53 protein-coding genes (1 of these 53 running past the window's edge) are annotated in these 57671 nt (G+C 72.3%); 12 read left to right on the top strand and 41 right to left on the bottom strand.

All coding sequences use genetic code 11. The features are described from left to right. Together AB0O48_RS33455 and AB0O48_RS33450 are read left to right on the top strand one after the other, a co-directional pair. Positions 1 to 597 carry the 3' portion of a tyrosine recombinase XerC gene (locus AB0O48_RS33455; RefSeq protein ID WP_365069870.1) on the top strand. 441 nt of this gene lie to the left of the window's left edge, so the window shows 597 of its 1038 coding nt (coding positions 442-1038); its start codon lies beyond the left edge, outside the window; it ends in the stop codon at positions 595 to 597. Between the two features lie 92 nt (positions 598 to 689). Next, a complete protein-coding gene (locus tag AB0O48_RS33450; protein WP_365069868.1) occupies positions 690 to 1871 on the top strand; it encodes an aminotransferase class V-fold PLP-dependent enzyme in 1182 nt (393 codons plus the stop codon). Here the strand turns inward: AB0O48_RS33450 and AB0O48_RS33445 are convergent. Continuing rightward, the gene (locus AB0O48_RS33445) at positions 1792 to 2496 is read right to left on the bottom strand and encodes a M23 family metallopeptidase (RefSeq protein WP_357250372.1); all 705 of its coding nucleotides are present in this window, start codon (positions 2494 to 2496) and stop codon (positions 1792 to 1794) included. The two genes, AB0O48_RS33450 and AB0O48_RS33445, sit on opposite strands and share 80 nt — an antisense overlap. Before the next feature lie 220 nt (positions 2497 to 2716). On the opposite strand from AB0O48_RS33445, the gene AB0O48_RS33440 reads away from it, so the two are divergent. Further along, a complete protein-coding gene (locus AB0O48_RS33440; RefSeq protein WP_357250375.1) occupies positions 2717 to 3844 on the top strand; it encodes a sulfite oxidase in 1128 nt (375 codons plus the stop codon). 60 nt (positions 3845 to 3904) lie between these two features. Here AB0O48_RS33440 and AB0O48_RS33435 read toward each other — a convergent pair whose 3' ends face one another. The 27 genes from AB0O48_RS33435 to ftsY all read right to left on the bottom strand — a co-directional run bounded on the left by AB0O48_RS33435 (position 3905) and on the right by ftsY (position 33403). Beyond that, positions 3905 to 4228, bottom strand: a complete 324-nt coding sequence (locus AB0O48_RS33435; protein ID WP_007075222.1) for a DUF2469 domain-containing protein — start codon at positions 4226 to 4228, stop codon at positions 3905 to 3907. Then, positions 4225 to 5037 (bottom strand): ribonuclease HII, encoded by an 813-nt coding sequence (locus tag AB0O48_RS33430; protein WP_357250378.1) that lies wholly within the window; start codon positions 5035 to 5037, stop codon positions 4225 to 4227. The genes AB0O48_RS33435 and AB0O48_RS33430 overlap by 4 nt, the downstream gene beginning before the upstream one ends. Then, positions 5031 to 5516 carry an NUDIX domain-containing protein gene (locus AB0O48_RS33425; RefSeq protein WP_357572123.1) on the bottom strand — a complete coding sequence of 162 codons (486 nt, stop codon included), beginning with the start codon at positions 5514 to 5516 and terminating at the stop codon, positions 5031 to 5033. The genes AB0O48_RS33430 and AB0O48_RS33425 overlap by 7 nt, the downstream gene beginning before the upstream one ends. A gap of 47 nt (positions 5517 to 5563) precedes the next feature. Continuing rightward, positions 5564 to 6199: a signal peptidase I gene (gene lepB, locus AB0O48_RS33420; RefSeq protein WP_357250384.1), complete on the bottom strand. Its 636-nt coding sequence runs from the start codon at positions 6197 to 6199 to the stop codon at positions 5564 to 5566. A gap of 10 nt (positions 6200 to 6209) precedes the next feature. Further along, positions 6210 to 7079, bottom strand: a complete 870-nt coding sequence (gene lepB / locus AB0O48_RS33415; RefSeq protein WP_365069864.1) for a signal peptidase I — start codon at positions 7077 to 7079, stop codon at positions 6210 to 6212. A gap of 183 nt (positions 7080 to 7262) precedes the next feature. Continuing rightward, positions 7263 to 7619, bottom strand: a complete 357-nt coding sequence (rplS, locus tag AB0O48_RS33410) for a 50S ribosomal protein L19 (RefSeq protein WP_030335223.1) — start codon at positions 7617 to 7619, stop codon at positions 7263 to 7265. Between the two features lie 143 nt (positions 7620 to 7762). Continuing rightward, positions 7763 to 8536: a tRNA (guanosine(37)-N1)-methyltransferase TrmD gene (gene trmD / locus AB0O48_RS33405; RefSeq protein ID WP_357250391.1), complete on the bottom strand. Its 774-nt coding sequence runs from the start codon at positions 8534 to 8536 to the stop codon at positions 7763 to 7765. Positions 8537 to 8546: 10 nt separating this feature from the next. Beyond that, positions 8547 to 9107, bottom strand: coding sequence for a ribosome maturation factor RimM (rimM, locus tag AB0O48_RS33400; protein ID WP_357250394.1), 561 nt, complete (start codon positions 9105 to 9107; stop codon positions 8547 to 8549). Beyond that, the gene (locus AB0O48_RS33395; RefSeq protein WP_172862164.1) at positions 9107 to 9367 is read right to left on the bottom strand and encodes an RNA-binding protein; all 261 of its coding nucleotides are present in this window, start codon (positions 9365 to 9367) and stop codon (positions 9107 to 9109) included. The genes rimM and AB0O48_RS33395 overlap by 1 nt, the downstream gene beginning before the upstream one ends. Continuing rightward, the gene (gene rpsP, locus AB0O48_RS33390; RefSeq protein WP_357375649.1) at positions 9342 to 9830 is read right to left on the bottom strand and encodes a 30S ribosomal protein S16; all 489 of its coding nucleotides are present in this window, start codon (positions 9828 to 9830) and stop codon (positions 9342 to 9344) included. Before rpsP ends, AB0O48_RS33395 begins: the two co-directional genes overlap by 26 nt. 219 nt (positions 9831 to 10049) lie before the next feature. Beyond that, positions 10050 to 12137: a geranylgeranyl reductase family protein gene (locus AB0O48_RS33385; RefSeq protein ID WP_365069861.1), complete on the bottom strand. Its 2088-nt coding sequence runs from the start codon at positions 12135 to 12137 to the stop codon at positions 10050 to 10052. A gap of 1 nt (position 12138) precedes the next feature. Beyond that, entirely contained in the window at positions 12139 to 13122 is a 984-nt protein-coding gene (locus AB0O48_RS33380; RefSeq protein ID WP_365069859.1) for a polyprenyl synthetase family protein, read from the bottom strand. 2 nt (positions 13123 to 13124) lie between these two features. Then, on the bottom strand, positions 13125 to 14705 hold the full coding sequence (locus AB0O48_RS33375) for a hypothetical protein (RefSeq protein WP_357572127.1): 1581 nt from the start codon (positions 14703 to 14705) through the stop codon (positions 13125 to 13127). A 33-nt stretch (positions 14706 to 14738) separates the two neighbouring features. After that, positions 14739 to 14975 carry a hypothetical protein gene (locus AB0O48_RS33370; protein ID WP_357250408.1) on the bottom strand — a complete coding sequence of 79 codons (237 nt, stop codon included), beginning with the start codon at positions 14973 to 14975 and terminating at the stop codon, positions 14739 to 14741. Then, positions 14968 to 18729 (bottom strand): PKD domain-containing protein, encoded by a 3762-nt coding sequence (locus AB0O48_RS33365; protein ID WP_365069856.1) that lies wholly within the window; start codon positions 18727 to 18729, stop codon positions 14968 to 14970. Before AB0O48_RS33365 ends, AB0O48_RS33370 begins: the two co-directional genes overlap by 8 nt. Positions 18730 to 18844: 115 nt before the next feature. Next, on the bottom strand, positions 18845 to 19423 hold the full coding sequence (locus AB0O48_RS33360) for a hypothetical protein (RefSeq protein WP_357250413.1): 579 nt from the start codon (positions 19421 to 19423) through the stop codon (positions 18845 to 18847). A 102-nt stretch (positions 19424 to 19525) separates the two neighbouring features. Continuing rightward, the gene (locus AB0O48_RS33355; RefSeq protein WP_357250416.1) at positions 19526 to 20173 is read right to left on the bottom strand and encodes a DUF402 domain-containing protein; all 648 of its coding nucleotides are present in this window, start codon (positions 20171 to 20173) and stop codon (positions 19526 to 19528) included. Between the two features lie 13 nt (positions 20174 to 20186). Further along, positions 20187 to 21593: a proline--tRNA ligase gene (gene proS / locus AB0O48_RS33350; protein WP_357250419.1), complete on the bottom strand. Its 1407-nt coding sequence runs from the start codon at positions 21591 to 21593 to the stop codon at positions 20187 to 20189. A gap of 410 nt (positions 21594 to 22003) precedes the next feature. After that, positions 22004 to 23083: an amidohydrolase family protein gene (locus tag AB0O48_RS33345; RefSeq protein ID WP_357250422.1), complete on the bottom strand. Its 1080-nt coding sequence runs from the start codon at positions 23081 to 23083 to the stop codon at positions 22004 to 22006. 77 nt (positions 23084 to 23160) lie between these two features. Next, the gene (gene ffh, locus AB0O48_RS33340; protein ID WP_357250424.1) at positions 23161 to 24720 is read right to left on the bottom strand and encodes a signal recognition particle protein; all 1560 of its coding nucleotides are present in this window, start codon (positions 24718 to 24720) and stop codon (positions 23161 to 23163) included. A 114-nt stretch (positions 24721 to 24834) separates the two neighbouring features. Next, positions 24835 to 25491: a response regulator transcription factor gene (locus tag AB0O48_RS33335; protein ID WP_357250427.1), complete on the bottom strand. Its 657-nt coding sequence runs from the start codon at positions 25489 to 25491 to the stop codon at positions 24835 to 24837. Further along, positions 25488 to 26636, bottom strand: coding sequence for a sensor histidine kinase (locus AB0O48_RS33330; protein ID WP_357572131.1), 1149 nt, complete (start codon positions 26634 to 26636; stop codon positions 25488 to 25490). Before AB0O48_RS33330 ends, AB0O48_RS33335 begins: the two co-directional genes overlap by 4 nt. 360 nt (positions 26637 to 26996) lie before the next feature. Further along, positions 26997 to 29273 (bottom strand): [protein-PII] uridylyltransferase, encoded by a 2277-nt coding sequence (locus AB0O48_RS33325; RefSeq protein ID WP_357250433.1) that lies wholly within the window; start codon positions 29271 to 29273, stop codon positions 26997 to 26999. Positions 29274 to 29292: 19 nt separating this feature from the next. Beyond that, entirely contained in the window at positions 29293 to 29631 is a 339-nt protein-coding gene (locus AB0O48_RS33320; RefSeq protein WP_172862163.1) for a P-II family nitrogen regulator, read from the bottom strand. A 25-nt stretch (positions 29632 to 29656) separates the two neighbouring features. Next, on the bottom strand, positions 29657 to 31069 hold the full coding sequence (locus tag AB0O48_RS33315; protein WP_357250435.1) for an ammonium transporter: 1413 nt from the start codon (positions 31067 to 31069) through the stop codon (positions 29657 to 29659). A gap of 276 nt (positions 31070 to 31345) precedes the next feature. After that, positions 31346 to 32209: an aminoglycoside phosphotransferase family protein gene (locus AB0O48_RS33310; RefSeq protein ID WP_357250439.1), complete on the bottom strand. Its 864-nt coding sequence runs from the start codon at positions 32207 to 32209 to the stop codon at positions 31346 to 31348. A 6-nt stretch (positions 32210 to 32215) separates the two neighbouring features. Beyond that, positions 32216 to 33403: a signal recognition particle-docking protein FtsY gene (gene ftsY / locus AB0O48_RS33305; RefSeq protein ID WP_357250442.1), complete on the bottom strand. Its 1188-nt coding sequence runs from the start codon at positions 33401 to 33403 to the stop codon at positions 32216 to 32218. A gap of 150 nt (positions 33404 to 33553) precedes the next feature. Here ftsY and AB0O48_RS33300 point away from each other — a divergent pair, with 150 nt between their 5' ends. The 5 genes from AB0O48_RS33300 (at position 33554) to AB0O48_RS33280 (ending at position 38573) form a co-directional block, all read left to right on the top strand. Then, on the top strand, positions 33554 to 35281 hold the full coding sequence (locus AB0O48_RS33300) for an alkaline phosphatase D family protein (RefSeq protein WP_357250445.1): 1728 nt from the start codon (positions 33554 to 33556) through the stop codon (positions 35279 to 35281). Between the two features lie 10 nt (positions 35282 to 35291). Continuing rightward, positions 35292 to 35732 (top strand): MarR family transcriptional regulator, encoded by a 441-nt coding sequence (locus AB0O48_RS33295; protein WP_357250448.1) that lies wholly within the window; start codon positions 35292 to 35294, stop codon positions 35730 to 35732. Between the two features lie 144 nt (positions 35733 to 35876). Further along, the gene (locus AB0O48_RS33290) at positions 35877 to 37496 is read left to right on the top strand and encodes an MDR family MFS transporter (RefSeq protein ID WP_357572132.1); all 1620 of its coding nucleotides are present in this window, start codon (positions 35877 to 35879) and stop codon (positions 37494 to 37496) included. Between the two features lie 9 nt (positions 37497 to 37505). Next, positions 37506 to 38000 (top strand): universal stress protein, encoded by a 495-nt coding sequence (locus AB0O48_RS33285; RefSeq protein ID WP_357250454.1) that lies wholly within the window; start codon positions 37506 to 37508, stop codon positions 37998 to 38000. A 42-nt stretch (positions 38001 to 38042) separates the two neighbouring features. Beyond that, a complete protein-coding gene (locus tag AB0O48_RS33280) occupies positions 38043 to 38573 on the top strand; it encodes a DinB family protein (RefSeq protein ID WP_357250456.1) in 531 nt (176 codons plus the stop codon). Positions 38574 to 38585: 12 nt separating this feature from the next. On the opposite strand, the gene AB0O48_RS33275 is transcribed toward AB0O48_RS33280, so the two are convergent. Beyond that, positions 38586 to 39560 (bottom strand): winged helix-turn-helix domain-containing protein, encoded by a 975-nt coding sequence (locus tag AB0O48_RS33275; RefSeq protein ID WP_357250459.1) that lies wholly within the window; start codon positions 39558 to 39560, stop codon positions 38586 to 38588. A 76-nt stretch (positions 39561 to 39636) separates the two neighbouring features. Here AB0O48_RS33275 and AB0O48_RS33270 point away from each other — a divergent pair, with 76 nt between their 5' ends. Then, positions 39637 to 40587 (top strand): superoxide dismutase, encoded by a 951-nt coding sequence (locus tag AB0O48_RS33270; RefSeq protein ID WP_357250462.1) that lies wholly within the window; start codon positions 39637 to 39639, stop codon positions 40585 to 40587. Positions 40588 to 40600: 13 nt separating this feature from the next. Here AB0O48_RS33270 and AB0O48_RS33265 read toward each other — a convergent pair whose 3' ends face one another. The 3 genes from AB0O48_RS33265 to AB0O48_RS33255 all read right to left on the bottom strand — a co-directional run bounded on the left by AB0O48_RS33265 (position 40601) and on the right by AB0O48_RS33255 (position 45386). Then, the gene (locus AB0O48_RS33265; RefSeq protein WP_357250465.1) at positions 40601 to 41221 is read right to left on the bottom strand and encodes an HAD-IA family hydrolase; all 621 of its coding nucleotides are present in this window, start codon (positions 41219 to 41221) and stop codon (positions 40601 to 40603) included. After that, the gene (smc, locus tag AB0O48_RS33260; RefSeq protein ID WP_357250468.1) at positions 41221 to 44835 is read right to left on the bottom strand and encodes a chromosome segregation protein SMC; all 3615 of its coding nucleotides are present in this window, start codon (positions 44833 to 44835) and stop codon (positions 41221 to 41223) included. The genes AB0O48_RS33265 and smc overlap by 1 nt, the downstream gene beginning before the upstream one ends. A gap of 356 nt (positions 44836 to 45191) precedes the next feature. Beyond that, positions 45192 to 45386, bottom strand: coding sequence for a hypothetical protein (locus AB0O48_RS33255; protein ID WP_030487463.1), 195 nt, complete (start codon positions 45384 to 45386; stop codon positions 45192 to 45194). 373 nt (positions 45387 to 45759) lie between these two features. Here AB0O48_RS33255 and AB0O48_RS33250 point away from each other — a divergent pair, with 373 nt between their 5' ends. Then, positions 45760 to 47010 (top strand): CAP domain-containing protein, encoded by a 1251-nt coding sequence (locus AB0O48_RS33250; RefSeq protein WP_365069847.1) that lies wholly within the window; start codon positions 45760 to 45762, stop codon positions 47008 to 47010. A gap of 117 nt (positions 47011 to 47127) precedes the next feature. Then, positions 47128 to 47970 (top strand): endo alpha-1,4 polygalactosaminidase, encoded by an 843-nt coding sequence (locus AB0O48_RS33245; protein ID WP_357250474.1) that lies wholly within the window; start codon positions 47128 to 47130, stop codon positions 47968 to 47970. 48 nt (positions 47971 to 48018) lie between these two features. Here AB0O48_RS33245 and AB0O48_RS33240 read toward each other — a convergent pair whose 3' ends face one another. The 9 genes from AB0O48_RS33240 to rsmD form a co-directional block, all read right to left on the bottom strand. After that, positions 48019 to 50238: an MMPL family transporter gene (locus AB0O48_RS33240; RefSeq protein WP_365069844.1), complete on the bottom strand. Its 2220-nt coding sequence runs from the start codon at positions 50236 to 50238 to the stop codon at positions 48019 to 48021. 222 nt (positions 50239 to 50460) lie between these two features. Continuing rightward, the gene (gene mutM, locus AB0O48_RS33235; protein ID WP_365069842.1) at positions 50461 to 51318 is read right to left on the bottom strand and encodes a bifunctional DNA-formamidopyrimidine glycosylase/DNA-(apurinic or apyrimidinic site) lyase; all 858 of its coding nucleotides are present in this window, start codon (positions 51316 to 51318) and stop codon (positions 50461 to 50463) included. Continuing rightward, positions 51311 to 52243, bottom strand: coding sequence for a ribonuclease III (gene rnc / locus AB0O48_RS33230; protein ID WP_365069840.1), 933 nt, complete (start codon positions 52241 to 52243; stop codon positions 51311 to 51313). The genes mutM and rnc overlap by 8 nt, the downstream gene beginning before the upstream one ends. Next, entirely contained in the window at positions 52240 to 53226 is a 987-nt protein-coding gene (locus tag AB0O48_RS33225; protein ID WP_365069838.1) for a phosphate acyltransferase PlsX, read from the bottom strand. The genes rnc and AB0O48_RS33225 overlap by 4 nt, the downstream gene beginning before the upstream one ends. A gap of 114 nt (positions 53227 to 53340) precedes the next feature. Then, positions 53341 to 53514, bottom strand: a complete 174-nt coding sequence (gene rpmF / locus AB0O48_RS33220) for a 50S ribosomal protein L32 (protein ID WP_252416735.1) — start codon at positions 53512 to 53514, stop codon at positions 53341 to 53343. A gap of 5 nt (positions 53515 to 53519) precedes the next feature. Continuing rightward, complete coding sequence (locus AB0O48_RS33215; protein ID WP_357411722.1) at positions 53520 to 54083, bottom strand: YceD family protein; 564 nt, start codon at positions 54081 to 54083, stop codon at positions 53520 to 53522. Between the two features lie 110 nt (positions 54084 to 54193). Next, positions 54194 to 54691: a hypothetical protein gene (locus tag AB0O48_RS33210; RefSeq protein ID WP_355391821.1), complete on the bottom strand. Its 498-nt coding sequence runs from the start codon at positions 54689 to 54691 to the stop codon at positions 54194 to 54196. Positions 54692 to 54994: 303 nt separating this feature from the next. Then, a complete protein-coding gene (coaD, locus tag AB0O48_RS33205) occupies positions 54995 to 55477 on the bottom strand; it encodes a pantetheine-phosphate adenylyltransferase (protein WP_357250488.1) in 483 nt (160 codons plus the stop codon). Beyond that, complete coding sequence (rsmD, locus tag AB0O48_RS33200; protein WP_357250491.1) at positions 55474 to 56037, bottom strand: 16S rRNA (guanine(966)-N(2))-methyltransferase RsmD; 564 nt, start codon at positions 56035 to 56037, stop codon at positions 55474 to 55476. Before rsmD ends, coaD begins: the two co-directional genes overlap by 4 nt. Positions 56038 to 56491: 454 nt before the next feature. Between rsmD and AB0O48_RS33195 the strand changes: the two genes are divergently transcribed. Beyond that, complete coding sequence (locus AB0O48_RS33195) at positions 56492 to 57535, top strand: LPXTG cell wall anchor domain-containing protein (RefSeq protein WP_365069834.1); 1044 nt, start codon at positions 56492 to 56494, stop codon at positions 57533 to 57535. The last annotated feature ends 136 nt before the right edge of the window (positions 57536 to 57671 follow it).

The raw sequence follows: 57671 nt of genomic DNA, 5'->3' as shown, positions 1-57671 counted from the left end.
CCGCCCGCGCCACGATCGGCCGAGACACCGGCCGAGCAGGCCTCGCTCGCGGCCGCACCGCCAGCAAGAGCAGCGGAGGACACCGCGACGGAGGCGGTGCCGTTGCGGGACCGGGTGTTGCTGGAGCTGCTCTACGCGACCGGGGTACGGGTCAGCGAGGCGTGCGGGTTGGACGTCGGCGACGTCGACCATGGCCGGCGGGTGATCCGGGTGTTCGGCAAGGGTGGGCGGGAGCGCGCGGTGCCGTACGGGGTGCCCGCGCAGCGAGCGTTGGACGACTGGTTGCGCCGGGGCCGCCCGGCGTTGGTGGGCGCCCGCTCCGGAGACGCGTTGCTGTTGGGTGCCAAGGGCGGTCGGCTCAACCCGACGACGGCGCGTCAGATCGTCGGCGCGTACGCCGAGGCCGTCGGCCTGCCCCGGACGAGCCCGCACGGTCTGCGCCACTCGGCGGCCACCCACCTGCTGGAGGGCGGTGCGGACCTACGGGCCGTCCAGGAGCTGCTGGGCCACTCGTCGCTGGCGAGCACGCAGATCTACACGCACGTGTCGGTGGAGCGGTTGCGTGCCGCCTACCGTCAGGCCCACCCGCGCGCCTGATGTCGAGCGGAAACGCGCCGCCCACCGGCAGGCCCACCCGCTCGCCCGATCAAGCACCGGAGGCGAACGAGCCCGACGGTTACGATCATCAGGTGAGCGTCCCGCAGCCCCCTGAGCCGATCCCGGGCGCCCGTCTGCTCTTCTCCCTGGACCCGGCGGTCAGCCATCTCAACCACGGCTCGTTCGGCGCGGTCCCGATCGCGGTGCAGCGAGCCCAGCAGCGGCTGCGCGACGAGATGGAGGCCAACCCGCTGCGCTTCTTCACCCAGGGCCTGGTCGACCGGATCGCGCACACCCGCCGGCACCTCGCCGGTTTCCTCGGCGCCGACCCCGACGGCAGCGCCCTGGTGGGCAACACCACCACAGGTGTCGCCGTGGTCCTCCAGTCGCTGGGCCTGCAACCCGGCGACGAGGTGCTCAGCACCGACCACGGGTACGGGGCGGTGAGCCTGGCCATCCAGCGCGAGTGTCGCCGCACGGGGGCGGTCAGCCGCGTCCTGCCCATCCCGCTGGACGCCACCGACGAACAGATCGTGCAGATCATCCGCGCCGGGCTGCGCCCGGGGCGGACCCGGCTGCTCGTCGTCGACCAGGTCACCTCGGCCACCGCGAAGCTCTTCCCGGCCGCCGCCATCGTCGGGGCGTCCCACGAGCAGGGCGTGCCCGTCCTGGTGGACGCGGCACACGCCCCCGGAATGCTGGCCACCCCGGTGAGCGGCATCGGTGCCGATTTCTGGGCCGGCAACCTGCACAAATGGGCGTACGCCCCGCGCGGGACCGCCCTGCTGACGGTGGCACCGCGGTGGCGGGACCGGATCGAACCGCTTGTGGTCTCCTGGGAGCAGGAGTCGGGTTTCCCGGCCCGGATCGAGTGGCAGGCGACGCTCGACTACACGTCCTGGCTGGCCGCCCCGGCGGGGCTGTTCACGTTGCGAAGTCTCGGCCTGGACCGGGTGCGGGCGCACAACGCCGCGCTCGCCGCGTACGGCCAGCGGGTGGTGGGGGACTCGCTCGGGGTGGCACCCGCCGACCTGCCCGACCCCGGCGGGCCGGGGGTGTCGCTGCGTCTCATCCCGCTGCCGCCCGGCACGGGCACCACGATCGACGCGGCGCGGGCGTTGCAGGCGCGGATCGGCGAGCGGCTCGCCACCGAGGTGGCGGTGATGAGCTGGAACGGCCGTGGGTGGCTGCGGCTCACCGGTCAGGTCTACAACACCGCCGACGAGTACGAGCGGCTGGCCGTGCGCCTGCCGGCGCTGCTCGCCCAGCGCTGACCTCACCGCCGCCGGCTCCCCCGACCGGGAGTAGGCGCACCGGGCCGAGGCCGAGCAGGGCAAGCGGATCGAGATACTCCTCGTCCCGGCGGAGTCCCCAGTGCAGGCACGCCTCGGCCGGGCAACCCGGATGACCGGGCAGCAGCCCGCCCAGCGGTGTGCCGGCGGTGACCGGCTGGCCGGGTCGTACGGCCGGTTGGACCGGCTCGTGGGTGGTCCGCAGGCCACCGGCGTGGCCCACGGTGACCACCGGCCGGCCGGCCACCAGGCCGGCGAAGAGCACCGTGCCCGGCCCCGGGCTGCGGATCACCGCTCCGGCCGGGGCGGCCAGGTCGACGCCGCGGTGGCCCGGCAGCCATGGTCGCGGCGGCGGGTCGAACCGGCGCACCGGACGAGGCGGCCCGTCGACCGGCCAGCGAAACCGCCCGGCCGGTGCCGGGTCGGCCGGCGGTGGGTCGGCGAGCGGGACGGTCCGGGCGGCGACCGGCACGGTCGACGTCGGTGGTTGGCCGGGCACCGCCACGACCAGCACCGCCAGCCCGCCGAGCTGGACGGTCAGTGCGAGCGGGAGCGCGACGCGGGACAGCAGCGTGCGGCGGATCGAATGAACGGATCGTGGTCGCATGACGGCAGCCTCGGCCGAGGCTGGCTCGTCCGCCAGCCCGGCCGCCGGGGCTGTGGACAACCGGAGTGGCTGTGGACGACCACCCCACAGCTTCGGTGATCTGTTATGCGGACGCCGTCCACGGCCCACCCGCCAGCCGCGTCCCCAACCTCTCTGGGCAGAACACCTAGGCTGGGCCGAGTACGGCGGGTGCCGCCGTGTGGACCGGGGAGGCCCAGGTATGACCACTGTCGATGACCGGACGCCGACGGTGGCCGACGTGAGCGGCCCGTCCCGGCTCGCGGGGCCGGACGAGGCGATCAGCGCCGAGGAGTTGCAGCTCGCCGCCCGCAACCACGGCATCCCGTTGGAGGCGCTGCGTTACGACGTCACCCCGGCCGGGCTGCACTACCTGCTCACCCACTACGACATCCCGGAGCTGGACGCGGCGACGCACACGCTGACCATCGGCGGCGCGGTGGACCGGCCGCTGACGGTCACGCTCGCCGAGCTACGCGAGCGACCGCGGGTCACCCACCAGGTGACGCTGGAGTGCGCCGGAAACGGCCGAGCCCTGCTGCACCCTCGGCCGGTCAGCCAGCCGTGGCTGGTCGAGGCGGTCGGCAACGCCGAGTGGACCGGCACTCCCCTTGCTCCGCTGCTGCGGGAGGCGGGCCTCGACCCGGCCGCGGTGGACGTGGTCTTCACCGGCGCGGACCACGGAGTCGAGCGCGGGATCGAGCAGGACTACCAGCGGGCACTTCCGGTCGCCGATGCGCTGCGCGAGGAGGTGCTGCTGGCGTACGAGATGAACGGCGCTCCCCTGCTGCCGCAGCACGGTGCGCCGCTGCGGCTGATCGTGCCGGGCTGGTACGGCATGGCGCACGTGAAGTGGGTCCACTCCGTCGACGTCCGGACCGAGCCGTTCGAGGGTTATCAGAACGCGGTCGCCTACCGGGTGCGCACCGACGCCGACGACCCGGGCGTGCCGGTGACCCGGATCGAGCCACGGGCGCTGGTCCGGCCGCCCGGCTTTCCGGACTTCATGTCCCGTCGCCGGGTCGTGCGGGCCGGCGCGTGCACGGTGGACGGTCGGGCGTGGTCGGGGCACGCGCCGGTGGTCGCCGTGGAGGTCACCACCGACGGTGGGCTGAGCTGGGCTCCCGCCGAGCTGGACCCGGCCGGCGGAGGCGACTTCGCCTGGCGGCGCTGGCGGTACGAGTGGACCGCCACCCCGGGCCGGTACGTGCTCGGCGCGCGGGCGACCGACGCGTCCGGGCGGACCCAGCCGGTCGAGCAGCCGTGGAACCGTGGCGGCTTCGCCAACAACCTGGTGCAGCGGGTCGAGGTCGTGGTGCCGGCCGAGTGACCGGCAGGTGCCACGTCACGGGTGGGGGACCCGCGGCGCGGCCGAGCGGTGCGGTTGCGGTCAGCCGCCGAAGCCGGAGTCGGCGGGCAACGAGATGTCGGGCTTCTCCAGCTCTTCGACGTTGACGTCCTTGAAGGTCATCACTCGGACGTTCTTCACGAAACGGGCCGGACGGTACATGTCCCACACCCAGGCGTCGTGCATCTCGACCTCGAAGTAGACCTCGCCGTCGGAGTTGCGCACGTGCAGGTCGACCTGGTTGGCCAGGTAGAACCGACGCTCCGTCTCCACCACGTACGAGAACTGGCGGACAATGTCGCGGTACTCCCGGTAGAGCTGCAGCTCCATCTCGGTCTCGTACTTCTCGAGATCTTCCGCGCTCATCGCACTCCGCCTTCCATGGCCACATCTTCCCCCACCGGCGTCGGAGGCCGAGGCTGCTCGCCCAACGCCACGCCGACGGTACCCCCTGACGCCCCGGAGCGCTCCATCGGCTCGTCCCGGCCGGGACCGCCGGGACGTCTGGCGCGCGGCGGCCGTCCGTCGCGGCCGGAGACCGTCGCGACATTGACGTACGAGAACCGGTGCTCCCGGCACGGTCCGTGCTCGCGCAGCGCCGCCGAGTGCTCCGGGGTGATGTAACCCTTGTGCTCGGCGAAGCCGTACGCCGGGAACACCCCGTCCAACTCCACCATCAACCGGTCCCGAGTGACCTTGGCGAGGACGCTCGCCGCCGCGACGCACGCGGCCACCCGGTCACCCTTCCACACCGCGAGCCCCGGCACCCCCAGGCCGTCCACGCCGAAGCCGTCGGTCAGCACGTACTCCGGCCGGGTGGTGAGCGAGGCGAGTGCCCGGCGCATCGCGGCGAGGTTGCACACGTGCAGGCCCCGGGCGTCGACCTCCTCGGCCGGGATGACCACCACGGCGTACGCGAGGGCGCGGTCCACCACCTCGGCGTACACCCGTTCCCGGCTGGCCGGGGTGAGCAGCTTCGAGTCGGCCAGCCCTTCGATCTCGCCGCGCCGACCTTCGGGCAACACCGCGGCGGCGGCGACCAGCGGACCGGCGCACGCGCCCCGGCCCGCCTCGTCGGCGCCGGCGACGTGTCGGAAGCCCCGCCGTTGCAGCGCCCGTTCCAGGGCGTACAGGCCGGCCTCACGGCGCACCACGGTGCGCGGCGGGGTCAGCACGGCGCCTCGCCCTGGCCTGCGGTGGTCGACATCCCCAGCCGGGTCAGCAGGGCGGGCAACTCCGGTGGGTAGAACCGGTCGCCGCTGGCCACCAACTCGGTGGGAAGCCACCAGCGGTGGTCGGCGATGCTGCGCCGCTCGATGTCGTTGAAGCCCGTGGTGTCCACCCGCCAGGATTCCACCCGGACGAGGAAGAAATCCTGCTCCTGGCGGTACCAGACACCGTCGAAGGAGAACTCGGTCGCGTCGGACCAGACCGGCTCGCCCAACTCGACCGGGTCGAGTCGTAGGCCGGTCTCCTCGGCCAACTCCCGGGCGGCGCCCACTGCCGGCGCCTCCCCCGGGTCGAGCCCACCGCCGGGGGTGAACCAGTAGCGGTGCCCTGGTCGGGCCGGGTCGAAGCCCTCGAAGAGCAGGACCCGGTCGGCCGCGTCGACGAGCAGCACGCGGGCCGCGCGTCGAGGGGTGTAGACGGTCACCGCACCAGCCTGCCAGACCGACGGCGGATCGCCCACGCCCTGTCGGCCTACGGCTTGGGAATGCCGTCGAACCCGTCGGGCACCGTCAGCCAGGTGGCCCGGTTGACCGGCCAGAAGACGGTGAACGCCCGCCCGACCACGTCGTCCTCGGCGATGGTGGCCTCGGTGATGTTCTGCCCGGACTGCTGCCAGTGCTCCAGTGAGTCACCGGAGGCCGAGCGGTGGTCACCCATGACCCACAGCCGACCCTTCGGCACGGTGATGTCGAACTCCTGGTCGGCCGGCTTGTCGCGGACCCCGTCCATCGAGAAGATGTACGGCTCGTCCAACGACTTGCCGTTGATCATCAGCCGTTCCTGCGGGTCGCAGCAGACCACGTGGTCACCGGGAACGCCGATCACCCGCTTGATGAAGTCCTCGCCCTTGGGGTTGCCGCTCCACTCGATCGGAGCCTTGAAAACGATCACCTCACCGCGGTGCGGTGATCGGAAGTCGTAGACCAGCTTGTTGACCAGCACCCGGTCGTCGATCTTGAGAGTGTTCTCCATGGACGGGGAGGGGATGAAGAAGGTCTGCAGCACGAAGGCGCGGACCAGCACCGCGACCAGGATCGCCACACCCAGCAGGATCGGCAGCTCCTTCCAGAAGGAGCTGCGCGGCTTGTCGGTCTGCTCGTCAATCACGCCAAGGAGCCTACGTTGCCGAACTGGACGTCATCGACCGGAACGCGCGGGAACCGCGGAGAGCGGCCGCCAACGGGAGGATGAGCACCACACCGCCCTGCGGGGTCGGTCGCGCCGGGGGCACGCCCGAGGATGCCACGCTCGGCCCGGACACGTCGTCGAACGTCGACGGCACCGGCAGCGAGTGCCACCGCGACGAGGGCCAGACCACCATGAAGGCCCGGCCGATCACGTTGTCGATCGGCACCGGGCCCTGGCAACGCGCGTCCTGGGAGACCTCCCGGTGGTCGCCCATCACGAAGATCTGACCTGGCGGTACGACGACCTCGTCGAAGCGCCGGGAGCGGCACTCCGAGGGGTTCGGCGGCAGGTCCAGCGGGGAGTCCCGCAGGACGTACGGCTCGTCGAGGGGCGTGCCGTTGACTGTCACCCGCCCCTGACTGTCGCAGCACCTGACCCGGTCGCCGGGGAGACCGATCACCCGCTTGATGAAGTCCTTCTCACCGGGACGGCTCACCCCGATCAGGTCGCCGACGGTCCGGGTCACCTTGCCGACGAAGCCCGGCTTCGGCTGCTCGTCGACCTGTGGCGCCCACCGGTCGGTCCCCCGGAAGACCACCACCTCGCCGCGGACCGGGTCACGGACGTCGTAGACGACCTTGTTGACCAGCACCCGATCATCGACGAGAAGCGTGTCCTCCATCGAGCCGGACGGGATGTAGAACGCCTGGAGCAGGAAGGTGCGGATCAGCACCGCGAGGCAGAACGCCACCACCAGCAGCAGCGGAAGCTCCTGCCAGAGCGGCATCTGCCGGCGGGTGCGGCGAGCCCGTCGGCGCCACGGATCGACGGTGCCGTCCTCATCAAGCGTCTGCACCACGCCACTCCCCGGTCCGCAGAAACACCACCGCCCGGGAGCCTCGTCGAGGCTCCACGGGCGGCAGTGGACGGCTACCCGCCCACGTGGGCGGGTCCGCCGCCGTGCTGCGCCCGTGACGACCAGGGTAGTGCGGTCTGGTCGTTACGGCATACGCGCAGCTCGGACGGCGTGGCGAGCGGGAAGTCAGCTGGGCTGCTTCTCCCGCTTCTCCTTGATCTTGGCCTTCTTGCCGCGCAGCTCGCGCAGGTAGTACAGCTTGGCGCGACGCACGTCACCGCGGGTCACGACCTCGATCCGGTCGATGCCCGGGCCGTTGAGCGGGTAGGTCCGCTCGACACCGACACCGAAGCTGACCTTGCGGACCGAGAAGGTCTCGCGCAGACCGTCACCCTGGCGGCGGATCACGACGCCCTGGAAGATCTGGACACGGGAGCGGTTGCCCTCGACGACGCGGGCGTGCACCTTGACGGTGTCACCGGCCCGGAAGTCGGGAAGGTCGGTCCGCTTCGACTGGGCGTCAAGGGCGTCCAGGATGTTCATCGCTGCGTCCTCGTAAGGCTCACGGCGCACCGTCACTCGGTGCGCGGGTGGGTGATTCTGATCCCCGGGTGGTGGTCGGCGGGCCGACCCCGGTCGGTGATCCTCGCAGCCGCCCGCGGGAGCGGACGGATGCGGCAACCCCCCTACTTTGCCACATCCCCCGGTGGCGACTGAAATCCGGCCCGGTCCAGGGCCGCGATGTCCCGTTTGTCGAGCCGGTCGGCGGGCAGCGCGGCGATCAGGTCCGGCCGCCGGGCGGCGGTCCGCAGCAGACCCTCCTCGCGCCGCCAGCGGGCGATCTTGCCGTGGTCACCGGAGCGGAGCACCTCCGGGACGTCGTGCCCGCGCCAACTCGGCGGCTTGGTGTAGATCGGGGCCTCCAGCAGCCCGTGCGCGTGCGACTCCTCGTCCAGCGAGCCCGCGTTGCCCAGCACCCCCGGGAGCAGCCGCGTCACCGCCTCCAGCATCACCAGGACCGCGACCTCGCCGCCGAAGAGCACGTAGTCACCGAGCGACACCTCGGTGACCGGCATCCGGGTGGCGGCGTGCGCCAACACCCGCTGGTCGATGCCCTCGTACCGGCCACAGGCGAAGAGCAGATGCGACTCCGCCGCCAGCTCGTGAGCCATGGCCTGCGTGAACGGGGCACCGGCCGGGGACGGCACCAGCAGCCGTGGCGGTGGGGCGTCGACCGGCGCGAGGGCGTCCAGCGCCTCACCCCACGGCTCCGGGCGCATCACCATTCCCGGCCCGCCACCGTAGGGGGTGTCGTCGACCGTGCGGTGCACGTCGTGGGTCCAGGTCCGCAGATCGTGCACGGCAAGCTGGAGTACGCCGTTGGCCCGCGCCCGCCCGATCAGCGACAGATCGAGCGGGGCGAAGTACTCCGGAAAGATCGACACGACGTCGACGCGCATGGGGGTGTTCCTAAAGATCGAGCAGTCCGGCCGGCGGGTCGACGATCACACGTCCACCGGCCAGGTCGACCTCCGGAACGATCGCCCGGACGAACGGGATCAACGCGGTGCGCCCCTCGGGGCGTCGCAGCACCAGCAGGTCCGAGGAGGGCGCGTGGTCGATCCGGACCACGTCGCCCAGCCGTTCGCCGGCCGGGGTCACCACGGCCAACCCGACCAACTGGTGGTCGTGGAACTCCTCCGGGTCGTCCGGCGGGTCCACGTCGGCGCTGTCCACCACGAGCAGCGTCCCACGCAGCGCCTCGGCGGTGTTGCGGTCCAGGATGCCCTCGAACGCGATAAGCACCCGACCCTGGTGGAAGCGGGCTTCCTCGATGGTCAGCTCCGCCGGAAGCCGGAACGGCACCCCGGGTTCGTCCGCCGTGGCGGGAGCCGGGGGTGTCGCCCCGGGTTCGGTGCGCAGCACCGAACCCGGGGCGAACCGTGCCTCGGGCTCGTCGGTCCGCACTTCCACGGTGACCTCACCGCGGACGCCGTGCGGCTTGCCGATCCTTCCGATGACGAGCTGCATCAGTACGAGTCGACGATGTCGACGCGTACCCCGCGCCCGCCGATGGAGCCGATCACCTGGCGCAGCGCCTTGGCGGTCCGGCCGGACCGCCCGATCACCGTGCCGAGGTCCTCGGGGTGCACGCGGACTTCGAGCCGCTTGCCCCGACGGGAATCGACCATCCGCACCCGGACGTCGTCCGGGTGATCGACGATGCCCTTGACCAGGTGCTCCAACGCCGGACGCAGAGGCATGTCAGGCCTGCTCACCGGCGTCGGCAGTGGCGGCGGGAGCCTCGGCCGGGGCCTCGGTCTTCGGCGCCTCGGCCGCAGCCTCGGTCTTCGGAGCCTCGGCGGCCTTGGCGGCCTTCTTGGCCGGCTTGGCCGGGGTCTCCGGGGCGAGCCCGGCGGCGGCCTTCGCCTCAGCCTCGTACGTCGCCTTGCGGTCGGCCCGCTCGGGGGCGACGAGCAGCGGCGGCGGGGCCGGCAGGCCCTTGTACTTCTGCCAGTCACCGGTCAGCTCCAGCAGGCGCTGCACCGCCTCGCTCGGCTGAGCGCCGACCGACAGCCAGTACTGGACCCGCTCCGACTTGACCTCGATGATCGAGGGGTCTTCCTTGGGCTGGTAAATCCCGACGAACTCGATCGCCCGGCCGTCGCGCTTGGTGCGCGAGTCGGCGATGACGATGCGGTACTGCGGGTTGCGGATCTTGCCCATCCGCAGGAGCCGGATCTTTACGGCCACAGTTGTTTCGCTCCTGTTGCGATCTCACCGGCCCGTGCGGGCGGTGTGCATGGGTGAGCGCCGACCGGACCCGTGGGGTTGGGCCGGAGACTACTCGGTGGACTAGCGACGTGCCCGGGTTAGAGGGCGCCGGACGCGCGCCGGATACCAGCGACCCATTCTGCCAGATGAAGCGCCGATCACTCACACCGGAGCCCCGGACCCGCCCGCCCGTCGCCGCTACGTGACCGACATCACCCTGCCGTCGGGATCCACGGTGCCCGGCAACCCGGGGGTGGCCAGCCGAGCCAGCAGTTCACGGGCCGGGCCGGCGGGCACGATCCGCAACGCCTCTCGCGCCCGTTGGGCGTGCTCGGCGATCAGGCCGAGCAGACCGGCGACCCGTGGGTCGTCGGGCGCGACCGCCCCGGGCTGCGCCGACCCACCCCACCGGGACGCCCCGGCCAGCTCCCGAAGCTGCTCGCCGAGGGCATAGGCCGCGCCGACCTCACGACCGTAGGTGGCCAGCGCGTTCACCACCGGAACCCGGGCGCCGCCGAGCCGGCCGCCGAGCCGACACGGCAACTCGAACGCGATGGCGGCGCGCCCGACCAGGACGGCACCGCCGGCCCCGCCGCCCGACGACGGGTCGTCGCGCAACTCCTGAGCCCGCCCCTCACAGGCCACGGTCAACGCCTCGGCGAACTCGGCGACCACCGGGCCGCCGCCCTGCGCGGCGAACTCGTACGCACGGGCCAACAGGAAGTCCGCGACCAGCACCGCGAACCGGTTGCCCCACGGCGTCGGTCGTGGCCCGGTCGACCGGGGCTCCTCCCGGGCGCTGTCCACCGCCAGCCCGGCGAGCAGACCCAGGTCGACCGCCGCGGCGAGGGCGTGCCGAAGCGGATGCTCACGGCCCCCGACCGCCGCGGCGACCAGCAGCAGCACCGCCGGACGCAGCGAGAGGGTCGACAGGTCCTCGTCCACCCCGCCGAGCCGGACGAACATCGGCCAGTCCTCACGAACGCAGCCGGCGAGCAGCTCGCCCACCGCCATCAGATCGCGCCGCAGGTCGCGGGCCAGCTCCGGCGCCGGCTGCGGCAGCGGGTCCAGCAGGACACCCGCCCGTGCCCCGTCCGGGAAGAGCGCCAGCCGGCGGCAGAGCGCGAACAGTGGCCGGTCGTCGTCGAAGGTGGCGTCGAGCACCCGCCAGGCGAGCAGGTAGCGGCGCACCGAGTACCGGCCGGTCTCGAAGTAGCCGGACTGCCGGGCGGCCAACTGCCGGGCGTACGGGGCTGGGTCCACCGGTCCCGTCTCGGCGCGGCGACGTGCCGTGTCGATCCGGTCGGCGGCGAGCAGGCCCGATTCCAGTGCGAAGCTGATGCCCTCGCCGGTGAACGGGCTCACCAGCCCCGCCGCGTCGCCGACCAGCAGCAGCCCTGGCACACCGCACCGGGACGGGTCGAAGTCCAGCCGCAGCGGCGCACCGGTCATCGGTCCGGTCGGACGGGCCGCCCGGAACCGGTGGTCGGTCGCCATCAGCTCGGTGACGAAACGCTCGTACAGCAGTCGGACGTTCTCCCGGTGGGCCGGGTCGAAGAGGCCCACGCCGACGTTGGCCGTCCCGTCGCCGACCGGAAACACCCAGCCGTAGGAGGGCAGCACCCGCCGGTCCGTGACGTCCGCCAGCGGAAGGTGGATCTCCAGCAACTCGTCGAGGTCCGCGATGTGCGTGAAGTAGCCCCGGGCGGCGAATCCGGTCCACTCCCGGTCCGGGCTGCGCAACCCGGCCTGGTGAGCCAGCCGCGAGGAGGCCCCGTCGGCGGCGACCACAGCCGGGGTACGCAGCGAAAAACGTCGACCGGCGTACTCGACCTGCACGCCGTGGACCCCGGCGGCGCCGCCGAGCAGCCGGGTGGCTCGTGCCCCGGTCCAGAGGACCGCACCGGCGCGCACCGCCCGTCGGCACAGCACCGCGTCCAACTCCAGCCGGGGCACCACCATGCCGTACCCGGTGCCGTCGGGGTCCTCGTAGTGGAAGTCGCGACCGCCGCGCCCACGCATCCGAATCCGCACCCCGCCGACCCGCTGGGCACCCGTCAGCTCGTCGAGCACCCCCAGCTCCGCGAGCAGACGTACGGCGCTGCGGGTCAGGCCGTCGCCGCAGCACTTGTCGCGGGGGAACTCGCGCCGGTCCACCAGCAGAACCCGGCGGCCCAACGTCGCCAGCCGGTAGGCCGCGGCCGCGCCACCCGGGCCGGCGCCCACGACGACCGCGTCGAAGCCGTCGAGCCGGTCCGGGATCATCGGCGGGTCCGGCGTATCCATCTCAACCCGCCCTGGTGACGGCGTAGTCGGCGAGCCGGACCAGCGAGTCCCGGGCCGGGCCGGGAGGCAGCGGGTCCAGCCGTCGGGCGGCCTGGGCGGCCCGGCTCCGGGCCTCGGCGAGGACCTCGTCCACGGCTCCCGAGGCGACGACCAGCTCGGCCACCTCGCCCAGCTCCGCCGGGGTGGGCTCGCGTACCTCCAGAAGGTCGCGTAGCCGGCCGGCGGCCGGTGTGTCGCGGGCCAGCAGCCGCAGCACCGACAGGGTGTAGACCCCTTCCCGCACGTCCGTCAGCGGCCGCTTGCCGAGCGCCTCGTAGCTGCCGCGCACGTCGAGCGCGTCGTCGGCGAGCTGGAAGGCGACACCGAGGTCGTGGCCGTACCCGGCCAGCGCCTCGACGATCGCCGGCGGCGCCCCGGCGAGCAGCGCGCCCAACCGGCAGGGCAACTCGAACAGGGTCGCCGTCTTGCCGGCGATGATCTCCAGGTGCTCCGCCTCGGTCAGGCCGGTGTAGAACGCGTTCTCCGTCTCGCGGAGCTGCCCGGTGCAGAGCGCGACAAGCGCGGCGGCCGCCTCCCGGCCGTACCGGTCGTCGAAGGCGGCGAGCAGGGCGATCGCCCGGGCCACCAGGAAGGTCCCGGCGACCACGGCCGCCGGCTCGCCCCATTCGGCGTTGACGCTGGGGCCGTGTCGCCGGGTGACGGCCCGGTCCATCACGTCGTCGTGGTAGAGCGAGGCCAGGTGCAGCAGCTCCAACGCCGCGGCGGCGTCGAGCAGATGTGCCGGACGCACGGTGCCGAATTCCGCCGCGACCAGCAGCAGCGCGGGACGGATCCGCTTGCCGCCCCGGCGCTGCAGCGCCGTCGCCATCGCCCACAACGCCGGGTCCGACGCGGCGACGGCCTCCCGCATCCGCCGGTCCAGGCCGGCCAGCGCCTCCCGGGTAGGGGCGCTGGCCAGCCAGTCCGGATCGGGTGCGGCACCCATCGTCACCGCTTCCGCTTCGGCTTCGGCTTGGTGGGCTTCTCGGCCGCCGGTTGGCCGGCGTCACCGCTGCTCCCACCGCAGCCACAGCCACCGTCGCCGCGCCGCCCACTGCCCGGAGCGGACAGGGTGGGCACCCGCTCGACCAACTCCTGTGCCTTGTGCAGCAGTTGCTCGTCGTCGAGCATCCGCAGGATCTCCACGGGAGTACGACCAACGGCGTCGTTCGCCAGCGCCAGCACCTCCTCGGCGGCGGAGAGTTCCTCGGCGGTCAACCGGCCCGCGAAGCGGCGCAGCGTCTTGCGGGCCTCGTCGAGGTGCTCGCTGGTGAGCGTCGCCTCGGAACGCTGCGGCTGGAGCAGCACCGCGCGGGCCGTCTCGGCGTAGGTGTCGTAGAGCTTCTGCAGGTGCCGCCGGTCGGCGTCGGAGACCTTCGTCGCCCGGACCCGGGCCACCAGCCCGTCCTCGTTGGCGAAGTAGGTGTCGACAGCGAACCGGCCGACCCTGGTCTGCTGCAGGTAGCGCTGCCGGAACTCCTTCTCGACCGCCACGTCGAGGTCGACGTCCCGGTCCAGGACCCGGCGAGCGGTGCTGCTGGATGCGCAACCGCAGGCGCTCTCGTTGCCACCCTCGCCGCCCAGGTAGACCACCGACCCGGAGTCGCCACCCTCGGACAGGTGGGCGGTGGCGATCTGGCCCTCGAAGGTGGCCACGCCGACGCCGGGACCGTAGTCGATGCTCGCGCTGACATCCAGCTCGGTCACCGTGGAGGTGGTGTACTCGGTGGTCCGGCCGACCTTCTCCACGTTGCTGCCGATGTCGACGCCGGCGGTGGCGCCCGCGCCGCTCAGGAACGTCACGTCGAGTTGACGCAGTACCTCGTCGATGGGGTTGATCAGGGTCCGGTTGCACGAGCCGGCGAAGAGCAGACCGATCGCCGGATGGTTGCCGTTGGCCACCGGGTAGATGTTGTCCTTGACCTGGTCGATCACGTCGTTGGGCTGGGAGACCTGGCCGATCGCGCAGTCCACCAGGTTGCCGGCCGGGTTGATCATCACGAATCGCTTCAGGGTGGCGATGGTGTCGGCGGGCGTGGTGCCGCCGTCGGCAGAGCCGGGCTGCGTGATCGCGTCGCCGATCGCCCCGGCGTTGGAATTCGCCAGCACGTGGTTGTTGCTCAGGATGCAGAGCGAACCGTCGGTGTTGTCGGTGACCAGCGCGCCAAGCGTGCCGGCCGTGACATTGAGGTGCGCGACGCTCACCCCGTTGGGCGCCGGACGTTCCCGGGCGGTGAACTCCTGGGCGAAGAACGGACCGGTCTCCACCACGTCGACCTCGACGAAGTCGGACCCGAAGTAGACCCGCCGCGGCAGCAGCCGGGTGGTCGGTAGGAACTGCCTCGGCACCTTGCGGACCACGTACACCACCAGGGCCGGCTCCTCCGTGCGGCGGCCGCTGACCTCCCGTCGGCCGTAGGCGAGCCCGCTGACGTTCGGGTCGCCGAGCAGCCCGGCCAGTGGTCCTTGACGGGCCGCCCGGGCCAACGCCCGGGCCTTGACGTAACTGTCGTCGAACGGATTGGACATGGCCGCCTCCTGCCGGTGGAACGGGGTGATGGATCAGGTTCGGCGGGCCTCGAACGGCCCGGTGAGCACGAAGCGCAGCGCGACACCGTCGACGCGCTCGCTGGTGACGGCCACCAACCCGGGGTCGGTGACGTAGACGGTGATGACGTACGGGCCCGCCGGGTCGGGTCGGCCGATGCCGGTGCCGACGGCGGCGAACCGCCGGGTGAGGTCGGCTCGGTGCGCGGCCAGCACGGCACGGACGGCGTCGAGCGAGCCAGGCTCAGCCACAGCAACCACCACGAAACGGCGGGTCGGATCGGCGCGTCGGGCCGGTGGCACCGGGGTCGATCGGAACCGGGTGCGACGTGGGGTCGCCGTGTTCGTCGTCCGGCCCCGTCTCGTCGCCGTACTCGGCGCAGAGCCGGACCAGCAGCCCTTCCGCCGACCGCCCGACGATCCGGACGGAGACGATGCCGGGACCGGTGAGAGTCACCGTCGCCGCACCCGGTGGTGAGTTCGCCGGCACGTCGACGCGGTCGAGTGACGCACCGTCGTCGTCGAGCGCGGTCAGCTCGACCGGTTTGCCGCCCTGGTTGACCAGGGTGACGATGACCCGGTCCGCCGGGTGGGTCAGTTCGACCTGGACGCCGGCGCCGAGTTGCAGGGCCGCACCTCCGGTGGGCGGCCCGACCGCGACGACCACCCGGCCGACGCCGTCCACGGAACGGATGAGGAACTCGTGGTCCGTCCACTCCGCCGGGAACTGCGTACCGGGCTGACGGCCGGCGAAGTCGAGGCAGTCGCGCGGCCGGGGCGGCGGCGGCTCCGCCGGGCAGTACGGCTGCACGGCCAGCAGGTCCACGTCGTCGAACCACACCCGCCCACCGCCCCTCCGGGGTTCACGCCCGTCGGCCGCCGCCTCCAGGAAGACGGTCAGCGCGGCAGCCTGGGCGGTGACGCGTACCGTCAGCGGGCTCCACCGCTGGGCGCTCGTACCGTCGCTCCAGACGACGGCGGCGGAGGTCGGGTCGGTGCCGCCGGTGGGATCGACGCCGAGTCGCGCGGTCGAGGGGTCGGCCTGGTCGAGGTCGTACCAGGCGGTGAGCTGATAGGCCCAGCCCGGGTTGGCCCCGATCTGCTGCCGGACGCCGATCCGCTGCTGCGGCCCGGGCACCAGCCCCTGTGCCCGGCGACCACCGTGCACCACGAAGTTGCTCGCGGCGTGCTGGCCGGTGCCGCCGGCCGCCGAGCCGGCCAGCACGTACGGCTCCCAGCCGTTGGCGACCTGTCCGGTGGTGCGCTGGGCGAACCCGTCCTCGAAATGCCGGTTGACCACGTCGACGGCCCGGACCACCACCTCGTCGACACCTGTCCCGCCGTCGTCGTCGGTCACCGTGCACCGGGCCAGGAACGTTCCGCAGTCCGGGTAACGGTGGGACACGACGGCGGTCCCCCGGCCGGCCGGCGGCTCGTGCGTCTCGTCGATCACGGCCGGCAGCGGCGGGGTGCAGTCGCCGAAATCCCAGACCGCGGTGTGCGTGTCGCACCAGCCGGGATCGGTGAACCGGGCGGTGAGGGTCAGGACCGTGCAGGGGTAGGTGAACAGATCGGGGCCGGCGTCGACCACGGGCGGGACGTTGCGCACCGTCACGGTCCGGGTGTCGGTGGCCATACCACCGTTCTGGTCCCGGACCCGCAGGGTCACCTCGTACACACCGTTGTCGCACCAGGCGTGCCGGACCGTGCTGGTGCCCTCGGCCCGGGGTGGGGTGTTGGTCTCCACGACCGTTCCCGGCTCGGTGGGTTGGGCGTCGCCGAAGTTCCAGGTGGTCTCGTGGGTGTCGGCGTACTCGACGTCGCTGAACCGCCCCACGAGCGTCACCACCTCACCCTCGTCGACGGTGAGGTCCGGGCCGGCGTCGACCGTGGGCGGCACGTTGGCGACGTACACCAGCGCGAAGTGGCGGCTGGTGGCGCCGCCGGGCTGGTTGATCGTCAACGAGTGCGCCGCCAGGTAGGTGCCGCTGGCCGTGTAGACGTGGTTGACGTCCGCGGTGGCGGCCGGTGCCGCGCCGTCGCCGGTCAGCCAGGTGTAGCCGGCCGCGACGCTGGTGTGCCCCGCGGCCAACAGCAGGGCCGACTGGGCCGTCCCGGTGTACGGCCCGCTGCTGCGCGCGGCGAGCACCTCGGTGCTCTCGCAGGAGCTGAGCACCTCCAGGTCACCGCCGAGGAGGATCCCGTCGGCGCTGATCACGACCGGGTCGAAGAAGACCGCCCGGACCCGCCCGATGCGGGCCAACTCGGGCGGCCAGCCGGTGATGCCGCTGACCGCTCCGGTGATCGGGTCGACGAGGCGCGCCCCGCCGATGTTGTTGACCACGGCCGTGATCACCGCGGCGACCACGATGATGATGATCCCGATCAGGATGCTTCCGGCGCCGAAGCTGATGATCGCCAAGATGATGGCGATGACCCAGAACAGGACCGACTCCTCGGGGTCGACGTCCGGCTCGCCGATCAGGTGGTTGTCCATTCGCTGGACACCGTCGGGATCGAGGTCGCCGCTCGGGGTCCAGTGCAGTCCCACGTCCGCCCGGAAGCTGGCATCGACGTCGATGCTGCCGAGGATCGCGTCGATGACGGTCAGCTCTCCGGTCATCCGGATCGACCCGTCGCGCAGGACGACGTCCAACTCACGGACGTCCGCCTTGTCGTCGCCCTGGTCGACGCGGCGCGGCAGGTCGCTGTCCGCCCAACCGTTGGTGACCCGGGCGGAGTCGATGTTCTCCTGCACGATCGTCCCGTCGAGCAGGATGGCGAAGTCCCGACCGGCCGGTACGACGTTGGTCATCGCCCCGATGTCGGCGCCCTCGCCGGCGTTGATCGCGATCACCAGCAGATCGGCGAAGACCCGGGTGGCGACGTTGTCGGCCTCGAACACCTCGCCCCCGACCTCCGGCGTCCACAGTGCCAGGAAGCCCCGCCCGGCCAGGTTGTCGAAGAGCAGGTCGCCGATGGCCGTCTCGATCTGCGCCACGGTCGGCACCACGATGCTCTGCGCCCCGAAGCCGTGCACCAGCGCCGCCCCCTGCTGGTTGAGCTGGGCTTGCAGCGCGTTGTCGAGGAACCCGAAGAGGGTGGCGTTGTTGGTGGTGAAATGGGTGCCCTCGATGCCGGGCGCCGGGCTGATCGGTCCCGCGACCACGGTCGCCGTGTCGAACCGCAACGTGTACGCCCCCGGCGGGGTCTCCAACGGCACCGTGATGGCGAGCCGGGTTTCCACAGCCATCGGGTCGGCCAGCGAAGGCGCCGCGCCACCACCCACGATGTGGAACATCCGCAGGTAGATCGGCATGCTGATGAGGACATGCCCCGGATCGGGCTGACTGACGTCGATCCGGTGGGCCGGGTCGGCCTGGTCGTCGTAGATCTCCAGGTGGGTGTCGAGGGTGTAACTGCCGACGCCCAGGCCCAACACCAGCCCGGTGTCGTCCTGCTCGTGCGGGATCGCCGGGATACCGGGGTGCAGCACGCCCCCGAGGCCGCCGTTCTCGTAGGCGAAGTGGACGTACTCGCCGAGAATCTGGACGAGCTTCGGGGCGAGAGGGTCGCCGCTGGTCAGGGTCGCGGTGACCGCACTGCGGGGCAGGCCGTCGAAACGCAGCCCCACGTTCTTCGAACCGGGCAGCACCCCGATCGGCGCGACGGCATGCGCGGTGGCGGTGAGGTCCAGCAGTTGCGCGGATGGCACCGGCGGGTCGGCGACGATCACCTGGATGACCAGGCCGAAGGTGAGGTCGCACCCGTCGATGTCGGGTCGTGGAGTGGCGTCGAGCTGGTCCCGGGGGATCTCCACCTGGCCGCCGGCCGTGGTGAACCCCCCGATGCCGAGGCCGGCGGGGACCGGCAGGTACTGCGGGATACGTCCCTCGTCGGTGCTGGTGTCGCCGCACTCGGCCGACTTCCAGGCACCCTGGAGAGCCTTGCGGAGTACGGGTGGGGTCGCCTCGATGACGACCTCGAAGCCATGGGTGTCGGCCATTGGTCCCCCTTCGGGGCCGGTGTGGTGGAGGCCGGAGGGTGTGTGGACGGCCGGATGCCGGGCCGGACGTCAGGAACTGCTCGGGGCCGTCGCCGAGCGACGGGCCGCCCGATGGTCAGCGGGGGTGGGTGTCGGGTTCCGGATCCGGCGCTGGCGACTGGAGCCGGCCACGCACGGCGGTCAACGGCGTGGTCACCGCACCGCTGAGGATCGCGGCGAAGGCGTGCGGGGGCGCGAACCTCGGCCGGCGGGCGGAGATCCGCCGGTACTCCAGCAGCGGTTCCAGCACCGGGTGCCGGTCCCGGAGCGGTTCCAGCGGGTCGGGGCCGGCGCCGCCGGGCTGCCAGCGTGGCGGGTCGGTGTCCGGGTCAGTACCGTCGGGGCACGGGAGCACGCCCAGGTCGGTCAGGAGCCGGCGGACGGCGCGGCCATCGTCGGGGTCGACCTGGCGATCGACCAGCCGGGCGATCGCGGTACGCAGCTCGGCGAGCTTCTCGGCGGCGGACGGTCCGAGTCGGATGCGGTCGCCGATGCCGGTACGGGTGTCGGGGTTGAACTCGTAGCCGAGGTGTTCGACAGCCAGCAACGGATTCGTGGCTGCCGCGATCGCGACGGCGGGAGCGGCGTTCAGCCTGGCGAGGATCACGCCGGCTCGGGCCTGTAGGTCAGCGAAGGTGTTGATCTGGTCGGCCATCGGGCCTCCCATAACTGGTGGTGACGTTGCCTGAACCCTAGGCCGCCCAGCCGCGCACGCACGCCCGATGTCCGCAGGACGACACAGAGTAATCGCGGCAGGTCAACGAACTGGTGGACGATCCCAGCCGGCGGGCAACCCGTCCGGTACGCCCCAGCCCGACGGCGGGGCATAGTCACACCAGGTGCCGTCGAACGGGAACGCGCCGGTCTCGGCGAGCGCGATCACCCGCTCCCCCTCGGCACGGACCGCCTTCTCGTCGGTCACCCAGTAGTCGGCACCGAAGGCAAGCCGCTCGACGAACTCGTCCTCGTCCTTCCACTGCCAACTGAGGTCCGGGTGGACGACCACGTCCAGGTCCTGGTCCACCACGTCCACACCGGCCACCGTGCCGTCGTCCCAGCGGACGCCCGGCTCCTCCAGGTTGACGTACCAGTTCAGGAAGTGCCCCTGCGCGTCGCGGAACCACCAGACGGAGTGCGCCGCCCCGGTGGGCAGGAACTTCAGCAGCGGCGGCCCGTTCCAGCGGCCGTGCGCCAATCGGTACGACGACGAGACCCACTGGGCGAACGGCATCGCCCGCATCCCCAGCCCCGCCTCGGTCACCTCGTGGGCCACCGGCGAGTCCCGGGCGATCCACACCAGCAGACCACGCTCGTCGTCGCTGACCACGCGGCCCGGTCGGACCCATCCGATCCGACCGTGCCGCACGTTGCGGTGCATGATCAGCCGACCCGGCGCGAAGCGCACTGCCTTCCTACGCTCAGTAGGCGCGGGCGAGGATGGCGACCAGGTCGGGCTCGTCCTCCGAGTCCGGCACCGAACCGTCGGCGCGCAGCAGGCAGCGCACCGTGACGCCCTGCCCGTTCGCCTCGGCCTCGCCGGCCACGCCGACCGCCGACCACGGCACCCGGGCCCAGCCGGTCGCGGCGGCCTCGATCGCCTCGGCCAGCGTCGCCACCTCCACCGTGCGCGACTCGCGGTTGGCCAGAGCCTGGTCGTGCAGCACCTGCTGGTCGGTCTCCAACGCGGCCAGCACCGCGGCGACCACGTCCGCCACCGGCGTCGGGGACTTCGAGCCGTCCGTACGACGCACCACCACCGCGTTGCCGGCGGCCAGGTCACGGGGGCCGACCTCGACACGTACCGGATAACCACGCAGCTCGGCGTCGACGGCCCGGCGGCCGAACGGGGTGTCGGTCCGGTCGTCGAGCGCGACCCGGACACCGGCGTCGCGCAGGCCGTCGCGCAGCTTGGCCGCCGCCTCCGCGACGCCCTCGCCGTCCTTGACGATCATGACGTACGCCTGGATCGGGGCCAACCTCGGCGGCACGCGCAGACCGTTGTCGTCGCCGTGCGCCATGATCAGGCCGCCGAGCATCCGCGTGGACGTGCCCCAGGAGGTGGTCCAGGCGTGTTCCCGGCCACCCTCCTTGGAGGAGTAGCTGATGTCGAACGCCTTGGCGAAGTTCTGGCCCAGCTCGTGGCTGGTGCCCAACTGGAGCGCCTTGCCGTCGCCCATCATGCCTTCGCAGGTGTACGTGGCCGTCGCGCCGGCGAACCGCTCGCGCGTCGTCTTCAGGCCCACCACGACCGGAATGCCGATCACGTTGACCATCAGATCCTCGTACGCCTCGTGCAGGATCCGCCGCGCGTACGCCCGGGCGTCCTCGCGGGTGGCGTGCGCGGTGTGCCCCTCCTGCCAGAGGAACTCACTGGTCCGCAGGAAGATCCGCGGACGCAGCTCCCACCGGACCACGTTCGCCCACTGGTTGAGCAGCAGCGGCAGGTCCCGGTACGAGTCGATCCACTTGGCCATGAACTCGCCGATGACCGTCTCGCTGGTCGGACGCACCACCACCGGCTCGGCGAGCGGCTTGCCACCACCGTGGGTGACGACCGCCAGCTCCGGCGAGAAGCCCTCGACGTGCTGCGCCTCCCGCTTGAGGTAGCTCTCCGGGATGAACAGCGGGAAGTACGCGTTCTCCGCACCCGCCGCCTTGATCCGGGCGTCCATCTCGAGCTGCATGCGCTCCCAGATGGCGTAGCCGGCCGGTCGGATGACCATGGTGCCGCGAACCGGGCCGTTGTCGGCCAGCTTCGCCTTGGCGATCAGGTCCTGGTACCAGCGGGGGAAATCCTCCGCACGGGGAGTGAGCACGCGTGCCATGACCGCACATCCTATGCGCCAGGCGGGACGCCACCGCGCCCGGGAGGCGTCCCACCCCCTCTTGCCCACGCCGAAGGGGTCGCCCAGACGAACCCGCACCGCGCCGGACGGGTCATGCGCCGGGGGCGGGCCACGCGTCCTGGGCCGGGCCACGCGGTGCGGGCCGGGCCACGCGGTGCGGGCCGGCCGCTCGGACGAGCTACTGCCGTAGGCCGCCGCCCGCCGAGGCCACCACCTTCCGCCCGCCCGCCGCCGCTCGCCAGCTCGCTCGCCCCTCCAAGATCGTGCTCGATCCAGGATGTAGTGGCCTCGACGTTGTCGGACACCACTAGATCCAGGATCGAGCACGATCATGCGGGGCGACACGCCCCAGGCGGCGAGCCACGGGAGCGCGGGGCGCGGGCGCCGGATCAGCGCAACACTCGGCCGCGCAGGATCGTGCGGGACGGGGCGCGGACCACCCGTAGGTCGCGGCGGGGGTCCTCGGGGTAGACGGTCAGGTCGGCGAGGCCACCCTCGACCAGGCCGGGGAAGCCGAGCCACTCCCGGGCGGCCCAGGAGGCGGCGGCCAGCACGTCGATCGGCGCCATGCCGGCTCGTTCGTGCAGCAGCATCATCTCCTCGGCGGCCAGCCCGTGGTCGATGCCGCCGCCGGCGTCGGTACCCACGTAGATCGGCACGCCCGCCTCGTACGCGGCGCGTACCACCTCGGGGAACCCGTCGCGCAGCGCGAGCATGTGGTCGGCGTACCCGGGGAACTTGCCCCGCGCCTGCTCGGCGATGCCGCCGAAGGTGGCAATGTTGATCATTGTGGGGATCAGCGCGGTGCCCTGTCGGGCCATCTCGTCGATCAGGTCGAGGCTGAGGCCGGTGCCGTGCTCCACCGAGTCCACCCCGGCACGCACCATGATCTCGACGGCCGACTCGGAGAAGGTGTGCACCGCGGCGCGTACCCCGGCGTCGTGCGCGGCCCGCACGGCGGCGGTGAGGGTGTCCGCGTCCCAGGCCGGCGCCAGGTCACCCACGCCCCGGTCGATCCAGTCGCCGACCAGCTTGATCCAGCCGTTGCCGGCCTTCGCCTGCGCGGCCACCGTGGCGGCCACCTCGGTCGCGTCGACCTCCACGCCGATGTCGCGCAGGTAGCGCTTCGGCGGGGCGACATGCCGGCCCGCGCGAGCCAGCCGCGGCAGGTCGGGCTCGTCGTCGAGTTCGGGGTACGGGTACGGCGAGCCGGCGTCGCGGATCGCCAGCACACCGGCGTCCCGGTCGACGTGGGCCAGCTCGCGGGCCTGGTCGAGCGAGGTGATCGGGGCGCCACCGCGGGCAATGCCGATGTGGCAGTGCGCGTCGACAAGCCCCGGCAGGACGAACCCGCCGTCCACGACGGTCTCCGCGCCGGGCACCGGGGTGAAGGTCACCCGGTCGCCGACCAGCCAGAGATCCCGGACCTCGTCGTCGGGGAGCAGTACGCCGCGCACGTGAAGAGCCATGCGCACAGTCCTACCCGATCACTCCCCGTCGGGGGCGAGCAGGGCGTTCTTCCGTCGCCTGCCGTCACCGAGACGCGTCAGCGCGGGCCCTTGTCGCCGCCCTTGCCGAGCTTGTTGAAGTCGATCTTCGGAAGCTTGAAGCCGGGCGGAAGGCCCTGGCCACCGGCGAGGTCGTTCGGGTCCATCCCCGGCGGGAGCTGCGGCATGCCACCCGGGAAACCGCCCGGGAGGCCGGCGCCGGCCCCGGTACGCGGACGACCGCCGCCCTTGGTGCCCTTGCGCTTGTTCTTCGGGGACTTGGTCGCCTTGCGGCGGCCACCACCGGGCAGGCCCATCATGCCGCCCATCTGCTTCATCATCTTCTGCGCGTCGGCGAAGCGGTTGAGCAGCTGGTTGACGTCCATCACGGTGACCCCGGAGCCGTTGGCGATGCGCGCCCGGCGGGAACCGTTGATGATCTTCGGGTTGGTGCGCTCGCCCGGCGTCATCGACCGGATGATCGCGGTGACCCGGTCGAAGTGGCTGTCGTCCAGCTCGGCGAGCTGGTCCTTCATCTGCCCCATGCCCGGCATCATGGCCAGCACGTTCGCGATCGGACCCATCCGCCGCACCGCGATGAGCTGGTCGAGGAAGTCGTCCAGGGTGAACTGCTCGCCGCCCATCAGCTTGGCGGTCATCTTCTCCTTCTGATCCGAGTCGAAGGCCTGCTCGGCCTGCTCGATCAGAGTGAGGACGTCGCCCATGCCGAGGATCCGGCTGGCCATCCGGTCGGGGTGGAAGACGTCGAAGTCCTCCAACTTCTCGCCGGTGGACGCGAACAGGATCGGTTGCCCGGTCACTTCGCGCACCGACAGGGCGGCGCCACCACGGGCGTCGCCGTCGAGCTTCGAGAGCACCACACCGGTGATGCCGACGCCGTCGCGGAACGCCTCGGCGGTACGGACGGCGTCCTGACCGACCATCGCGTCGATGACGAAGATGACCTCGTCCGGCGAGACGGCGTCGCGGATGTCGGCGGCCTGCTGCATCATCTCGGCGTCGATGCCGAGCCGGCCGGCGGTGTCGACGATGACGATGTCGCGGGCCGCGCGCTTCGCGTGCTCGATCGACGCGCGCGCCACCTGCACCGGGTCACCGGTGCCGTTGCCTGGCTCCGGGGCGTACACCTCGACGCCGGCCCGGCCACCGAGCACCTGGAGCTGCCCGACGGCGTTGGGGCGCTGGAGGTCGGCGGCGACGAGCAGCGGCTGGTGTCCCTGGCCCTTGAGCCAGCGGGCCAGCTTGCCGGCCAGGGTCGTCTTACCGGAACCCTGGAGGCCGGCCAGCATGATCACGGTCGGCGGCTGCTTGGCGAACTGGAGCCGCCGGCCCTCGCCGCCGAGCACGGTGATCAGCTCTTCGTTGACGATCTTGATGATCTGCTGGGCCGGGTTGAGCGCCTGGGAGACCTCGGAGCTGCGCGCCCGCTCCTTGACGGCCGCAATGAAGCCCTTGACCACCGGCAGCGCGACGTCCGCCTCCAGCAGCGCGAGGCGGATCTCGCGCGCGGTGGCGTCGATGTCGGCGTCGGTGAGCCGTCCCTTGCCGCGGAGCTTGGTGAAGATCCCGGACAGGCGGTCACTCAAGGTGTCAAACACGCGAACATCCCGTTTGTCAGTGTTCCGGCGGGCACAACGCGGCCGGCACTGCGGAGTCCGGCCACCGCTAGGGTAGCCGCCCCACCGCAAGGCCGCTGTCGCCCGGCCCGCGCCTCACCCCGACACCAACCCCGACTGGTACGCGAACACGACGAGCTGGGCCCGGTCCCGGGCTCCCAGCTTGCCCATCGCCCGGCTGACGTGGGTCCGCGCGGTCGCCGGACTGACCACCAGCCGGGCGGCGATCTCCTCGTTGTTCAATCCCTCACCGACCAGGCCGACCACCTGGCGCTCCCGGTCGGTGAGCGTGTCCAGCCGAGGGTGCGGGCGCGGCACCCGGGACGGTCGGGTGGCGAACTCCCGCACCACCCGGCGGGTCACCGACGGCGAGAGCAGCGCCTCCCCCTCGGCGACCAGCCGGATCGCGCGCAGCAGCTCGGCCGGTCGGGTGTCCTTGGTGAGGAACCCGCTCGCGCCGTGCCGCAGCGCGTCGAAGACGTATTCGTCCAGCTCGAAGGTGGTCAACACCACCACCCGCGTACCTGCCAGTTCGGGGTCCGCGACGATTCGCCGGGTCGCCTCGATGCCGTCGATGCCGGGCATCCGGATGTCCATCAGCACCACGTCCGGTCGCTCCCGGCGCGCCAGCTCGACCGCCCGCAGCCCGTCGGCCGCCTCGCCGGCCAGCGCCAGGTCGTCCTCGCTCTCCACGAGCGCGCGGAGACCGAGCCGGACCAGGTCCTGGTCGTCGGCGATCAGCACCCGGATCACGGGGTCGGCTCCGCGGGCAGCCGGGCGTACACCCGGAAGCCGCCACCGGGGTGCGGCCCGGTGGTCAACCACCCGCCCAGCGCCGCGACCCGCTCCCGCATCCCGGCCAGACCGTGCCCGCGCTCGTCGGCGGCCGGCGCTGCCCCGGCACCCATCCCCCGGTCGGTGACCTCGACGGTCACCTCGTCGGCGCGGTAGTCCACCGTCACCTCCGCACTCGCCACCCCCGCATGGCGCAGCACGTTGGTCAACGCCTCCTGCACCACCCGGTACGCGGCCAGGTCCAGCGCGGCCGGCAGCTCCCGGGGGGCACCGACGACGCGTACGTCGACGGCGAGCCCGGCGCCGGCGAGCCGGTCGCGTAGTGCCGGCAGTCGGGCCAGGCCGGGTACCGGCTCGCGCTCTGCCCCCTGCCGCACCGCGCCCAGCGTGACCCGGAGCTCGTCCAGCGCCTCGCGGCTGGTCCGGCTGATCGCGGTCAGCGCGGTCTCGGCCTGCTCGGGTCGTTTCGGCAGCAGATGCAGGGCGATCTCCGCCTGCATGCTGATCGCGGCCAGTCCGTGCCCCACCACGTCGTGCACCTCCTGCGCGATCCGCAACCGCTCCTCGTCGGCCCGCCGCCGGGCCTCCTCGGCGCGACCGCGGGCCTCCTCGGCCCGGCCGCGCGCCGCCACCTCACGGTTGACCCGCACCACGACCCCCACCGCGAACGGTACGGCCACCCAGGCCGACGCCGGGAGCACTCCGGTCCAGCCCGGGGCCGGACCCCGGGACCAGAAGACGTGCGTCAGCAGCACCACGAACGCGCCTCCGGCGGCGAGCGCCGCCGGACGCACCGGCAGCCGCACCGCCACCGTGTACACCGCGACCAGGAAGGCGAGCAGGATCGGTCCGTACGGGTAGCCGAGCACCAGGTACGTCGCGGTGGCCGCGGTGACCAGGGCGAGGGTGGTGACCGGGGTGCGCCGACGGGCCAGCAGGGCGAGCGTGGCGAGCGCGATCAGCACCCGGCAGACCCCGTCCACCGGCCTCGACCCGGGCTGGTTGTCCCCGGCGAGATCGGTGGCGAGTTGCCCGAAGCCGAGCAACCCCAGGGCGAGCACGGCATCCGCCGCCTGTCGCCCCCACTGCCCGTCCCACCGCATGGCCGTCATTCTGCCCGCGCCAAGCCCTCCCGACGTGCGTCCACGAGCGGCACCGTCCCTACGCCCCCGGACGTACCCGCTTGCCCTCACCGCCGGACCACGCGGCGCTCACCCTGGCGATGGGGAGTTGCGAGGCTCCGAGACCGCGCAGTCGGAGGCGGATACCGCCACGAGCGTGATGACTGTGCGGCATCAAGATGCCGCACAGTCATCACGCTCGTGTGGAGAGGGTTGGCGCAGGCTCCGGCCAAGCGGACTGCGCAGCACGCCGTCGGAGCTTCCGAAGAACAGCGACCGGACGGGACCGAAGCGGTACGAGCCGCAGCGGACCGCAACCGCAGCGCCGCGGCGACGGTGGGATCAGACGGCGGCGAGGACCGCGGCCTCCAGGGTCGCTCGGGCTTCGTCGTCCGGCCAACCGCCGACCAGGTAGAAGGCGTCCACCACGTCGGCGCCGAGAGTGGAGATGCGTGCCGCGCGGACCAGGGCACCCGCCTCGTCGAGCGCGCAGGTGACCCGGTAGAGCAGGCCGGCCGCGTCGGCCGCGCGGAGTTCCAGCAGCACGGCGTCGGTGGCCGCCTCGCGGTGCCAGACAACGCGGGGAGCGGCGCCGCTGCCCCGGGCGGCGAGCGCACGGCCGCGCAGTCGCTGGGTGACCGACACGTCACCGCCGACCGCCCGGCGCAGGTCGGCACGGAGCGGCACCGGGTCCGGCGCCAGGCCGTAGCGGGGCTGCACCCGGCACTCGACCAGAGCCCGGCCGTCGACCACTGACGCGTCCGCGGAGATCACTTCCAGCCGGTGCAGGGCCAGGCAGCCGGCAACCGTGGCGAGCAGGCCCCGCCGGTCGGCCGCGGCGACCGACACCCGGTCCCCGGTCAGGTGGACGACCGGCAGTGGCCCGGCCAGCAGCGCCGGATCGGGTGCCGGCGGCTCGGGCAGTACGCCGGTGTCGAGTGCGGTGCGGACCCGGGCGACCAGCTCGGCGACGAGTCGACCCTTCCAGTCCGACCAGGCCGCCGGCCCGGTCGCCGCCGCGTCGGCCCGGACCAGTGCGTGCAGCAGGTCGAGGGTGCCGGTGTTACCGACCGCCTCGGCCACCGAGGCGATGGTGACCGGGTCGGACAGGTCCCGGCGGGTGGCCACGTCGGGCAGCAGCAGGTGCAGACGGACCAGCGTGCCGATCAGCTCCACCTCGCTGGGGGGCAGACCGATCCGGGTCGCCACCGCCTGGGCCAGTGGCACCCCGACGGTGCTGTGGTCGCCGGGAAGGCCCTTGCCGATGTCGTGCAGGAGAGCACCGAGGAGCAGCAGGTCGGGGCGCTCCACGTCGCGGGCGTGCCGGCTGGCCTCGTGCGCGGCCTGCACGAGGTGCCGGTCGAGGGTGTAACGGTGCACCGGGTTGTGCTGGGGCAGGCTGCGCAGTCGGGTCCACTCGGGCAGCCAGCCGTCGACCAGGCCGTACCGGTCGCAGGTCTCCCAGGCGGGCACCAGGCCGGGACCGGCGCCGAGCAGGGTGGTCAGCGCGGCCCGGGCCTCGGCCGGCCAGGGCGCGGGCAGCGGCGGGCAGTACGCCGCCAGCCACTCGCAGGTGGCCCGTGCGATCGGCAGGCGGGTCGTGGCCGCCGCGGCGGCCACCCGCAACGAGAGGCTCGGGTCGGGGCGTGCGCCGATCGCCGTCCGGGCCAGCACCAGCTCGCCGTCGTGCTCGACCACGTCACGTGCCACCGGTCGACGCGCCGAGCGGCCGTTGCCGCCTCGGGACCGGTCGGAGCGCAACCGGTCGGCGGCGCGGAACGCGTCATCCAGAGCGTGGCTGACCGTGCGGGCGTCACCGGCGACCCGGCGCAGGAGGGCGTCGCCGTCGTCCAGACCGAGCAGGGCGGCCACCCCGTCGCGTTCCTGGGCGACCAACCGGTCGACCCGGCGGCCGACCTGCTGGTGCAGGGCGTCCCGGGTGTCCAGCAGGCGAAGGTGGGCGGCACGCACGGCGGGACGTAGCGCGTCGGTGATGCCGGCGGCGGAGATCGCCCGCAGCAGCCCCACGTCGCGCAGGCCCCCGGCGGCCTCCTTGAGGTCGCCCTCCAGCAGGAACGCCAGCTCGCCGTGGGCCTGCCAGCGCGCGGTGGTGACCTCCCGCAGGCCGGGCAGGTGCCGTACGGCGGTGCGCCGCCAATGATCGGCGGCGGTGCGGCTCAGCGCGTCGGCCAGCGTCTGGTCACCCACCACCAGGCGGGCGTCGAGCAGCCCGAGGGCGACCTTGACGTCGTCCTGGGCGACCGAGAGCGCCTCGGCGACGGTGCGTACCGAATGGTCCAGGCGCAGACCCGCGTCCCAGATCGGGTACCAGATCGAGGCCGCCAACTCGTTCGTGCCGGGTACCCCGGCGTGCAGCAACACCAGGTCGAGGTCGCTGTACGGGGCGCACTGGCGCCGGCCCAGCCCCCCGACCGCCAGCAGTGCCACTCCGTCCTGCGCCGGCAGCAAGCCGCGCAGATAGGTGTCGTACGAGGCCGCCCGGGCCAGCCGGGCGGCCTCGCCGATCCCCCCGGGAACGCCGACGACCTCGTTGATCAAGGGGTTCGCGCCACCGTCACCGGTGTTGCCTGACGCGTCCTTCTTGATCAACGAGGTCATGTCGGTCGTGGTCTCCAGATCAGAGTGCGTCGAGGCCGCGTTCGCCGGTACGCACCCGGACGACCTCTTCGACACCGGTGACCCAGACCTTGCCGTCACCGATCTTGCCCGTGCGGGCCGCGCCGACGATGGCGTCCACCACCTTGTCCACGTCGATCTCGTCGGTGAGCACCTCTACCCGGATCTTGGGCAGGAACTCGACCGTGTACTCGGCACCCCGGTAGACCTCGGTGTGCCCCTTCTGCCGCCCGTACCCCTGAACCTCGCTGACGGTCAGCCCGGCCACCCCGAGGGCGTGCAGGGCCTCCTTCACCGCGTCCAGCTGGTACGGCTTGATGACCGCGGTCACCAGCTTCATGTCCAACCCCTCCATCCCAGGAACGTTAACCGGCGACCTTTTCGCTTACCGGCTCGGCGGGCTCCGCCTCCGGCTTGGCGCCACTCGTCGTGCCGCCACCGGGGGTGCCGATGCCGGCCATCGCGAACGCGCTGCCCGTGCCGCCACCGGCCGGGGACAGGTCGTAGCTGCTCTCGGCGTGCTCGCCGATGTCGATGCCCTCGACCTCGGCTTCGGCCTTCACCCGGAACCCGATCGTCTTCTCGATGACGAAGGCGAGCACCCAGGCGATGGCGAACGACCAGGCGGTGACGATCAGGCCGGCGAGGGCCTGCCGCCCGAGCTGGGTGACGCCGCCGCCGTAGAAGAGGCCGTCGGAGGCGCCCACCACGTCGGTGATCGCGGCGTTCACCGAGTTGGTGGCGAAGAGACCCAGCCAGAGCGAGCCGATCCAACCACCGACGAAGTGCACGCCGACCACGTCGAGGGAGTCGTCGTAGCCGAGCTTGTACTTGAGGCTGACGGCGAGCGCACACACGACCCCGGCGACGATGCCGAGCAGGACGGACGCCCACGGGGCGACGAAGCCACAGGCCGGGGTGATGGCGACCAGACCGGCGACGGCGCCGGACGAGGCACCGACCATGGTCGGCTTGCGGTCCTTGACCCACTCGACCGCGATCCAGCCGAGCACCGCCGCCGCCGTGGCGAGCTGGGTGTTGATGAAGGCGAGGCCGGCGACCGAGTCGACGGTCAACTCCGAACCGGCGTTGAACCCGAACCAGCCGAACCACAGCAGACCCGCACCGAGCGCGACAAGCGGGATGTTGTGCGGCTTCATGCCCTCGCGCGGCCAACCGAGCCGCTTACCGAGCACCAGCGCCACGGCCAGGGCCGCCGCACCGGCGTTGATGTGCACCGCGGTGCCACCGGCGAAGTCCAGCGCGTGGATGTCACCGCCGATGATGCCGCCGCCCCACACCCAGTGCGCGACCGGGAAGTAGACCAGGGTGGCCCACCCGAAGGCGAACAGCAGCCAGCCGGCGAACTTGGCCCGGTCGGCGATGGCACCACTGATCAGCGCGACGGTGATCACCGCGAAGACCATCTGGAAGGCCATGAACACGTAGAGCGGAACGCCGATGCCGCTGGGGTTCTCCGCCGTGGCACCCCACAGGTCGGTCTCGGCGAGGAAGGTCTTGGTGCCGAGGTACGCGCCCGGGTCACCCCAGAAGCCGTTCACGTCGGTCCCGAAGGCGACGCTGAAACCGTAGAACCACCACAGAATAGAGATGAGCCCGATGGCGGAGAAGCTCATCATCATCATGTTGAGTACGCCCTTGGCCCGGTTGAGGCCGCCGTAGAACAGCGCCAATCCGGGGGTCATGAGCAGCACGAGCGCGGTCGAAACCAGCAGCCACGTGGTATTGGCGCCGTCGATCGTCGGTGCTTCAGGCACGCTGGCCTCCTAAAAGGTGAAGTCCTCCTTCGCGGCTTTCCGGGGCAGCGTCGCCCGTAGGCCGGTTGCGCGGAAGCTTCGCGGCCGGCTGTTTCACCCATGGTCCCGTGCGGGTTTCCGGTTCGTGACGGGTTGTTTCGTACGTGTCACGAAGTCCGCACAGTCATCGACATGGACAATGGTGGATCGTTCGGACGGCGCGCGTCGATGGCTGACCGGCCAGGCGCATCGACCGGTCCGCTTGACGGGACCGGCCGAGCATCGACCGGTCCGCGCTCAGCGGAGGGCGTTCTCCAGGGCGTGCCGCTCGTAGTCGAGCAGCCGCAGATCCCGCATCGGCCGGCGCAGGTGGCCCTTGTGCACGATCCGGACGAACGCCGGCTCGCCGGCGGCAGCCATCCGGCGGATCCCCTCGACGTGGTCCACGATCCGTTTACGGATGGTCCGGATCAACCGGTGCCGGTCGCGCGGGATCAACCCGTACGCGTCGGCGAAGAGCCGCAGCCGGCGCGGCCGGTCCGGGTGCTTCCAGCCCAGCGTGATCGAGTCCCGGTCCGCGAAGATCGGCACCCAGGTCCAGGCCGCGTACGCCACGTCGTAGATCCGCGCCCCCGGCGAGGCGAGATCGAAGTCGATCAGCCCGAGGGTGCCGTCCGGCCGCCAGATCACGTTGTGCGGCGCGGCGTCGTGGTGGCAGATGACCTCGGTGTCCGGTGGTGGCGGGCCGAACGAGCGCCAGACCGCCTGCGGCGGCGGGATGAACCCGTACTGCGCGTCGTGGAACATCCGCAGCATGGTGGCGACGGTGACCAGCGCCTCGTCGGTCACCCAGTGCGGGGCGAGCGGATATTCGCCGCACTCCCCCTCCAGGTACGACAGCACCTCACGGTTGCGCTCGTCCATCCCGAGCGCCCGGGGGGCACCGGTGAAGCCCACGTACTCCAGGTGGCGCAGCAGGGCGTGCACGGACGGTGTCCACGGCCCGGCGTTGCGGCGGACCGTGTCACCGACGCGGACGACGGTGCTGACGTTGCCGCCGTGCAGCGGGATCTCCTGCGAAGTCACGTACGGTCTCCCGAGGCGCTGCGAGGGGTGGCCGGGCTCGCGCCAGCCCGCGTACGCGCGATCGTCGGTGGTCACCCGAGACTACGCGTCCCGTCCGGTGGCCTCGGTCCCCAGCAACGCGTCGACGAACTGCGCGGGGTCGAACGGGGCCAGGTCGTCCTTGCCTTCGCCGAGGCCGACCAGCTTCACGGGGATGCCGAGCTTGCGCTGCACGGCGATCACGATGCCACCCTTGGCGGTCCCGTCGAGCTTGGTGAGCACCACCCCGGTCACGTTCACCACGTCGGTGAAGACCCGGGCCTGCTCCAGGCCGTTCTGGCCGGTCGTGGCGTCCAGGATGAGCAGTGTCTCGTCGATCGGGCCCTGCTTCTCCACCACGCGCTTGACCTTGCCCAGCTCGTCCATCAGGCCGACCTTGTTCTGCAGGCGGCCGGCGGTGTCGATGAGCACGGTGTCCACGCCGGTGTCGATGCCGCGCTTGACCGCGTCGAAGGCGACGCTTGCCGGGTCGGCGGCCTCGGGTCCACGGACGGTCTCCGCGCCGACCCGGGAGCCCCAGGTCTCCAGTTGGTCGGCGGCGGCGGCCCGGAAGGTGTCCGCGGCGCCGAGCAGCACGGTCCGGCCGTCGGCCACCAGCACCCGGGCGATCTTGCCGCAGGTGGTGGTCTTTCCGGCGCCGTTGACGCCGACGACCAGGACCACGGCCGGTACGCCGTCCTTCGGGGCGGTCCGCAGCGACCGGTCCAGGCTCGGGTCGAGCGCGTTGACCAACTCGGCGGCGAGCAGCGCGCGCAGCTCGGAGGCCGAGCGGGTGCCGAGCACCCGGGTGCGCTCACGGAGCCGGTCGACGATGTCGCGGGTGGCGTCGACGCCGACGTCGGCGGTGATCAGGCTGTCCTCGATCTCCTCCCAGACGTCCTCGTCGAGGTGGTCGCGGGCGAGCAGGCCGAGCAGGCCCTTGCCGAAGACGTTCTGTGAGCGGGACAGCCGCGAGCGGAGCCGCACCAGCCGTCCGGCGGTCGGCTCGGGCACCTCCACCGGCGCGGGCGCCTCGATGACCGGCGGTGGCTCGACCAGGACGCCGGTGGACAGATCGGACTCCGGTGCCTCGACCGGCGGGCCGGCGAGATCCTCCTCGGCCCGGGTGTCGACCTCGGTGCGGGGAAGCGGGGGCTCGGGCCGCCGCCGCAGTCGCGGCACGACCAGCCCTACTGTGCCGGCGATCAGCACACCGAGCAGGACCAGAGCGAGGACGAGATATTCGGCCATGCCGGAATCCTGTCAGATGGCGACGACGGCGTCCCAGCCACCGCACCCCCGAGCGGGCCGGGAGTCTCCGCCACCGCACGGTTGAGCGGTGCTCGCGGTCTCCGCCACCGCATCCGGCCCGTGCCCGGAACCGGCGGTAGGCTCGGCCGCATGTCCGCCGCACACCTCCTCATCGGCCCCCTCCTGCGGCGAGTCGTGGACACCCGCGCCACCATCTGGGTGGAGACGGCGGGGCCCGCCGTGGTCACCGTCCGCACCGCCGACGGCGCCACCGGCACCCAGCCCACCTTCTCGGCGTACGAGCACCACTACGCGCTGGTGGTGGTGGAGGGGCTCACCCCGGACAGCGCGACCACCTACGAGGTGCTCGTCGACGACGAGCTGGTCTGGCCGGTGCCGAGCAGCGGCTTCCCGCCGAGCGTGATCCGCACCCGGGCCGCCGACGACCGGGACCAGCCGGTCAACCTGATCTTCGGCTCGTGCCGGGAGACCACCCAGCACGCCACCACCCGGAAGCTGCCGCCGGACGCGCTCGACGCGTACGCCCGGCGGTTGATGGCCGACCCGGAGTCGAACCCGCTGCCCGACCTGCTGGTGCTGCTCGGTGACCAGGTCTACGCCGACGTCACCTCGCCCACGGTGCGCCGGTTGCTGCGTCGGCGGCGGCGGCGGCCGAAGGGCGCCCCGGCCGACCAGGTGGTGAGCTTCGACGAGTACACCAAGCTCTACCTGGAGTCCTGGCGCGATCCGGAGATTCGGTGGCTGCTCTCCACCGTGCCGAGCGTGATGATCTTCGACGATCACGAGATCATCGACGACTGGAACACCTCGGCGGCCTGGCGTGCGGAGGTGCGCGAGCAGCCGTGGTGGCAGGAGCGGATCGGCAGCGGACTCGCCTCGTACTGGGTCTACCAGCACCTGGGCAACCTGTCCCCGGACGAGATCACCGCCGACCCGGTCTACGCCAAGGTCGTCGCCGCCGAGGACGCAACAGGTGTGTTGCGTGAGTTCGGGCACCGGGTCGACCAGGAGTCGGACCTGGCGCACGACACCGAGCGCTGGCGCGCGGTGCAGTACCAGTGGAGTTACGCACTGGACCTGGGCCGGACCCGGTTGGTCATGCTGGACAACAGGTGCAGCCGGGTGCTCGACCCGGGCAGCCGGGCCATGTTGCCCCCCGGCGAGTGGTCCTGGTTCCTCGACCAGGCGCACGGGATCTACGACCACCTGGTGGTCGGCGCGTCGCTGCCCTGGCTGCTTCCGCAGGGCATCCACCACATCGAGGCGTGGAACGAGAAGCTGGCGGACTCGCGTCGCCCCTGGGTGGCCCGCGGGGCGGAGAAGCTGCGCCGCGCCCTGGACCTGGAGCACTGGGCGGCGTTCCGGCGCTCCTTCGAGGCGCTCACGGAGACCTTCGCCCGGATCGGCACCGGCACCCCGAGGCAGTCCGGCGCACGGGTCGGTGCCGGCCCGGCGTACGCCCCTCCGGCGTCGATAAGCGTGCTCTCCGGGGACGTGCACCACTCGTACGTGGCTCGGGCCCGGTTCTTCGACCCCGCGGTGGTCACGCCCGTGCACCAGCTCACCTGCTCGCCGATCCACAACCAGGTGCCGGCCGGCATCCGCCCGCTGATGCGGTTGGGCTGGTCGGCCGGCCCGGCCGGTGCCACCCGGGCGTTGGCCCGCTCGGCGGGCGTACGGCGGCCTGGTGTGCGCTGGCGCAAGTTGGCCGGTCCCTACTTCGGCAACGCCGTCGCCACGCTCACCCATCAGGGGCGTGGCGCGGACGTGGTCATCGAGGGCACCACCAAGGACGGGCACCTACGCCCGGTGATGCGACGTCGACTCTCCGGTAGCGGCGAGCCGACCGCGCCGTAGTCTCTACGCCGTGGATGAGCACCTGCCGGAGCCGATCCGGGCGGTCGAGCACGAGTTGACTGCTCTGCTGCGTCGTGGGCGGGCGGTTTCCTGGGAGATCGCCCGGGAGGTGCACCCGAATCTGGAGCCGAACACCTACGGGCTGCTGCTCTGGTTGCGGCGCAGTGGGTCGATCCGGTTGACCGAGCTGGCGTCGCGGCTCGGCGTGGGCAAGGGCACACTCAGCCGGCAGATCAACGCCCTGGAGGCCCTCGGGCTGGTCCACCGCGACCCCGATCCGAGCGACCGGCGGGCCGCGCAGATCCGCCTCACCGAGGAGGGTCAGCGGCGGTTCGACGTCGCCCGTGCGGCCCGGTTGGGTGAGTTCCTGCGGGCGCTGGACGGCTGGCCGAGCCGGGACGTCGAGGAGTTCGCCCGGCTGCTCGGCCGGTTCAACGACTCCTGGCAGTAGCCCGCTCGGCGGGGAATATGGTGCCGGTCCACCAAGTTGTTGCTTCAGGCAACCAAGGCATACGGTTGCTTCAGGCAACTCTCAGGCGGCCCGTGTGCACCACCCGCCGCCGCTCCACCTCGACTCCGTTCGGAGGCAACAACGATGAGCCAGGCGACAGCGCCGCCCCAGGCGACCGCCGTGACCATGACCCACCGGCAGATCCTGGAGGCACTCTCCGGCCTGCTGCTGGGCCTGTTCGTCGCGATCCTCTCCTCCACGGTCATCTCGAACGCGCTGCCGCGGATCATCACCGAACTGCACGGCGGCCAGTCCGCGTACACCTGGGTGGTGACCTCGGCCCTGCTGGCGACCACCGCGACCACCCCGATCTGGGGCAAGCTCGCCGACCTGACCAGCAAGAAGACCCTCGTGCAACTGGCCCTGGGCATCTACGTGCTGGGTTCGGTGCTGGCCGGCCTCGCGCAGGGCACCGGCGAGCTGATCGCCTGCCGGGTGCTCCAGGGCGTCGGCGCCGGCGGCCTCACCGCGCTGGCTCAGGTGATCATGGCCACGATGATCGCGCCGCGCGAGCGGGGCCGCTACAGCGGCTACCTCGGCGCCGTGATGGCCGTCGGCACCATCGGCGGTCCGCTGATCGGCGGCGTGATCGTCGACACCTCCTGGCTCGGCTGGCGCTGGTGCTTCTACGTCGGCGTGCCGTTCGCCATCGTCGCCCTGATCGTGCTCCAGAAGACCCTGCACCTGCCGGTGGTCAAGCGGAAGGCGCAGATCGACTGGTGGGGCGCCACCCTGATCACCGCGGCCGTCTCGGTCCTGCTGATCTGGGTCTCCCTCGCCGGTGACCAGTTCGCCTGGGCCTCCTGGCAGACCGCCGTCATGGTCGTCGGCGCGCTCGCCCTCGGTGCCCTCGCCGTCCGGGTGGAGACCCGGGCCGCCGAGCCGATGATCCCGCCGCGGCTGTTCCGCAACCGCACCATCACCCTCGCCGTCGTGGCCAGCATCGCGGTCGGTGTCGGCATGTTCGGCGCGTCGATCTTCCTGGGCCAGTACTTCCAGATCAGCCGCGGGCAGAGCCCGACCATGTCGGGTCTGATGACCCTGCCGATGATCCTCGGCCTGTTGGTGGCCTCCACCGTGGGCGGGCGGATCATCACCAAGACCGGCCGCTGGAAGCGGTTCCTGGTGGCCGGCTCGGCGCTGCTCACCATCGGCTTCGCGCTGATGGGCACCCTCCGCGCGGACACCAACTTCACCCTGCTCAGCGTCTACATGGCGCTCATCGGCGTCGGCCTGGGCCTGACCATGCAGAACCTGGTCCTCGCCGTGCAGAACACCGTCGGCCCGCACGAACTCGGCGCGGCCAGCTCGGTGGTGGCGTTCTTCCGCAGCCTCGGTGGCGCGATCGGCGTCTCCGCCCTCGGCGCGGTACTCGCCCACAAGGTCAAGGACTACACCGCCGACGGGCTGTCCCAGCTCGGCATCCCCGCGTCCAGCTCCGGTAGCGGCGGCACCCTGCCCGACGTGCACACCCTGCCCGGCCCGCTGCGTGCCGTGGTGGAGAGCGCGTACGGCCACGGCGCCGGTGACATCTTCCTGGCCGCCGCCCCCTTCGCGCTGATCGCGCTGATCGCGGTGGCCTTCATCAAGGAGGTGCCGCTGCGGCAGCACAACGGCAACCCGGTTTCCGACGAGGTCGAGCGGGAATCGACAGTCGCAGCCGGCGCGGGCGCCGCCGTGGTCCGCACCGGCGAGCAGAGGTGAGGTAGAGCCATGAGCGTGGGAGCACCGGACCGCGAGGAGTACGGCCCCCGGACCCGCCCGCTGCCGTTCGAACGCGGCACCGACGGCCCGCGGGTGATCATGGTGGGCGTGGACGGCACCCGTACCTCCGAGCGGGCCGGCGCCTACGCGGCCGGCCTGGCCCGCCGGCAGGGTGCCGCCCTGGTGGTGGTCTTCGTCAGCGCGGCGAGCGGGTTCACCTCCCTCGTGCCCGGGATGGACGCCAGCGCGATCCAGCGCTCCCAGGACGAGGTGGCCGACGAGTTGCGCCGCGAGTGCCGGCGAGCGGCCGAGCAGTGGGGCATTCCGGTGACCTTCCTGTCCCGGCGCGGCGACGCGTACGGCGAGTTGTGCGCGGCGGCCGACGAGTTCCAGGCCGACATGGTGGTGGTGGGGGCGTCCGAGCAGGCCGGTCACCGGCTGGTCGGCTCGGTCGCCACCCGTCTGGTCCGCGCCGGCCGCTGGCCCGTCGTCGTGGTGCCCTGAAAACCTGTCGCGACTGTCGTACCCGAGCCCCAGGATGGCCCGATGACGACATGGACGGCACCGGAGATCGACCGCACCCACGAGCCCCTCGTCGCTGACGAGCGCACCATGCTGGAAGGCTGGCTCGACTACCACCGCGACACCCTGCTGCACAAGTGCGCCGGCCTGACCGCCGAGCAGCTACGCACGGCGAGTGTCGAGCCGTCCGGCCTGAGCCTGCTCGGGTTGGTCCTGCACATGACCGAGGTCGAGCGGTCCTGGTTCCGCCAGCGCTTCGCCGGCCAGGACCTGCCCGACCTCTACGACTTCGACGCCGACAACGACGCCGAGTTCCACGCCGCGGCCGACGCCGACCCGGAGGCCGCCTTCGCCGCCTTCCGCGCCGAGGTCGACGCGGCCCGGGCGGCGACCGCCGGCCGGTCCCTGGACGAGACGTTCACGCTGACCCGCCACGACGGCACCCCCACCTTCAACCTGCGCTGGGCGTACGTGCACATGATCGAGGAGTACGCCCGGCACAACGGTCACGCCGACCTGATCCGGGAACGCATCGACGGCGTCACCGGCGACTGACCAGCGGTCCCGTCACCCGGGGTGCCCGGCGCGGAGCAGGTGCTCGCCCAGCGGGGTGAGCGTGTGCCGTACCGCCGGCCCCGCCCGGTGGGTGGTGACCAGCCCGGCCGACCGGAGGACGGAGGCGTGCTGGCTGGCCGAGGCGAGGGAGACGCCGACCGTCCGGGCCAGCTGTGAGGTGCTCGGGCCGTCGGCGATCGCGCCCAGCACCGCCGCCCGGGTCCGCCCGAGCAGGTCGGCCAGGGGTTTGCTGCTCACCAGCGCCCGCTGGGCGGTGGGACGGATCGGATAGGCCAGCACCAGCGGGCCGGTCGGGTCGTCCAGCACGCAGGGCCGGGGCAGCAGGTACGACGGCACCAGGGTGACGCCCCGGCCGGCCGGCGCCAGGGCGATCCCGTCGGCGAATCCACACTCGTACGACAACTCGTACCGCTCGCCGTACGGCTTCCAGAACAGGTACGGGCTCAGGTCGCGTAGGACGCGGTCGATCCCACTGTCCACCATGGCGTGTGCCCGCACGGTCCGGTCGCCGTGAACCGCCGCGGTGATCGTCTGCTGGTATGGCGCGACCGCGATCTGGTGGAACGCCCGCATCGCCACGCGGAGTCGCCGCCGGGCGGCCGTGTCACCAGAGGCGAGAGCACCGACCCGGGCCGGCAGGTCGCCGGCGACGATCCGGGGTCGTAGCTCCGCCGCCAGCGTCGCCGTCGGGGTGGCCAGCACCTCGTCCAGGGCGGCCGGCAGGTCGCCGCCGAGGCTTGGCGGGGTGAGGAAGTCCGGAAACCACCCGGGCCGCCGGCACAGGTCGAGGTACGGCCGCATCTCCGGACGCAGCGCCGCCCGGGTGCGTGCCCGCCAGGCCGTGAGGTGTTCCGGTGCGGCCTCGAACAGCCGCTGACCGGCCGCCCCGAGTTCCAGCAGCACCGCGGGGTCGGAGCGCAGAACGGTGCGGCTCAGGTCCGTCGCGGTGAGCTGCAACGTCAGCATGAGCCGACGCTAGCCACCCTTCGGCCCTGCCTGAAAGGGCATGGAGCAGGCTGCCACCGGATCGGATCCTCGTTCCATGCACACCTTCCTTGTCCTGGCCACCAGCGTGGTCGTGCTCGCCGGCACCTCAGGCACCCCGGCGCGCGCCGCTGACGCGCAACCCGACACGTACGTCGTCTCCCGCGAACCGGGCGTGTTGCCCGAGGGCATCGCCGTCACCCGCGCCGGCACCATGTACGTCACCAGCCTCGCCACCGGGGCCGTCTACCGCGGCGACGTCCGGCACCAGCGGCTGCGTCCGTTCCTCCCCGCGGGCTCGGACGGGCGGGCCCACGCCGCCGGGGTCCACGTCGATCGCGCCGGCCGGCTCTTCGTGGCCGGTTACGACACCGCGACCCTCTTCGTGTACGACCCGGACGGCCGCCTGCTGGCGAAGCGGAGCGCGGTGACCGGTGCGGCTCTCAACGACCTGGTGATCACCGACCACGCCGCGTACGTGACCGACTCGGCCGGCGGCACGATCTGGCGGGCCACGCTGGACGGTGAGCGCGTCGGTCCACTCGAACCGTGGCTGCGGCCGTCCGACTTCCCGACCGCCCCGGGCTTTCTCAACGGCATCGTCGCCGACGCCGACGATCGGGTCGCGCTCGTCGCCGACCAGGGCACCGGCGCGCCGGGCACCGAACGTCTCTGGCGCATCGACCTCGCCGACGCCACGGCCAGCGAGGTCGCCGTGTCGGGTGGACAGCTCGGTGCCGACGGGCTGCTGCTGGAGGGCAACCGCCTCTACGGTGTGGTCAACTTCCCGGACCCCGCTGACGGGTACCGCTTCGCGGTGAACCTGGCGGTGCTGGACGGTGACCTTCGGGCCGCCCGGGTGGTCCGCCAGTCCCGCACCGCCGGCCTGGAGCAGTCCCCGACCACCCTGGCCCGCGACCGCGACCGGCTGCTCTGGGTCAACAGCCAGCTCAACGCGACCGCGCCGGCACCACCGTTCACGGTGACCGAGGTCCCCGGCCTGGGCTGAGCGGCGGTCCGGCTCAGTAGTCCAGGGCCGCCCGCAGGTACCGCAGGTCGGCGTGGCCGCCCCAGCGGTGCGCCGACAGCCCGGCGGCGCGGGCGCCCCGCACGGCCCAGTCCTCGTCGTCGACGAAGAGGACCCGGGCCGGCGGGGTGGCCAGGGCCACGCAGGCGGCCTGGAAGTACTCCGGGGCCGGCTTGTGCACGCCGATCGTGGAGGAATTGACCACCACGTCCAGCTCCCCGACCAGGCCCAGCGCGGCCAGGTCGGCGTCGAGCAGGTCGGTGGCGTTGGTGCCCAGCCCGACCCGGACGCCCGCCGCGCGGACCTCCCGGACGAACGCCAGCACCTCCTGGTCGACCTCGCCCCGGTAGCCCTGCCACTGCTCGACAGCGGCGCGGGCCCGTTCCGGGCTGCCCACCGACTCGGCCAGGGCGTCCGCCACACTGCTCATCCACTCGGCGTGGCTGACCTGGCCGGTGAGCACCGGCTGGAGCCGCCCCCACTGCATGGCGATCTCACCGAGCACCCCCTCGGAGAGGCCGTACTCCCGCTCGACAACGGCGGCCACCGCCGGATCCCACCGGCGCAGTACGCCGTCGAAGTCCAGCAGGAGCGCCGTCGCGCGTTCCCGAGCCACTACCCGTTCTCCTCGCCGCGGCGGTGCCGCTGGTCGTCCTCGTCGGCCCGGTTGAGCCGTTGGCTGATCACCTGGGTGACCCCGCTGCGCATGGTCACTCCGTAGAGCGCGTCGGCGATCTCCATCGTCCGCTTCTGGTGCGTGATGACGATCAGCTGACTCTTCTCCCGCAACTGTGCCAGCAATGTGATCAACCGGCCCAGGTTCACGTCGTCCAGGGCCGCCTCCACCTCGTCCATGATGTAGAACGGGCTGGGCCGGGCGCGGAAGATCGCCACCAGCATGGCCACCGCGGTCAGCGACCGCTCGCCACCGGAGAGCAGGGACAGCCGCTTGATCTTCTTGCCCGGTGGGCGGGCCTCCACCTCGACACCGGTGGTGAGCAGGTCGTCGGGGTCGGTGAGGATCAGTCGGCCCTCGCCGCCGGGGAAGAGCACGGTGAACACCTGCTCGAACTCCCGGGCGGTGTCCTCGAAGGCACTGGCGAAGACCTCCAGGATCCGCTCGTCCACGTCCTTGACCACGGTGAGCAGGTCCCGCCGGGTTGCCTTGAGGTCCTCCAACTGCTCGGAGAGGAACTTGAAGCGCTCCTCCAGCGCGGCGAACTCCTCAAGCGCGAGCGGGTTGACCTTGCCGAGCAGGGCCAGTTCGCGTTCCGCCTTGGCGGCCCGCTTCTCCTGCACCGGCCGCTCGTAGCGCACCGGCTCGGGCACCGGCAGGCCGTCGCGCTCGGCAGCCGCCACGTCCACCTGGGTCGGCGGTACGGGCTGGGTGGGGCCGTACTCGGCGACGAGCGTCTCCACGTCCAACCCGAAGTCCTCGGCGGCCTTCGCCTCCAACTGCTCGATGCGCAGCCGCTGCTCCGCGCGGGCCACCTCGTCGCGGTGCACCTGGCTGGTCAGCCGCTCCAGCTCCGCGCCGAGCCGCTTGGCTGCCCCGCGTACCTCCTGCAGCTCCGCCTCCCGGGCGGCGCGTTCCCGGGCGACGGCGTCCCGGTGTTCCTCGGCCGTCGCGATCGAGGTGGTGAGGCGGGTGAGCGCCTCGCGGGCGCCGCCGGCGACGGCGCGGGCGATGCCCGCGCCCCGGGTGCGCGCGGCCCGCCGGGCCGCGGCGCGTTCGCGGGCGGCCCGCTCCGCGGTGGCCTGCCGGGTCAGCGAGTCGGCCCGGCCGGCGATCGAGGAGACCCGCTCCTCGGCGGTACGCACGGCGAGCCGGACCTCCATCTCGTTCTGCCGGGCCTGCGGCACCATGGCGGCGAGTTGGTCGCGTTCCTCGCTGGACGGCTCGGCGTCGACCGGGGTCTCCTCGGCCAGCCGCAGCCGTTCCTCCAGCTCGGCGAGCGCGGTGAGGTCCCGCTGCCGGGCCGCCTCGGCGCGGGAGTGGGACTCGCCGAGCCGGTCGGTCTCCGCCTTCGCCGAGCGGGCCGCCGCACCCAGCTCGGCCAACCGCCGGGCGGCGGCGTTGCGGTGGCTCTCGGCCTCGCGCTTCTCGGCGGCGGCGTGCTGTACGGCCTCCTTGGCGGCGGCCACCTCGGCGCGCGCCTCGACGAGTTGGTCACGCAGTTCCGCGCCACCGCGCTCGGCGGTGAGCCGGTTGCTGCGGGCCTCCTCGACGGCCGCCTGCACCTCGATGTAGCTGGGGGCCTTGGCCGACCCACCGGCCGCCGCGTACGCCCCGACCACGTCACCGTCCGGGGTGACCGCCCGCAGTTCGGGGTTGCTGGCGACCAGGTCGGCCGCGGCGGCGAGATCGTCGACGAGCGCCACGTCCCGCAGTGCCCGGTGCACCGCCGGGCGCAGCTCCTCGCCGCACTCCACCAGGTCCGGGGCCCACCTGGCCGCGTCGGGCAGCTTCGGGCGCAGTGTGTCGGCGGAGCCGGTCATGCCGGGTCCCGCCGGGCTGCCGACGAGCAGACCGGCCCGGCCGGCGTCGGAGATCTTCAGCAGCCGCATCGCCTCGACGGCCTCGTCCACCCCGCTGACGGCTACCGCGTCGGCGAGACCGCCGAGCGCCGCGGCCAGCGCCGCCTCGTGGCCGGGCGCGACGGTGAGCAGCCCGGCGAGGCTGCCGAGCAGGCCGGGCACGTCGTCGGCGCGGGCGAGCAACGCCCCGGCGCCGTCCTTGCGCCGCAGCCCCAGGGCGAGCGCCTCCTCCCGGGCCTTCCAGGTGGCGGCGTCCTTCTCCGCCGTCCGTTCGGCGTCGGCAAGCGATCGCACGGTGGCCTGCGCCCGCTCCTGCACGGCGACCGCCTCGGCGTGCCGGGCGTCCAGGTCCGCGTTGTCCCGGTCGGCCTCGGTGGACTGGGCGGCCACCGCGTCCAGGTCGGCCTGTGCCTGCTCGGCGCGCCCCAGAGCGTCGGCGTGCGCGACGGCGAGCCGTTCGATCTCCTCGCCGGCGCTTGTCGTGCGGGCGCGGGCCGAGTTGACCTGACCGGTGAGCCGGGCCATCCCCTCGCGCCGGTCGGCGATGGCCTTGGCCGCGGCGACCAGCTCCCGCTCGGCGGCGGCGAGCTGCCGTTCCAGCTCCTGGCGGTGCTCGACCGCCTCGGCCAGGCGGATCTGGTCGTCGGTGAGCGCCGCGCGCAGCTCCTCCTCCTGCTCGCGGACGCGTTCCGCCTCGGCCTCCAGCTGGTCCGGGTCGCGGCCGGGCCGTTCGTCGTCGCCGCTGGCGCTGAGGTGCCGCAGCCGCTCCCGGGCCAACTGCTCGATCGAGCGGAAGCGCTCCTGGAGGGCGGACAGCTTGTACCAGGTGTCCTGGGCGGCGGCGAGCAGCGGAGCGTCCTCCGCGAGGGCGGCCTCCAGCTCGCCGAGCCGGCCCTGCACCTCCACGTGCTCGCCCTCGATCTGCTCACGCCGCTCCCGCAGCGCCGTCTCGTCGGCGATCTCCCGGTCCAGGGTGTTCCGCAGGGTGGCCAGGTCGTCGGCGAGCAGGCGCAGCCGGGCGTCGCGCAGGTTGGCCTGGATGGCGGCCGCCCGGCGGGCCACCTCGGCCTGGCGGCCCAGCGGCTTGAGCTGGCGGCGCAGCTCGGCGGTGAGGTCGGTGAGGCGGTTGAGGTTGGTCTGCATCGCGTCGAGCTTGCGCAGCGCCTTTTCCTTGCGCTTGCGGTGCTTGAGGACGCCGGCCGCCTCCTCGATGAACGAGCGACGGTCCTCCGGCTTGGCGTGCAGCATGCCGTCGAGGCGGCCCTGCCCGACGATGATGTGCATCTCCCGGCCGATGCCGGAGTCGGACAGCAGCTCCTGGATGTCGAGCAACCGACAGGTGTTGCCGTTGATCTCGTACTCGCTCTCGCCGGAGCGGAACATCCGGCGGGTGATGGAGACCTCGGTGTACTCGATCGGCAGCGCGCCGTCGGTGTTGTCGATGGTGAGGGTGACCTCGGCACGGCCCAGCGGCGCGCGGCCGGCGGTGCCGGCGAAGATGACGTCCTCCATCTTGCCGCCCCGCAGCGCCTTGGCGCCCTGCTCGCCGAGCACCCAGGCGATGGCGTCGACGACGTTGGACTTGCCGGAGCCGTTCGGGCCCACCACGCAGGTGATCCCGGGCTCCAGCTTCAACGTCGTGGCGGAGGCGAAGGATTTGAAGCCCTTCACCGTCAGGCTCTTGAGATACACCTTCTCGATCCTCGTCCGGGGGCCGCCGTACCGTCGCCGGCTGTGGGGACCTGGGTGAACTCGCAGACTAACCCGGTGGTGGGAGCGGTCGGGCACGCGACCCGCCCCGGGCCGCGTGCGGCCCGGGCGCGAGACGTGGGTCCGCCGTTGTTGTGTCGATCACGACAGGGACGAGGACCGTTCATGATCGCTTATCGCTGGGCGTGCTATTCGGATACCGGGGACGCGGTAAGGGCGGAACCGGCCACAAGATCATAAATAGTTGGCGCCGAAAGGGGCCGGACAGTGTTGCGCGCCGGCACACAGGTGTCGGCGCGCATTTTGCGAGAGTGCGATTCAGTTTTGCGACGCAGAGATCAGGTCAGCGCCGGCTCGGCCAGACGGAGCAGATCGTCTGCCTCCGCCGCGGCCGCCGCGAGCCGATCATTGTCGGCACGCAACCGGGTGATCTCGAACTCCAGTGCCTGAACCCTGGAACGCAGTCGGGTGACCTCGTCGAGCAGACGCCGGTCGGGCGCTGCACCTACGTGGCCGTAGAGGGCCTTCGCCATGCTGACTCCTTGATATGCGCTGCCGGAAAGGCCGGACCAACGCGCGCCCATTTGTACGCGGCTGTCATTCCAGGCTGTATCTGGGCATGACCGGGCGCGACTGGCGACACCTATATATTGAGCCGCAAACCCCTCCTTCGTCAAGTTCTCGCAGGCCGTAGATCATCTCTACGTCGACCTGTCCACTTGTCGGGGGGCTGCCGCAATGGCACGGACACTCTCTGTCCGGACGCCTTTACTGTACGCCCGGATCCACGGAATTCCGCACCCTGGCGTCCGAGTTCCCCTTAACTCTTCCTTAGCCACGTTGCCGCAGGTCGCGGGCGCGCCGTAGCGTCACCCCGGCCCGCAACCGACCCGTGGAGGCATAGGCGTGTACGGCTGGACCGACCCGATGGACCCGAACGGCGCCTCCCGGCGCGCCGAGCGGCCGACCGACGAGCCGACCTGGCTGCACGACCGTCCGGAGCCCCGCTCGGCCTACCTGTTCGGTGACGACCCGAACCAGCCCGGCGACGGGTGGCACCGGGAGCAGCCCCCGACCGACTGGCAGGCGGACCCCGAGACCTCCGGTGGGCCGGCCGACGCTCAGACGGCCGCCTGGCCGGACCAGCGCCCGGAGCACGACCCGGCCGAGGGCTGGCACGGCGGCGGGCCGGCCACCGACGCCTGGCGCGACGGCAGCCCGAGCGGGGCGACCGCCGACTCCTGGCACGGCGGCAGCCCCGCCGGACCGGCCAGCCATGGCTGGCACGGTGACGCCGGCCCGGAGACGACTGGTGGTTGGCGGCCCGACCCCGGCCCGGAGACGACTGGTGACTGGCCCGCCGGCACCGACCGGCCCAGTGAGGGACGACACCGCTCCCGCCGCCGTTGGCGACGGCCGCTGATGATCGGTGGGGCCGCCGCGGCGGCCACCCTCGTGGTGAGTCTCGGCGTCGGCGCGGTCGGACTACCCGGCGGTGACGACGGGGCCAGCCGGCCGACGGCCGTCGACGACACCTTCGCCCCGTCGACGGCGCCGACCGAGGAGCCGACTCTCGACACCCTGGCGGCGCCGTCCCCGACCAGCACGCCCAGCCCGACCCCACCGAGCCCGACGCCGAGCAGAGTCGTCAGGCCCACCCCGGAGGCGTCGCGTACCACCGCCGCGTCACGGCGTGGCGCGCCGCGCACCAGCGCGCCGGCCACGAGCAACGGTTCGAGCGGCTCCGGCGGGCCGAGCGAGCCGAGCGGCACTGTCAGCGCCCAGGCCCGTGAGGTGGTGGACCTGGTCAACGCCGAGCGCGCCAAGGCCGGCTGTGGGGCACTGAGCATCGACGACAAGTTGATGACCGCCGCCCAGAAGCACAGCCAGGACCAGGCCGACCACAAGAACATGTCGCACACCGGCAGCGACGGCAGCAACGCCGGCACGCGGCTGGACCGGATCGGCTACGCCTGGCGCACGTACGGCGAGAACGTGGCCTGGAACCAGCAGACCCCGGCTGCGGTGATGGACGCCTGGATGAACAGCTCCGGTCACCGGGCCAACATTCTGAACTGCGCGTTCACCGAGATCGGCGTCGGGATCGCCACCAGCAACGGGCCGTACTGGACCCAGGTCTTCGCGGCGCCGCGCTGACCGCGCGTCGTTCGCGCCCCCGCGCTCGTTTGACCCGGTGAGGTACGCCGGGCCGGAGCGTGGGGGCGGCGTACCGGTGCGGGCGGCGACGGGCCGTCCGGGACCCGGGAGCTGCCGATGCGGATCCGGCCGCGGCGACGCGTCGCCGTACGCCCACTGCGCCGCGTCCTGTCGGCCGGCGTCGCACTCGTCCTCGTGGTGCCGGCGTACGGATGCCGACCCGAGCTGACCCCGCCCGGCGCGCCCACCCCGTGGCCGGCCGCGTCGGCCCGCACCTGGCAGTGGCAGTGGCAACTCAGCGGCCCGCTCGACCCGGCTGTGGAATCGGACGTCTTCCTGCTCGACCCGGTGGTCACCACCGCCGCGCAGACCGCCGAACTGCGGTCCCGGGACCGCCGGCTGATCTGCCAGGTGCACGTCGGGTCGGTCGGCACCGCCGACCCGGACGCCAGCCGGTTCCCGGACATCGTCCAGGGCTCGACCGGGCGTCGGCCCGGCAGCCGGTGGCTGGACGTACGGAGCTGGGACGCGCTCGAGCCGGTGCTGGCCGACCGTTTTCGACTCTGCCGGGGCAAGGGCTTCGGCGCGGTGGCGCTCGCCGACGCCGACGGGTACGCGTCCCGCACCGGTTTCCCCCTCGACTTCGACGACCAGCTGCTGTTCAACCGCCGACTCGCCGAGCTGGCCCGCTCACTGAGCCTCTCCCCCGGGCTGGTCAACGACGTGCCCCAGCTCGCCGCACTGGCTCCGGACTTCGACTTCGTCGTCAACGAGGAGTGTGTCCGGCTGGGCCAGTGCGCCAAGCTGCTGCCGTTCGTCGACGCCGGCAAACCGGTCTTCCACGTGGAGTACGCCAGCTCGACCGACGAGTTCTGCGTCACCACCGTCGGCTACGGCTTCGCGTCGATCCGCAAGGACCGTCAGTTGGACGCCTGGCGGGAAGCCTGCCCCCTGCCCTGACACGGCGGTGGCCGGGCCGCCGACGCAGCCCGGCCACCAGCGCCTGGTTCAGGACACCGGCACCAGCTCCGGGGTGGCGGCCGGCGGGTCGGCCGGGGCGGCCGCCGGACGGGTGCGCAGGAAACGCGGGGCCCACCAGTTGGCATCGCCGAGCATGGTCATCAACGCTGGCAGCACCACTCCCCGGATGATCGTGGCGTCCAGCAGGATCGCCGCCGCCAGACCGATCCCGAGCTGCTTCATGTCGATCGTGCTCAGCGTGGCGAAGATCGAGAACACGCCGACCATCACGATCGCCGCGCTGGTCACCACCCCGGCCGACGAGGTGATCCCGTACGACACGGCGTCGCGGTTGGGCATGCCGGCCCGGATCCCCTCGCGGATCCGACTGACCACGAACACGTGGTAGTCCATCGAGAGGCCGAAGAGCACCACGAAGAGGAACAGCGGCAGCCAGGACACGATCGCGCCCATCGAGGTGAAACCGAGCAGTCCCTCGGCCCACTCGCGCTGGAAGACCAGCACCAGCAGCCCGTACGCGGCGCCGACGGAGAGCAGGTTCAGCGCGATCGAACTGGCCGCGACCACCACCGATCGGAAGGTGAACACCATCACCAGGAACGTCAACACCAGCACGAAGCCCATCACCAGCGGCAACTTGTCCCGGACGTGGGCCGCGTAGTCCACATTCTCGGCCACGCCGCCGCCGACCGCGTACTCGATTCCGGGGATGCCCCGCAGCTCAGCCGGGACCAGGTCCCCGCGCAGCTTGTCCAACGACTGCACCGACCGGTCGTCCCGACTGGTGTACGGGGTGGCGACGTCGAGCACCGACACCCGCCGGTCGGCCGACACCTCGATCTTCGGGCCGTCCGCATCGGCCGGCGCGAACAGCGGATCCCCGGCGGCCCGGGTGGCCAGGTCGGTGAGCGCGGCGTGGACCCGGTCGGCCTGCTCGGCCGGTGCCTTGACGGCCACCACGTGATTGGTGCCGTTGCTCGGGAACGCGGCGGTGAGCCGGTCGTACGCCTGCATGGCCGGGGTGGTGCGCGGCAGGTCCTCCGAGCCGGGGAACTTCAGCTTCATGCCGAGCGCCGGCGCGGCCAGTGCGAGCAGCAGACCGACCGAGATGACGAGCGTCACCACCGGAGCGCGTAGCGCCGGCCGAAGCAGCGCCGGCCAGAGCCGGGGCTTGCGGGGCTCGCCGTGCCGGTCGGTGCGCGGAGCGGTCAGCCGCCAGAGCAGCGGCACCCGAGGCCGGTCGACCCAGCGGCCGAGCCTGGCCAGCAGGGCGGGCAGCACGGTCAGCGAACCGATCACGGCGACGGCGACCACCAGGATCGAGCCGACGGCCAGGGACGAGAAGACCACGTCACCGGCGAGCAGCAGCCCGGCCATCGCGATGATCACGGCAATGCCGGAGACCACCACGGCGTGCCCGGAGGTCTCCGCGGCGATCTCCACCGCGTCCAGGCCGGAGCGGCCCTTGGCCCGTTCCTCCCGCTCCCGGCGGATGTAGAACAGTGAGTAGTCGACCCCCACCGCCATGCCGATCAGCAGGATCACCGGTGCCGTGGTGTCGGTGGCCGGGACCAGGTGCGAGGCGAGCGTGGACAGGCCCATCGCGACGGCGACCGAGGAGAGCGCCAGCAGCACCGGGACGCTGGCCGCGATCAACGCGCCGAACGCGATGATCAGGATGGCCAGGGTGACCGGCAGGCTGAGCAGTTCGGCGCGCTTGAAGTCCTTGCCCAGGGTGTCGTCGAGCGCCTGCTCGATCGACGGCCCGCCGACCTGCTCGACACGCACCTGTGGGTGCGCGCCCTGCACGGCGGCGGTGGCGTCGCGCAGCGGCTGGACCCGATCCGAGGCGGTCTCCGGGTCGCCGGACATGGTGATCGGCAGCAGCAGCGCCGAACCGTCCCGGGCGGTGACCGGCTTCCCCACCTCGGCGACCCCGGTGACCGTACGCAGCCGGGCTGCCGCGTCGTCGGCCGCCGCCTTCGCCGCCGCCGGGTCCAGCGCGCCGTCCCGCGCGGTGATGAGCACGTTGTCCACTGCCGGATCGTCGAAGTTTCCGGCGTCCACGATCAGGCCGGCCCGCCCCACCTCGCCGATCCCCTCGTCGGCGCTGGTGGCCTCGTTGAGGCCGGCGGCGCTGCCACCCACGAAGCACACCGCCACGAACACGACCCACAGTGCGATCGCCCGCCACGGGTGCTCGGCGCTCCACCGCGCCAGCCGCACCGTCACCGGTCTTCTCCCCATCTCGGGTCCCCCTGTCACGTCAACCCCGTGTCAACGGTGCTGACGTTAGGTGCGTGACGAGGCGGTCACATCGGGGAACGGCCCTGGCCCGCCCCGGAGCCGTCACACTGAGGGCGATTGGCTCACCAGAGGGGCATCAGACGCCGATTCGGGCGTACACCGGGGTGCGGCCCGGGGGGTCCGACCGCGACCCGCCGGTGCCGACCCGGAGCCGACTCCGGGTCATCCCCGAAGGGATCCCCGGGGCCGCGGCTGGCAGCGCGGGCAACTGTACGAGGATCGGTTCATGAACGCCTCGCGGCGGATCGGCGCTCCGCACCGCCGGCACGGCTCGCCCTCGCGACCGTAGGCGTTGAGTTCGCGGTCGAAGTAGCCACTCTCACCGTTGACGTTGACGTAGAGGGCGTCGAAGCTGGTGCCGCCCACGTTGATCGCCTCGGCGAGCACGTCGCGGACGTGGTCGAGCAGGCGCTGCGCGGCCGGCCCGGTCAGCGCGTCGGTGGGTCGGCCGCCGTGCAGCCCGGCCCGCCACAGCGCCTCGTCGGCGTAGATGTTGCCCACCCCGGAGATCAGGGTCTGGTCGAGCAGTGCCCGCTTCACCTCGGTGTGCCGGCGGCGCAGCGCGGCGACGAACTCCGCGTCGGAGAACTCCGGGTCCATCGGGTCGCGGGCGATGTGCGCGATCTCGTCGGGCAACTCGGCGCCGCCCTCGCTCACCGAGAGCCCGCCGAACGTGCGCTGGTCGACGAAGCGCAGCTCCGGCCCGTCGTCGGTGAACCGGAACCGGACCCGCAGATGGGTCTCGTCGGCGGCGCCGGGTGGCTGGAGCAGCAGCTGACCGGACATCCCGAGGTGCCCGATGATCGCGTCGCCGCTGTCCAGTGGCAGCCACAGGTACTTGCCGCGACGGCGGACGTCCAGCACGGTCCGGCCGGCGAGCACGTCGGCGAAGTGCACGCCGCCGGGGACGTGCCGGCGCACGGCGCGCGGGTGACGGACCTCGACCGACGCGATCCGACGGCCGATGACCCACTGGGCCAACCCCTGCCGGACGGTCTCCACCTCGGGTAACTCAGGCACGCCGCAGGCCCGTCTCGTGGCCGTCGGCACCCCCGGCCGGCAGGGCCTGCGCCAGGTGGTCGGCCTGCTCGGCCTGGGCAGCCCGCCCGGCGCGTTCCAGCGGCCCGAACGGCTCATCCCGGTCGGCCGAACCGTCCGGGTCGATCAGCTGGCCCCGACCATCGTCGCCGGTCCGACCGTCGTCGCCGCCCTGGCCGTCGTCGCCGGCCTGGCCGTTCTGCTCGGCGAGCGTCCGCCACGCGGCCTCGGCGGCCCGCTGCTCGGCTTCCTTCTTGCTGCGCCCCTCGGCGCCGCCGTACCGGTTGCCGGCCACCACCACCCAGGCGGTGAACGTCTTGAGGTGATCCGGGCCGGTGCCCTCGATCCGATACTCCGGGACGCCGAGCCCGAGCGCCGCCGTCAGCTCCTGGAGGCTCGTCTTCCAGTCCAGTGCGGCGCCCCGACCGGCCGACTCGGCCATCAACGGGTCGAAGAGCCGGTGGATGACGATCCCGGTGGTGTCCAACCCGTACTGGAGGTAGATCGCCCCGAGCAGCGCTTCGAGCGTGTCGGCGAGGATGCTCGCCTTGTCCCGGCCACCTGTGGTCTCCTCGCCCTTGCCGAGCAGCAGGTACGCGCCGAGGCCGTCCGGGCCCAGGCCACGCGCCACGTCGGCGAGCGCCCGCATGTTGACCACGCTGGCCCGCAGCTTGGCCAACTGCCCCTCGGGCAGGTCCGGGTGGTTGTGGAAGAGCGCCGTGGTGATCACCACGCCGAGCACCGAGTCGCCGAGGAACTCCAGCCGCTCGTTGGTGGGCAGCCCGCCGTTCTCGTACGCGTACGAGCGGTGGGTCAGGGCGCGCTCCAGCAGCTCGGGTTCCAGGCTCACGCCGAACGCGGCTTCCAGATGACCGACGGACGCCCGCCGCCGCTTGTCGTTGCTCATGATGTGCGTACCTCGGTGTCGGTGGAGCGGTCGGTGCGGTCCATCGCGGCGTCGCCGTCGAGCAACGCCGAGACCAGATCGGTGGCGCGCCGCCGCCACAGGTGGGCGGCGAGGGCGATGCCGGAGGCGACATCGTCGGCGCGGGCGGAACCGTGGCAGACGACCACCGTCCCCGCGACGCCCAGCAGGGCGGCCGCGCGGGGCGCGCCGCCCTCCGCGGGCGGGCCACCGGCCATCGCGTACGCGCCTTCGATGGCTTTGAGCAGCACGTTACCGGTGAAGCCGTCGGTGACGACGACATCGACGCGCGCGCCGAGGGTCACGTCGTACCCCTCGACCAGGCCGACGTAGCGCGCCCCACCGGGCAGCGGCTCGACGGCGAGCAACGGGTCGGTGGCGCGACGGACCCGGTCGCCCTTGCCGGCCTCGGTGCCGACCGAGAGCAGCCCGACCCGCGGCGCGGCGATCGAGTGCGCCACGGCGGCGTACGCGGCGCCGAGCACGGCGTGGCGGGCCAGGGTGGCCGGACGGGGTTCCAGCGAGCCGCCGACGTCGAGGAGCACGACCGGGCCGGCCACGGTGGGCAGGGTCGCGGCGAGCGCGGGTTGGCGGATCTCCGGCCAGCGGCCGAGGCCGAGCACGGCGGCGGTGACGGTGGCACCGGTGGCACCGGCGGAGACCAGGGCGTCGGCGGTCCCGTCGCGCACGGCGGTGACCGCGGCGCGGACCGTGCTCTCGGCACGGGCGGCGCTGGGGTGATCGGCCATGCCGACGACATCGCGGACGGGCCGCACCGTGATCCGCGTACGTTGCGGCGGATCGAGGGCAGCAATCAGCTCGTCGGCGACCTCGGCCGGGCCGACGAGGAGCAGGTGCAGGTCAGGGTCGGCGCGCATGGCCCGCAGAGCGCCGTCAACCACGACGGCGGGAGCGTCGTCCCCGCCGAGGAGGTCAACGGCGATCCGCGCGGTGCCCGGCTCCATCGGAACGCCGGCCGGAGTGGGCCGGCCAGCGTCGGAGGAAGCCGGGGCACCGGGCGAATGCCAGGGTGCGCGCGCCGCCCGACCTGAGGTCGGGGGCGTCACTCGGCGTCCAGGTCAGACCTCGAGAACCTGGCGGCCGTTGTAGGTGCCGCAGACGGAGCAGGCGGCGTGCGGCAGCTTCGGGGACTTGCACTGCGGGCACGCGATGGTCGCGACCACCGTCGCCTTCCAGTTCGCCCGGCGGGACCGGGTGTTGCTGCGCGACATCTTGCGCTTCGGGACGGCCACGGTTCTTACTCCTCTGTAACGGTCAGTTGCGACAGGCCCGCCCAACGCGGGTCGATCTGCTGGTGACTGTGGTCGGCCGGCAGATCGTCCCAGTGTGTCCCGCATTCGGGGCACAACCCTGGGCAGTCCTCCCGGCAGAGCGGGTTGGTCGGCAGCGTGAGCACCAACGCGTCCCGCAGCGCCGGCTCCAGGTCGATCAGATCGCCCTGCATCCGGCCCACCTCGTCCTCGTCGGTCGTGGCGTCCGTGGTGCTGTCCTCGTACGCGTACAGCTCCTGGATCGTCACGCCCATCGAGTCGTTGATCTCGCGCAGGCAACGGCCGCACTCGCCCCGGACGGGACCGGTGATGGTCCCGGAGACGAGCACGCCCTCGGACACCGACTGCAACCTCAGATCGAGGTCGAGGTCCGCGCCCTCCGGCACGCCGATCAACTCCACACCGAGGTCCGCCGGTGCCGGCACGACCCGCTGGACCTCACGCAACGCACCAGGGCGGCGCGGCAGGTCTCTCGTGTCGAGGACCAGCGGCGACCTGGGGTTGAGTGTCGATGGCGAGTGCTTGGGCATAGTTAGACTCCGGCCGGTGAGAGGCCGACAAAAAAGGTTACCTGGGTGACCACCGGACCGTCGAACCGGGGGCGACACCCGGGTGAGAATGTCGGCTGGTGAGGTGCCGCTCAGAAGGGTAGCGGGCGATCCGCCTCATCCCCACCGAAGGTGCCGATCTCCCGTAGGGCGTGCATCTTGTCCCTACCTCGCTCGATCGAGGCCAGCGCCCGGGTGAGGAACTGCTCGAAGTTAGCAAGCGCGGTGTCGACGTAGTCGTCGACCTCCTCACGCAGGCGCTGGGCCTCGGCCCGGGCCTCGGCGATGATCCGGGCACCCTCGTGCTCGGCCGACACGGTGATCTCGTTCACCGAGACCAGGCGGGCGTGTTCTGCCTCACCCTCGCTGATGATCCGGTCCGCCTCACGCTTGCCGGCATCCATGATCTTGTCGCGCTCCTCCAGGAGCGCTGCGGCGCGACGCAGGTCGGCAGGGAGATCGGCGCGCATCTCGTCGAGGGCAGCGATCATCTCACCCCGGTCGACCATGCAGTTGTTGCGCGACATCGGGACGGAGCGGGCCTGCTCCACCATGGCGATCAGTTCGTCGATGCGATCGAGCGGGTCCACCGGTACCTCACTCCTGTCGTTCCTCGGCCGACCTCCATGATGCGGGCTACGGCCGTTCCCCGCGTCATCAATCATGTCGTGCCGGCCCCACACACGCCCCATCCGCCCCAATCCGGCGCGTCGCGACATCGCCACCCCCGCCAAGCCGCCCACGCCCGCGCCCGCCCGCGCCCGCCCACGCTCCGCCGATCTTGCACTTTCTGCCGCGACAATCGGCGCAAACAACCACGATCCGGCGACCGAAAGTGCAAGATCGCCGCCCGGGTGGGGGTGGGGTGGGGCTGGGGGTGGGGGTGGGGGCGGTTAGGGGTTTGGGCGTAGGCGGGCCTGCAGGGCCTCACGGACCAGGTCGGGTACGTGGGCGGAGATGTCGCCGCCCCACTTCGCCACGTCCTTCACCAGGCTGGAGGAGAGGAACGAGTAGAGCGGGTTGGTCGGCATGAACAGGGTCTCGACCCCGGCCAGCCCGATGTTCATCTGCGCCATCTGCAACTCGTAGTCGAAGTCGCTGACCGCCCGCAGGCCCTTGATCAGCACACTCGCCTGCTGTGCCCGGCAGAAGTCGACAAGCAATCCGCGGAACGACTCGACCCGCACGTTCCCGTACGACGAGGTCACCTCGCGGAGCATGTCGATCCGCTCCTCGACGGAGAACAGGCCACTCTTCGACTGGTTCACCAGGACGCCAACCACCACCTCGTCGAAGAGCCGACTGGCCCGCCCGACGATGTCGAGGTGTCCGTTGGTGACCGGGTCGAACGAACCGGGGCAGACCGCACGTCTCATGATCGGCGACCGTACCAAAGGGTGGTCTCGCCGTACCGGCGACTGCGCTCGGGGGTGATCCCCTCCACCCAGTCGAACTGCCTGGTACGGCTGGACCGCTCCACCACCACCAGCGCGTCGGGCACCAGCCAGCCACCATCGACGAGCGTCGTCAACAGCGAGGTGATCTCCGCGTCCGGCACCGCGTACGGCGGGTCGGCGAAGACCACGTCGTACGGCCCGCCGTCCGGACCGGCGGCCAGCACGGTCGCCACCTTCCCGGCGACCAGGCGAACGGCCGGGCCGGCGCGCAGGGTCGCCACGTTCTCGCGGATCACCCGGGCCGCCCGGGGGTCGGACTCGACGAGCAGGACGTGCCGGGCCCCCCGGGAGAGCGCCTCCAGCCCGACCGCGCCGGAGCCCGCGTACAGGTCGGCGAAGCGGGTGCCGTCGAGGTCGACCTCGGCCTGGACGGCGCTGAACAGCGCCTCGCGGACCCGGTCGGACGTTGGTCGGGTGCCGGCGCCGGGGGGTGCGGCGATCCGCCGCCCGCCGAGCGTCCCGGCGACGATCCGGGTCACCGTCTCCTCCTGTTCATGCCCGCGACGCTACGCGAGTCGACGCCGACCTCGTCCGACACCGCCGGTATCGCCGGGCCGGTGGCTGTCCCCCCGATCTGACCGCCCGACGCCTCGGTGGGGTCTTGACGTGGCCCGTCGGGCCGGAAAGGCCCGGTGACCTCCCTCCGCACCGTTCGGTCCACTGCGGAGCGGCCGATCGAACGACCACACCACTCGTCCTCAGTGATCAATCAACGACCTTCCGTTCATCAAAGATCACGAATCAATTACATTGCCCGATGGCAATGATGAGAACTCCCCTCATTCATGACTCGTCAGTACAGTCACCCTCTGTCCCCGCTTAGCGCGGGGAGCACCCCCGCGTCGCGCGACGTCCCGGTGAGCAGACGACCCACCGGTCGCCCCGTCTCCCGACCTCCCGCGCGCGATCCGTACCCCTCACCAGGAGCAGGCGTTGAACCTCCCCAAGTCTCCGATGCGGCGCGTCGCGGCCATCGCCGCAGGCGCGCTGATCGGCCTCACCGGCGCAGCGACGTTCGCCGGGCCGGCGTCCGCGCACCACACCACCATCAGCGGCACCGCCTGCCTCACCACCAATGGCGTGCACCGCGTCGAGTGGAAGGTGGTGAACAGCGAGCGTGACCTCGAAGCCACCATCAAGGAGGTGTGGACCCCCTCCGGCACCACCATCAACGGCATCGCCGTGGGCACCAAGATTGCGGCCGACGGCAAGGTTTCCGGCACTCAGCTCACCACCCAGGGCAAGACGCTCGAGCTGAAGGTCAAGGCCGAGTGGACGCGCAACGGCAGCCTGATCAGCCACGTCGCCTCCGGCACCGCGAAGCTGAGCAACAACTGCACCACACCGCCGCCGGCCACCCCGACGCCGACGCCGACGAAGCCCACGCCCACGCCGACCGTGAAGCCGAGTGCGACGCCGTCGGTGACGCCGAGCGCGACGCCGAGCGCGACCGCGTCGGTGACGCCGAGCGCGACGCCGACCACCACGCCGAGCACTCCGGTCCCGACCAGCCCGGTGCCGACCACGCAGCCGAGCGAGCCCACCGGCCCGCTGGTGCCGGAGGAGCCCAACGCTCCGGTGTTCGAGATCGTCTTCGACTGTGACGTGCTGGTCATCACCGCCGACAACCCGGCTGGCGGCATCACCGAGACCGTCGTGCTGACCTCGGAGAAGAACGTCGTCAAGAAGCTCGAGCTGGTCCCGGGCAAGAAGACCGAGGTCTCCTTCGAGGCGTACGAGGGGCTGACCGTCACCCCCAGCGTCGATGGTGAGCAGGCCGACCCGGCCGACGCCGTCAAGTGGGTCAAGCCGGCCGACTGCACCTCGGGTCAGGGTGGCGGCGACAAGGACGAGCCGGCGCTGCCGCTGACCGGTGCCGCGACCGGCGGGATCATCGCCGGTGCCGCGGTGCTGCTCGCCGTTGGTGCTGGTCTGTTCGTGATGGCGCGTCGTCGTAAGGTTCGCTTCACCGCCTGAGACAACCCGCTCTGACTAGCAACCGAGGGCGCGTCGACCAAACCCTCGTCGACTCCGACGCCGCCGTCGAGCGGGCCTGGGAACAGTGGGCCGCCGAGTACGGGGTCGACCCGGCGGCGGCGTTGACGATCGCCCA

Source organism: Micromonospora sp. NPDC085948 (assembly GCF_040686315.1).
GTDB lineage: Bacteria > Actinomycetota > Actinomycetes > Mycobacteriales > Micromonosporaceae > Micromonospora.
Note: the sequence above shows the minus strand (reverse complement) of the source record. Positions and strands in the feature narration are given on the sequence as shown.

Bases quoted from the DNA above. Each gene is read 5' to 3' on its own strand.
- AB0O48_RS33445 (WP_357250372.1), bottom strand. From the start codon at position 2,496: ATGCGACCACGATCCGTTCATTCGATCCGCCGCACGCTGCTGTCCCGC.
- AB0O48_RS33440 (WP_357250375.1), top strand. From the start codon at position 2,717: ATGACCACTGTCGATGACCGGACGCCGACGGTGGCCGACGTGAGCGGC.
- AB0O48_RS33435 (WP_007075222.1), bottom strand. From the start codon at position 4,228: ATGAGCGCGGAAGATCTCGAGAAGTACGAGACCGAGATGGAGCTGCAG.
- rplS (WP_030335223.1), bottom strand. From the start codon at position 7,619: ATGAACATCCTGGACGCCCTTGACGCCCAGTCGAAGCGGACCGACCTT.
- trmD (WP_357250391.1), bottom strand. From the start codon at position 8,536: ATGCGCGTCGACGTCGTGTCGATCTTTCCGGAGTACTTCGCCCCGCTC.
- rimM (WP_357250394.1), bottom strand. From the start codon at position 9,107: ATGCAGCTCGTCATCGGAAGGATCGGCAAGCCGCACGGCGTCCGCGGT.
- AB0O48_RS33385 (WP_365069861.1), bottom strand. From the start codon at position 12,137: ATGGATACGCCGGACCCGCCGATGATCCCGGACCGGCTCGACGGCTTC.
- AB0O48_RS33380 (WP_365069859.1), bottom strand. From the start codon at position 13,122: ATGGGTGCCGCACCCGATCCGGACTGGCTGGCCAGCGCCCCTACCCGG.
- AB0O48_RS33375 (WP_357572127.1), bottom strand. From the start codon at position 14,705: ATGTCCAATCCGTTCGACGACAGTTACGTCAAGGCCCGGGCGTTGGCC.
- AB0O48_RS33365 (WP_365069856.1), bottom strand. From the start codon at position 18,729: ATGGCCGACACCCATGGCTTCGAGGTCGTCATCGAGGCGACCCCACCC.
- AB0O48_RS33360 (WP_357250413.1), bottom strand. From the start codon at position 19,423: ATGGCCGACCAGATCAACACCTTCGCTGACCTACAGGCCCGAGCCGGC.
- proS (WP_357250419.1), bottom strand. From the start codon at position 21,593: ATGGCACGCGTGCTCACTCCCCGTGCGGAGGATTTCCCCCGCTGGTAC.
- AB0O48_RS33345 (WP_357250422.1), bottom strand. From the start codon at position 23,083: ATGGCTCTTCACGTGCGCGGCGTACTGCTCCCCGACGACGAGGTCCGG.
- AB0O48_RS33330 (WP_357572131.1), bottom strand. From the start codon at position 26,636: ATGCGGTGGGACGGGCAGTGGGGGCGACAGGCGGCGGATGCCGTGCTC.
- AB0O48_RS33325 (WP_357250433.1), bottom strand. From the start codon at position 29,273: ATGACCTCGTTGATCAAGAAGGACGCGTCAGGCAACACCGGTGACGGT.
- AB0O48_RS33320 (WP_172862163.1), bottom strand. From the start codon at position 29,631: ATGAAGCTGGTGACCGCGGTCATCAAGCCGTACCAGCTGGACGCGGTG.
- ftsY (WP_357250442.1), bottom strand. From the start codon at position 33,403: ATGGCCGAATATCTCGTCCTCGCTCTGGTCCTGCTCGGTGTGCTGATC.
- AB0O48_RS33300 (WP_357250445.1), top strand. From the start codon at position 33,554: ATGTCCGCCGCACACCTCCTCATCGGCCCCCTCCTGCGGCGAGTCGTG.
- AB0O48_RS33290 (WP_357572132.1), top strand. From the start codon at position 35,877: ATGAGCCAGGCGACAGCGCCGCCCCAGGCGACCGCCGTGACCATGACC.
- AB0O48_RS33285 (WP_357250454.1), top strand. From the start codon at position 37,506: ATGAGCGTGGGAGCACCGGACCGCGAGGAGTACGGCCCCCGGACCCGC.
- AB0O48_RS33280 (WP_357250456.1), top strand. From the start codon at position 38,043: ATGACGACATGGACGGCACCGGAGATCGACCGCACCCACGAGCCCCTC.
- AB0O48_RS33275 (WP_357250459.1), bottom strand. From the start codon at position 39,560: ATGCTGACGTTGCAGCTCACCGCGACGGACCTGAGCCGCACCGTTCTG.
- AB0O48_RS33270 (WP_357250462.1), top strand. From the start codon at position 39,637: ATGCACACCTTCCTTGTCCTGGCCACCAGCGTGGTCGTGCTCGCCGGC.
- AB0O48_RS33255 (WP_030487463.1), bottom strand. From the start codon at position 45,386: ATGGCGAAGGCCCTCTACGGCCACGTAGGTGCAGCGCCCGACCGGCGT.
- AB0O48_RS33245 (WP_357250474.1), top strand. From the start codon at position 47,128: ATGCGGATCCGGCCGCGGCGACGCGTCGCCGTACGCCCACTGCGCCGC.
- AB0O48_RS33240 (WP_365069844.1), bottom strand. From the start codon at position 50,238: ATGGGGAGAAGACCGGTGACGGTGCGGCTGGCGCGGTGGAGCGCCGAG.
- rnc (WP_365069840.1), bottom strand. From the start codon at position 52,243: ATGAGCAACGACAAGCGGCGGCGGGCGTCCGTCGGTCATCTGGAAGCC.
- AB0O48_RS33225 (WP_365069838.1), bottom strand. From the start codon at position 53,226: ATGGAGCCGGGCACCGCGCGGATCGCCGTTGACCTCCTCGGCGGGGAC.
- AB0O48_RS33215 (WP_357411722.1), bottom strand. From the start codon at position 54,083: ATGCCCAAGCACTCGCCATCGACACTCAACCCCAGGTCGCCGCTGGTC.
- coaD (WP_357250488.1), bottom strand. From the start codon at position 55,477: ATGAGACGTGCGGTCTGCCCCGGTTCGTTCGACCCGGTCACCAACGGA.